Source organism: Mesorhizobium sp. M0968, assembly GCF_040319065.1.
Lineage (GTDB): Bacteria > Pseudomonadota > Alphaproteobacteria > Rhizobiales > Rhizobiaceae > Mesorhizobium.
Genome location: NZ_JAMYNL010000004.1, coordinates 336,724 through 393,347, shown reverse-complemented (window position 1 = coordinate 393,347; position 56,624 = coordinate 336,724). Strand labels below are relative to the sequence as shown.

The following is a 56,624-nucleotide window of genomic DNA, read 5'->3' as shown; positions in this document are numbered from 1 at the left end:
CTCGTGCCAGTAATCCGGGTTGCGCTCGAATACGACGCGCTGGCCGAGCGTCCATTCGGCGAGCTTGAAGGCGCCGGTTCCGACCGGATGTTTGCCGAAGTCTGCGCCGTATTTTTCGACTTCTTCCTTCGGCACCACATGCGAGAAGTTGATCGCCATGACATGCAGGAAGGTGGCGTCGGGCCGGGTCAGCTCGAACTTGATCGTGTAGGGATCGACGACGGTTATGCCCGCCAGGCTCTCCGCCTTGCCGGCAGCGACGTTGTCATAGCCTTTGATCGAGCCGAAGAAACCGGCACCCGGGCTCTGTGTCTTTGGATTGGTGACCCGGTCGAGCGAATATTTCACGTCGTCGGCGGTCATCTCGCGGCCATTGTGGAACTTCACTCCGTGGCGCAGCTTGAAGGTGAAGGTCTTGCCGTCGGGCGCAATCTCGTAGCTCTCGGCAAGGTCGGGCCGCAGGTTGGTGGTGCCCGGCTCGTAGTCCATCAGCCCGTCGAACAGGCTCTTGATCATCGACCAGTTCTGCCAGTCATAGCCGATGGCCGGATCGAGCGTGGCGACGTCGTCCTTGTAGGTGATGGTGATCGCGCCGCCCTGCTTGGCATTCGGATCGACGGCGTCTTCGGCACGTACGCTTGTCATGCCAAGCACCAGCGCAAGCGCCGATGCCGCCACGGTCGATATTAGATATTTTCTCATGTCATGTTCCCTTTCTCTGGTTTTCTTGGTTTTCATCTGAGCTTGATGCGTGGATCGATGAACGGTGCGACAGTGTCGGCCAGGAGATTGCCGAGCACGATGGCAAAGGCCGAAACCAGGGTGACCCCCATGATGATCGGAATGTCGATGCGCTGAATGGCCTGCCAGGCTAGCTGGCCGATGCCTGGCCAGCCGAACACGCTTTCGACAACCACGATGCCGCCCATGAAGATGCCGATATCGATGCCGATCATGGCGATGACCGGCAGGATGGCGTTGGGCAGCGCGTGCCGGAGGATAATGGCGCTGCGTGCAAGACCCTTGGCACGCGCGGTACGCACGTAGTCCTGGCGCAGCACGTCGATCATCGACGAGCGCATCATGCGGGCGTACCAGCCGGCGCCGAGAATTCCCATGGTCAGCGACGGCAGCACCAGATGACGCCAGGTGCCGTAACCGCCGATCGGGAACCAGCCGAGCCGCACCGCGAACACATAAAGCAGCATCAGGCCGACGACGAATTGCGGCGCCGAGACGCCAACGAAGGAGGCGACCATCAGCGACTGGTCGGTGGCGGTGCCACGCTTGACGGCGGCGATGAGGCCCATCGTCAGCCCGATCACGACTTCGCAGGCAATGGCGCCGACCATCAGCAGCAGGCTTGCCGGCAGCCGCGAGACGATAAGCTCCGTGACCTCCGAGCGCTGAATGTAGGAGCGCCCCAGATCGCCGCTGAGAAGGCTGGTCAGATAGTGCCAATACTGGACGACGAAGGGCTGGTCGAGGCCGAGCTGCCGGCGGATGTTTTCGACCGTCTCGGGTGTGGCGCTGCGGCCGGCGATCTGGCGGACGGGATCGGCGGGCAGCAGGTAGAGCAGCGCAAAGGTGATCAGAGAGACGCCGAGCAAGATGAGCACCGACTGGACAACGCGGCGGCCGAGATAGGCGATCATGCCCGCCCCCTTTGCGTCGGATCGAGGATGTCGCGCAGTGCGTCACCGATCAGGTTGAAGGCCAGCGCCAGTGCCAGGATCGCCGCACCGGGAAAGAAGACCAGCCAGGGCGCGGCCTGGAAATAGGTCTGGTTCTCGAAGATGATGTTGCCCCATGACGCGGTCGGCGGTTGCACGCCGATGCCGAGATAGCTGAGCGTCGCTTCGAGCAGCACCGTGGTCGAAATACCGAGCGTGCCCCAGACGATGATCGTCGGCAAAAGATGTGGCAGGATATGGCGGAACAGGATGCGTGGAGCGCTAGCGCCGATGGTGCGCTCGGCATCGATGAACTCGCGTTCGGAGAGCGAACTTGTCTCGGTGTAGATGACGCGGGCGGTCTGCACCCAGTTCACCAATGCGATCACCATGGCGACGATCCACAGGCTCGGCTGGAGCACCGCCGCCAGGCAGATGGCGAGCAGCAGCGCCGGGAAAGCCATCATCAAATCGGTGAAGCGCATAAGCGCGCTGCCGATCCAGCCGCGGAAATAGCCGGCGGTGATGCCGACCAGCGTGCCGATCAGAAGCGCCACGCCATTGGCGACGATGCCGATGATCAGCGACGTGCGCGCGCCGAATAGGAGACGGGTCAGCAGGTCGCGGCCAAGCAGGTCGGTGCCCAGCCAGAACTGGGCTCCCGGCGGCAGTGGCGCGCCTTCAAGCGTGAGCCCGTCGAACATCTGCTCGTTTGGATCGTAGCCTGTCAGCCACGGTGCAAGAATGGCGCCGGCCAAGACAACGGCAATAATCCCGAGGCCGAGCAAAGCGAGAGGCCGTTTTAGCAGACGTCGCCAGACGCCGGCGCGAGGCTTGGCTGGCATACGCCCGGCGGCCGAAAGCTCAGGCGCGATCGGATTGGTCATCGTCGCCTTCTTCTTGTGTCATCGCCACGATCCTGCGCGCGGCTTCCTCGACACTGATTTGCCAGCTCATCGCCAGCGAGCGGAGCTGCGCATAGGCACGGCCGTCCTCGGCGCCCTTCGACAAGACCTCTACCGCGCGTACGATGGTCTGGCGCTCCGCGACCCGCTGACGAAGCGAGGCAATCTCGCTGGCCAGAAGCTTGCGCGCCTCGAAACTCTGCCTTGCGATTAAAAGTGCGCTATAGACGCCGGCATTGCCGACCGGTTTCAGCAACTGCGCATCGGCCTTGTGCGACAATGCCCATTCGACGCGCCCCGGCGCCTCGGAGCCGATCAGTGCTATCAGCGGCATCGGCGCCTCGCCCGGCTTCCACGGAAATTGCTCGTCAAAGCCGAGATCGACGTCGAAGAAGACGAAGTCCGCCGCCAAGGCTTCGGCCGGCAGTTCCGGCCAGAAGCCAATCGCCTCAAGGCCGATGGCCGACAATTGCCTTGTGATCGCCTGCACGGTCGGATGTGGACGATGCAGGACAAAAGCCCTGGCGCCTCCAAGGTTCGGGATACGCGCCATCTTGCTCACGACACCACCCGCAGGCGTGGCCGCCCGAACGTCTCCGTCCGGTCATAGCGGGAAAGGTAGGGATCGGGTGCCACGCCCTTCGTCAGTGTGACCGTTTTGAACGATGTTCCATCGATACGTCCGATTAGCACCGGCAAGGTAGCATGCTGGGTTTGCTGGTCGATGGCGATGTCGCCCAGCGGCGTTCGAAATGATGTTTCGGAAAAGACCTTGGGAAGGTCCGTCCATTGTGCACCGGGGTTAAGGGTGAGGATCTCGGCGAGCATGCGCACCGAGGCATAAGCCGCCGCCTCGAAGGATGAGGCCGGCATGACGGAAGGCACTGGAACCGCACCGCGATCCGCCCCCGAGATGTCGTGAAAATAGGGCCCAACGGAAAGGTGGCCATCGCCTGCCCCGTTGAGCGCCGGCAATTCGCATTCCGTGAGATTGCAGGACAGGATCGGGCAACGCTCCGGCCTGAAATGCGGGTCGCGCCGGCCAAGCTCCGCATAGGCAGCGATGAAGGCATAAGAAGAAGGGCCGATGAGATTGTTCAGAATGAAATCAGGTCTCGTCGCCTGTATCTCCGCGATCAGCCGCGCAACATCGACCTCGCCGAGCGGCAGATAGCGTTCGCCCAGCACCTTGCCGCCAGCGTCCGCAATCAGGTCGCGCGCCACGCGGTTGGTCTCCCAGCCCCAGATGTAGTTGGAACCGAGCAGGAAGCCATCGGCGCCGAAACGAGGCACGACATAGGCGAGCAGCGGTACGAGATGCTGATTGGGGCAGGCGTGTGTGTAGACGACATGCTCGTTGGCTTCGAAGCCCTCGTACGGGCAGGCGTACCACAGCGTGCCGCCTGCCCTTTCCAGGATTGGAATGACCTCCTTGCGGCTCCACGAGGTGACGCAGCCAATGATGTGACGCGCGCCGCTGTTGGCGAGAATGTCCGCGCAGCCGCTTGCATAGCGATCGATGTTGCCCTGCGGGTCGCGCTCGATCGGGATGAATTCGAATGGGATAGCGAGATCGCCGTTGACGTCGGCGATGGCGTTCATCGCACCCGCACGGCAGGATTCGGACACCAGCCGGTAGTTGCCGGACCGCGAATAGAGAATGCCGATGTCGATATGCCGTTTCAAGCAATGCCTCAAAAATGACAATGCCCCGCAGCCACCGCCGCAGGGCGAGGCATACGAGGCATTCTTGCCGCCCGGCGGTCGGAGCCGGTATTTGTCCTCACCGTATTACGCCCGCGCTCCCAGTCAAGAGCCGCCACGCGAAACTTTGGCCAGCCGAAACGGTTCGGCGCGCAGCACGCAACTCATGCCGCTGGTCGTTTAGAGTCCGCCAGGAACCAAAATTGCTGATGTCCAGCTATGGGGCCCGGACAAACCCGGTTCGCTACCATTCAAAGCAACGACTTTAATATCGGTTTACCTGAATCTGCTAGCAGCAATGACGCCGGTTTTCGTCGGTCAAGCAAAGGGTTCCACCTTGCCGCAGCAATTCAGCACTCCGTTCGGTCACCGGGGCGATGCCAACTGGCCGAGGTTGCACGGCTTCATGGGCGTCGAGTTGGAACGCGCGCCCGATGTTCTCGTGCCTCGCGTCGCCTTGGCCCGGAAGCTCGGTGGATGGGACTTTGGTGGCGGGAGCCGGGCTTGAGCGTCATTCGCGCCTTGCAAGGCGCCGACCTCCCGGCAGTTGCGAACATGTTTCAGCGCGTGCTGTTGAAGGAGAGGACCGAAGCGCCGGCCTCTCTCGTGGAATACATGCAACGGTTTTATCTGGATGCGCCCGGTTGCGCAGACAACCTCCGGTCGCTTGTCCATGTCAACGACGCCGGTCGCGTCTCCGGATTTGTCGGCGTCCACGTCCTGCCGATGACGTTCAACGGCCGACAACTACGCGCGGCCATCTGTAGCTCGCTCATGGTCGAGGACCATGAGCACGACCCGCTGGCCGGCGCCCGCTTGCTGAAAGCTTACCTGGATGGTCCGCAGGACATCTCCTTCAGCGAGACGGCCAACGATATTTCCGTGAAATTGTGGACCCGGCTGCGCGGCGTGGTCCTGCCGCAATACAGCCTTGACTGGGTCCGTGTGATGCGCCCCGCGGCCTTCATGCTCAGCCTTTCCGCCAATCGCATGGCGCTTGCGCGAATGCTCAATCCGCTGGCGCGTGCAGTCGACCGATTTTACTGCAGAAGGATGACGTCCAGCGAACGACGTTGGTCGGGTGTGGCGGTGGACGGGGCAGGCCACGGAGCATTTCGTACATCCGAAATCGACAGCCATGCATTTGCCAGGCTCATCGAACCGTTTACCGCTCAATTCGCCCTGCGGCCTGACTGGACGGAAGATCAACTCGACCACATCCTGACAGATGCGGCACAAAAGCCGGATCTGGGGGAGCTTGTCTACGTTTGTGTGACGTCGCCAGTCGGCACCAATGTCGGCGCTTTCGCCTACTACGCACGGAAGTATGAAATTGGTCGCGTGCTGCAGATCTTCGCCCTTCCCGGCCAGGCGGGCCCGGTGATTGACTGCCTGATCGATCACGCCGCCGCGCGCGGCGTCAGCGGCCTGCGCGGACGTATTCAACCTGCACTTCTGGAGGCGATGCTTGGACGACGCATTGCTTTCCTGACCGTTGCCTCAACGGTGGTACATTCACGCGATCCAGAGCTTTTGGACGCGATGAAGAACTCGCAAGTCTTCCTGAACGGCCTTGCGGGCGAGCAGTGGAGCCGGCTTATCGGGAGCCGCTTCAGCTAGAGCGGGATGCGTTCAAGTTGAAGCGGGCATCCCGCTCTAACTATTTATTTTAGGCGCGTTTCCACTTGGCTGCAGAATGCTTGGGTCAAAACCCAATCACTCTGAACGACCGAGTTCGACCCTTTGCCGTCATCCAGTTGGGAGCGTCGCATGACGCTCCGTGACCCAATCACGACGCTCACTCCGGTCAGTGGTAACGTCCGGATTTGGCGCGCGATTCCGACCTCAGCGAACGAAGTTATGACACGCCATTCCAGTGTATGCTTGCTTCGCCAAATTGGGTGTGCGCTGCAATAGCAGCCCGAGACAGTCGCGCTTGCCGAAGGGGCTGTCGGCTTTGACGGGATTGGCGTAAGCTACAGTTAAGGGGGTGCACACATGCACCGCATCATCGCCATACTGATCTTGGTTCTCGCGGCCGTGTTCAGCTCCGCACGGGCGGAGGTGCTGATCGGCGTCTCGGCTGCGATGACGGGACGGCTCGCCTGGATCGGCGAGCAGGGACAGCGCGGCGCGGAGATGGCAGTGGCCGACGTCAACACGGCGGGCGGCGTGCTCGGCCAGAAGGTGAGGCTCATCTCGGTCGACGACTTCTGCGATCCCGAGCAAGCTGTGGCGGCCGCCAAGAAGCTGGTGGCTGACGGGGTCGTGCTCGTCGTCGGGCATTATTGCTCCGGGGCCTCGATCCCCGCATCAAAAGTGTACGAGGAGGCGGGCGTCGTTGAGATATCCCCAGGCTCGACCAATCCGCAGCTGACCGAACAGGGCCGTGCCAATGTCTTTCGCACCATTGGCCGCGACGACGCGCAAGGTTTCATCGCTGGCAACTACCTTGCCGATCGCTGGGGCAACAAGAAGATTGCGATCCTCCACGACAACTCGACCTATGGGAAGGGTCTCGCCGACGAGACCAGGAAGCAGCTGCACAAGCGGGGCGTGACTGAGGCCGTTTACGACGCATACATTCCCGGGAAGGACGACTATTCGGCCGAGGTCGCTACGTTGCGGACCGCCGGCGTCTCCGCCTTATATGTGGGTGGGTATCATGCCGAGGTTGCGCTGATTGCTCGCGCTGCACACGACAGTGGCTACACGGTTCAGCTCATATCCGGAGATGCTTTGGCGACCGAGGAATTTGCCCTGATCGCCGGCCCCGCGGCGGAGGGGACCCTCTTCACGTTCCCGGCGGACGCGAGGCGAAGCCCCGAAGCGGCCGCGGTCGTTGAGCAGTTCCGTGCGGAGAATTTCGAACCCGCGGGCTACACGCTGTTGAGCTACTGCGCGGTCCAGGTTTGGGCCCAGGCGGTCTCGAAGGCAGGTTCGCTGGAGCCGAAGGCCGTCATTGCGGCACTGCACGAACAGGAATTCGACACGGTGATCGGCCGGGTCGATTTCGACGACAAGGGCGACCTCACGAAGCAGAGCTGGGTTTGGTACGTCTGGCGCGGCGGAGAGTACGTGCCGGTTGAATAGGGTTCGCTGATCGCCGGCGTGCCGGCTGAGATGTCTAGTCTGATGCAGACCAGTGTGGCCGGACTGTTCCGACTCGCCGAGATGCTTGAACGCCTCGGCATACGTGGCCGGCTGTTGCTCGCCTTTTTCGGGATCAGCGCCCTTGCGGTGCTGGCAACGGCTGCGGCGCTTTATGCCTTCCTCCAGGTTGGCGACGTCGTGGACCGAATTACCACGGATCGAGTGCCGTCGGCGCTCGCCTCCCTCCAGCTGTCGCGCCAGGCCGAACGGGTCGCTGCTGCCGCGCCCTCGGTGCTGGCAGCGACAAGCAGGGCTCAGCACAGCGAGGTCTCGGCTGCCGTCGCGCTCGAGATGTCCCGCCTCGAGGCCCTGCGCACGGACCTCCGGGATGCCACGTTGGGCACAGTGCCTTTGGCCGAGATTGAGGAAGCCGCGATTGTTCTGAGGCGCAACCTGAAGGAGCTCGACTCTCTTGTTGTCGCCCGGCTCGACGTGGTCGCCCGCAAGGAGGAGCTCCTGAACCGCCTCGCCGCGACGACAACCGGAAGCCAGCGCCTTGTCGCCACCGGCATCCTAGTGATGGATTCCAGGCTGCCGCAATGGCGGGCGGTCGCGGCCGACACGTCGCTATCGCCCGATCGACGCGCAGCGGCGATGGCCGACCTGGTCCAGGCGATTGCGGCCTACATCCCCCAGCAGAAGGCGCAGCTGGAGATCTCGGCAGTCAACGACGCGCTGGTGAAGGTCGCGAACGCGCCGACGCCGGGCGACCTGGCGTTGATCCTTTTTCCGCTACGCCGTTCGCTCACTGCTCTTGAAAAGGTTTCCACGGAGATCGACGAAAAGCTGCGGACCCGCTTTCGGCAGCGTGTCGATGAGTTCAAGGGCTTGACCGACGGCGAGGACAGCATCCCCAAGGCGCGGGAGGACGAGTTTGCTGTCCTGGCACAGGGCGAAAGGCTTCTGGCCGAGAACAATCGACTGTCGCGCAATCTCACCGCTGGCGTCGATCGCCTGGTCGCCACGGCAGACCAGGAGATCGCTGCGTCCGGTCGCGAAGCCGCGCTCGTCCAGCGCTACGGCACCGCGGTTGTGCTCGGCTCCGCCTTCCTCAGCCTCCTGAGTTCGGTTCTGGTTGTCTGGCTCTATGTCGACCGCAGCCTCCTCGCCCGACTGGGGGCCGTGAGCCAGGGCATGCTCGCGATTGCGGGGGGCAACCTTCGTGCGCCGCTGCCAGCCGCGGGCAGCGACGAAATCGGGCGCATGGCCGAAGCGCTGAGACTTTTCCGGGATACTGCCGTCGAGGTCGAGGAAAAGAACCTGCGCGACGTTGCGGAAGCTCGTCAGCGGCTCATCGATGCCATCGAAAGCATCTCCGAAGGATTCGCTCTGTACGACGGGGAGGACCGGCTCGTCCTCAGCAACAGCCGCTACCGCGAATTGCTCTACGCCGGTCTGGAGACCGAACTGACGCCCGGCACGATATTCGAGCAAATCATTCGCCGATCCGCTGAGCGCGGCTACATCAGGGACGCCGAGGGGCGGGTCGAGGAGTGGGTCGCCGAGCGCCTCTCGCGGCACCGCAACCCTGGCGAACCTTGGGTGCAGCGGCGAGGCGACGGGCGATGGGTCATGATCAGCGAGCGGCGGATCAGCGCCGGCGGCACGGTCGCCGTCTATTCGGACATCACTGAGCTGAAGCAAAGGGAGGAGAACCTCGCCGAGAAATCCGTGGTTCTGGAGGCGCTTTCCAGCAAGCTGGCGAAGTATCTGGCGCCCCAAGTGTATCGCTCGATATTCACCGGCCGCCAGGAGGTCAGGATCGCCAGCCAGCGGAAGAAACTGACAATATGCTTCTCCGATATCGCGGGCTTTACCGAGACCACTGACAAAATGGAATCCGAGGATCTCACCCAACTCCTCAATCACTATTTGACGGAAATGTCGAAAATTGCTTCGGATCACGGCGCGACGATCGACAAATATGTCGGCGACGCGATCCTGATGTTTTTCGGCGATCCCGAGACTCGCGGCGTCAAGGAGGACGCGCTGGCTTGCGCGCAGATGGCACTTGCAATGCAAAAGCGGATTAGCGAGCTTGCCGAAGTCTGGCGGGACATGGGGATCGAAACACCGCTGCGCTGTCGCATCGGCATCCATACCGACTACTGCACCGTCGGTAACTTCGGCAGCGAGGACCGGATGGACTACACGATAATCGGCGGCGCCGTGAATCTCGCCTCGCGCCTGGAGCAGGAGGCGCCGCCGGGGACAATCCTCATTTCCTACGAGACGTTTGCGCAAGTGAAGGACGCAATCGACTGTGAAGAACTGGGGCAAGTCCAGGTCAAGGGGATCGCTTATCCCGTCGCCACCTACCGCGTCATCGATCTGAAGGCCAATTTGGCGGCCGCTCGTCGTGCTGTTCGGACCGAGCTGCCGCACTTCAGGTTGGAACTTGAACCGGAGCTGATGTCCCCTGACGAGCGTGGCGATGCCGCCAATGCACTTCGAGACGCGCTGGATCGGCTTCGTCACAAGCCTGGGTAGTAGGGCTTGGTCCACAACGACCCCTCCCAATGGACACAAGGAGTGGGATGTGGGACGCCGCTCATTGGCGCTGTCGATGCGAAGGCCGCAGAACGGTCGCGGTCAGTCTTCGAACTCGGGCGGAACGTCGGCATCGGAGCCGAGACTTAACATTCACGGCATCACTGGCATGGGTCCGGATATGGCGCAACGTGCTCGTTCTCGCAGATGAGACGAACGGCAACTTCCCGCCCATCTCGGCCATGACGGCGGCCTGGGACGTGGCCGGTCTCGAAGCAGGTCAGGTACCGAGTTCTTCGACTTCCTCGACGAGTTGCGGACGCATGTGCAGATAACGCGTCGCCTTGCGTTTGGCGATGATATCGGCCCAGACGTGTTCCACTTGTGAGGCGGCCAACCCCGCCGCCTGCCCCACCACCTCAGCCGCCACGCCGTTGTTGAGACCGTAAAGGCAAAGATCCATACGGTCATAGGGAAGCGAGAAGTAGAACTCCTCCTGGGTCTGCGCCAGCGAGTAGGTATCGGTGGTCGGAGGCCGGTTGCGGATTTCTTCCGGAATACCGAGATGGGCCGCAAGCGCATAGACCTGTGTTTTATAGAGGTGGGCAATCGGCTTGACGTCCGCGGCGCCGTCACCGTTCTTCACGAAGAAACCCTGATCGTATTCCAGCCGGTTCGGGGTTCCAAGAACGGCGAAGTTCAGGCGATCCGCATGATAGTATTCAATCTGCTTGCGGGTGCGCTGCTTCATATTGGTAGCGGCGACGACGCCGAGATAGACAGGCAGCGGCATTCTCCGTTTCGTCTGCTTGCCCTCCGGGTCTTGCACCACCAGGGACGAGATATTGTAGCCCCCGCCCTCAAGGGCGTTCGCGATCACGATCTTCGAAGCCCAGCCTTCGCCGTATTCCGGGACCAATTCGCGGATGAAGGCGTCGCGACGCCTGTAGCAGCCCATTGCGCGCAGGATCGGCCCGATATCCTCCGTCACAGCCTCGACACCGAAAGTTTCGGCGACGAGGCGGCCGAGCCGCAGACTTTCAGGATCGGAATCGCTTTCCGGCATGAACAGGCAAAGCACATTCTTGGGGCCAACGGCTCGTACCGCCAACGCGACCGACACGCTCGAATCGATCCCGCCCGAAAGACCGAGCACAAGGCCCCGCTTGCGAAGCCCGCGCAACTGCTGGCGCAAGGCCGTTACGATACGGTCCGTTTCGGTGATCAGGTCGATTGCCAGAGCCTGCGCCAGAAAGGTCCGCGCATCCTCGGTCGGGCGAACATTCATTGCGCGGCCTCCATGGTTTCTGCCGCAAGCCGACGGCTGACCTTGCCGGTATCGGTCTTCGGCAGCTCGCGGCGGAACTCGACGACCTTGGGGACCATGAAGTCCTCAAGGTGGCGTGCACAGTGACGTATGATATCCTTTTCGGTAAGCGCCGGGTCGGACCGTACTATAACTGCGCCGATCGCATGCCCGAGCACGGGATCCGGCACACCGACAACCACCGCTTCCGCGATGCCCGGATGAGCGTGAAGCACGGCTTCCACTTCCTTGGGCGCCACCTTCTCTCCCCGCGACTTTATGATGTCGTCCTTGCGGCCGACGAAATAAAGAAAGCCTTCCTCATCGGCCCTGAAAAGATCGCCGGTGTAGAGAACCTTCTCCCAAGGGTTCGGACCCCGGCGCAGGGCTCGTGCCGTCGCAGCTTCGTTTCGCCAATAACCCTGCATGACGTGCGGCCCGCGAATGACCAGCTCACCCGCTACGCCCGGCGGCACCCGTTGCCCCTCGTCGTCGACGACAAAGGCTTCGGTGTTCGGAATGGCTATTCCGACCGAGCCCGGCCGGCGGTCGAGCTCCTCGGGCGGCAGATAGGTGCAGCGCTTGCATTCCGTCAGGCCATACATCGAATAGAGCCTGACACCGGGGAAAAGGAACCGAAGGCGTTCTATGTGAGGCGGCGGCAAGGCAGCCGCCGTGTTGGAAATATAGCGAAGGCTGGGCAGGAAGCCCGGCGCCAGGTCCCTCAACTGCAGGATCATCGCTGCCATCGTGGGCACGAGCGGAAGCCCGGTGACGCCTTCCTGGCGGATGCGTTCAAAGACCGCCTGGGGAAAAGCGAAGGACTTCTCGAGCACGAGCGTGGCGCCGAGCCTGACGGCCATCAGCAATTGATAGAGGCCGTAGTCGAAAGCGAGGGGCAGAACATTCAAGATGATGTCGTCGGGCGAGTTGCGCAGGTAGTTGGTGATGGAGTCGGCCGCCGCGTCGCAATTGCGGTGCGTCATCATCACACCCTTGGGCCGGCCGGTCGAGCCCGAGGTGTAGATCAACATCGCAAGATCGACGTCAACGCCGCGATGGTCAATCTCCCTGACTTGGACCGTCAAGCACTCCGCCAGGGATGTGGCCCCTGCCGGGCATTGGCTATCGGCAGCAACGGTGGAAGCCACGAAGATGCCGGTCTTGCCGGAGGACGTCTCGCCGGAGGATCCGGACGCCTCGGCGACCACGGGCATCAGTCTTGCTTGCGTGAGGATCGCGGCGGCATCGCAATCGGCGATGATGTAGGCTAGCTTTTCGGCCTTGGTGGATGCGTTGATCGGACTGAAAGTCGCGCCTGCTTTAAGAACTGCGAAAATCGAAACCGCAGCCTCCCAGCAATTGTCCATGAAGATCAGCACCCGGTCGTCGCGCCTGACGCCATTCAAAAAAAGGGCGGCGGCCAAGCGGCTCGAGAGATCGTCCAGCTCTTTGTAGCACAGCCTTTTGTGCTCGGTGATCAATGCCGTTTTGGCTGGATGGGCAGCGGCCTTCGCCGTCAGAAAATGTTCGATCCGCACGGACGCTCCTCACCGATGGCGCCTATGCTGCCAGCGCTTCTGCTTTTGCCTTGACGAAGGCTGAGATACTGTCAATCGAATCCAGATTGGCCGGTACGATGTCGGCATCGACCATCGCTATGCCAAAATCATCCTCTATGAATGCCACTAGCTCCAACACGGCCGTCGAGTCGATGATGCCGTTCTCGATCAGTGATGCGGTGTCTGCAAGCTCGTAGGACGTGTCGCCGAACAGGAAGTTGTCGACGATAAAGGTTTTGACCTTGTCCTTGATTGCTACCATGATTTTTCATTCCCTCGATTTCTCAGGCCGCTCGTGCTTCACCGACCTTTTCGCCGGTGAAAATCTTCTGCCACAGTTGCGCCGACAAAATGCCGACGAAAGCCGCATTGTCGCGGAATCCGGACGCTGGCTGCAAGCGGCATTTCTCGTGCAGGTTCGCCACCGCCTTGGCGTTGAATAGTCCTCCGGAGGCGATACTCGCCTCGCTCAGCGAGTCGCGTACGTAGTCCAATTCTCCGGCTCCCACGAAGGAGCGGGCTTCCGGCGCCCGGTAAGGCTGTTTGGTGCGCTCGCGGATGGCCGTCGGAAGCAGGTGCTTGGCAGCTTTGCGCAATATGTGTTTTTCCACCAGTCCCTTCAGCTTCATCTCCGGCGGAAGTCTTGCCGCAAACTCCACCAAGCGATGGTCAAGGAAGGGGAACCGCCCTTCGATACCGTGCGCCATGGCCATGCGATCGCCCTGGCTGGAGAGGATGTAGCCCGGCAGGAGGAAGCGGGTTTCTAGATATTGCGCCTGATGCAGCGGATGCCACCGGGAAAACGCCTCAGGCAACCGGCTGGCCAGGTCCTCGGCTGCGTCATACCCCTTCAATGTCGCGCGCAGGTCACCGGAAAAGAACATCTTCGCCGCTGATGTGGTCTTGAAACGCGGCCGATGCGAGAACAGCGGATCGTCCAGGGCAGCGCTGCCGGTTCCGAAGAACGCAGCCAGGTACTCCACGGACTGCTGTTGCAGGCCCGGCAGATAGGGATAAAGCTTGCGGAACAGTTGTGGCCTTATGCGCGATGCCGGCTGTCGCGCGCAGAAACGGCGAACCCGCGCTTCCTTGAAGACATCATAGCCGGCAAAGACCTCGTCGGCGCCTTCGCCTGTCAGCACTACTTTCAAACCGGCCTGGCGAACGAGGCCGGACAGTTGATAGAGGGGGGCTGGGGCCGTGCGGATGATCGGCCGCTCGGTAAAGCGGATGACTTCGGGAAACGCACCGGCGATATCGCCGGCACGACACGCAATGGTTCGATGGCGTGTGCCAAGTGCTGACGCCATTTCGGTCTGGAAGGCGCTTTCGTCATGCTCGCCGCTGTCGAACGTCACGGAAAATGTCTGCAGCTTAAGAGGAGTCATGCCGGCCGCGAGTGCCGAAACGAGGGATGAATCGAGCCCGCCCGAAAGGTAAGAACCGACCGGCACGTCGGCGCGCATGCGAAGCCTCACCGCGTCGGTCAACAGGGCCTGCAGTTCCTCGGCCGCGTCGTCCTCATTGGTGATCTTCGATGGCCTATCCGGATACGGGTAGTCTAGGTGCCAATATGGTTTGACCGTGACTTGCCCCTGTGTCGCGATCATCACGCTTGCCGGCTCCAGCTCGTGGATGTTGCGGAAAGCCGTGCGTGGAGCGATCGGCGCCCACAGCGTAAAGATCTGGTCGAGTGCAATTGGATCGATTTCGGCCGAGACGCCGGGTACCGTCAGCAGGGCCTTTATCTCCGACGCAAAGTAGAGCACCCCGTCCTTGCTGGTGTAGAACAGCGGCCGAACACCCATGCGGTCTCTTGCAAGCACCATCCGCCGCCGCCGGTTATCCCAAATCGCGAAGGCGAAATCACCGTTCAGGAGCGACAGACAGTCTTCGCCCATCTCGTCATACAGCTGCAGGAGAACCTCTGTGTCGCTCGACGTGCGGAAGCGTCGGCCCTTGGCCAGCAGCCCTTCGCGCAATTCCACGTAGTTGAAGATCTCGCCGTTGAACGCAACCGTCAAATCGCCGGTTTCGTCGGACATCGGCTGCTGGCCATCACCAATCCCAATCACCGACAGCCGCGCATGCCCAAGTCCAGCCTCGGGCGCTACGAATTTCCCTTGTTCATCCGGCCCGCGATGGGCGATCGCAGACGTCATGCGCGCAAGCAAAGCTTCCGCATCCCGGACTGAACCGAAATAGCCCCCGAATCCGCACATCCACCCAGCTCATACTGAACAGCAAGCCACGAAACATAGCGGTCATAAGCGCCTCAAAGGTTAATCGGATACGTTTCAGCGAGCATGTGGTTAACAGGATGTTAGGACAAAATGATGCTTTTTGCGGACCGACTTGCGCCCCACTTCAGATGTCAGCTTGAAGGCATCACGGCGAGCGGTGCAAATCACTGCTTCGAGTACGGCCGGTACCAGTCGACAAACTTCTTCAGCCCGTCCTCTATCGAAACGCTAGGCCTGAAGCCGAAATCCCGCTCCAGCGCGGTCATGTCGGCGTAGGTCTTCTCGACGTCGCTCGCCTGCATCGGCTCGTTGTGGCGGATTGCCTTGACCTTGAGCAGCCTTTCCAGAATGTCGATGAAGTCGCCCAGACGCACCGGCCGGTTGTTGCCGACATTGTAGAGCCCGTTCGGCGGAACGTCAGCCGCCGGCGGCTTGTCGAGCACGGCGACAACCGCCTTCACAACATCGTCTATGTAGGTGAAATCGCGCCACATTTCGCCATTGTTGAAGACCCGGATCGGCTTGCCCTTGAGCATCGCCTGGGTGAACATCCAATAGGCCATGTCGGGACGGCCCCAGGGACCGTAGACCGTGAAAAACCGCAGGCCGGTCTGCGGTATGCCGAACAGATGGGCGTAGGTGTGGCTCATCAACTCATCGGTTTTCTTGGTGGCGGCGTAAAGCGAAACGGGCTTGTCGACCTGATCGGCTTCGCTGAACGGCACGCTGCGGTTGCCGCCATACACCGAGCTCGACGAGGCATAGACCAGATGCTCGAATGCCGGTTCGGCGCGACAGAATTCGAGCACTTCGAGGTGGCCCATGACATTGGAGCGGATATAGAGCCGCGGATTGTCGAGTGAGTGGCGCACGCCCGCCTGCGCGGCAAGGTGCACGATCCTAACGATGCCTTGCCCGGCCAAAGCGGCTGCAAGCGCGCCCTGTTCGGCAATATCGATCTGGTGGAACGAAAAATCCTTATGGGGCAGAAGGCCGGCAAGCCGCCCCTTTTTGAGCGCCAGGTCGTAATAGTCGTTCATGTTGTCGACGCCGACGACCGCTTCTCCCCGGTCGAGCAGATGGTGGCAAACGTGGCTGCCAATGAACCCCGCGGCTCCGGTGACAAGTATAGGCAACAAGCTTCTCCACGCGCATAGCCGGGCCGGTATCTGGAGCGGCAGATCCGGCCCATTTTGTCGTGCTATAGTCGAAAGCCGAGGTGGAGACCACCATTAAGCTGATGCGTCAGCTTGCCTCGCGCATGGCTTCGGCCGCCTGCAGGTCAACCGACACCAGTTGGCTGACGCCTTGCTCGGCCATGGTCACCCCAAACAGCCGGTCCATGCGCGCCATGGTGATCGGGTTGTGTGTGATGATGACGAAGCGCGTTTCGGTGGTTGCGGCCATTTCGTCCATCAGATTGCAGAAACGCTCGACATTGTGGTCATCGAGCGGCGCGTCGACTTCGTCGAGCACGCAGATCGGCGCCGGGTTGGTCAGGAACACGGCGAAGATCAGCGACATCGCCGTCAACGCCTGCTCGCCGCCGGACAGCAGCGTCATCGTCTGCGGCTTCTTGCCGGGCGGACGCGCCAGGATCTCGAGCCCCGCTTCGAGCGGATCGTCGGACTCGATCAGTTGCAGCTCGGCGGTGCCGCCGCCGAACAGATGCGAAAACAGCCGTTGAAAATGGCCGTTGACCACCTCGAAGGCGGCGAGCAGCCGCTCGCGGCCTTCGCGGTTCAGGCTATGGATCGCCTGTCGCAGCTTCCGGATCGCCTCGATGATGTCGTCGCGCTCGGAGACGATGGTCTCCAGCCGGTCCGACAGTTCCTTCTGCTCCTCCTCGGCGCGCAGATTGACGGCACCGAGCCGTTCGCGTTCGACCTTCAGCCGGTCGAGCTGACGCTCGATCTCGGCCATTTCGGGCATCGGGCTGTCGGGTTCGAGGCCGGTGTGGCGGATAACCAGATGCGGCGGCGTGTTCAGCGTTTCCTGGATGCGCGCCTCGACTTCCAGCCGACGCTCGTCGGCGGCGGTCAGCCGCTCTTCGGCGCGAACGCGGGATTCGCGCGCCTCGGCCAGCGACTGGATGGCAGCAGTCGCAGCCTTGTCCAGCTCGGACTGGCGGTTCTCCGCTTCCTGCAAGCGGTCGCCCGCCGCCTTGCGCAGGCTTTCGGCCTCGGCGAGTTGCGACAGCAGGGCGCGCCGCTTGGCGTCGATCTCGTCGGGGGCGTCGGCCAGTTGCTCGCGCTCGGCCTCGGCCTCCGCCTTGCGTTCGCCGAGCGCCGCGATCTGTGTCGAGGCGTTTTCGGCTCGCTCCACCCAGTTGCACCGTTCCGCGCCGATGGCATCGAGCCGACGCGCACGTGCCTCGGCTTCCCGCCTCAGGCCCTCGTGAACGGCACGCGCATCGGCAAGGGCGGCGCGGTCGCGGGCGACGTTGGCCGCCGACTGCTCGAGCTGCAATTGCAGATCGCCGAGATCGGGCGCGTCCTGCAGCAGCATTTCCGCCTCGACGAATGCCGCCGCCGTTTCCTCATGGCTGTCGACAATGCGTGCGCGCGCCTCGTCAAGTGCTGCACGCCGGCTCGACAGCTCGCCGCCGGCTCTTTCGGCCTCGGCCAGCGTATTGCGGGCAGCATCGAGCCCGTGCTGGGCATCGCGTCCGGCCTGTCGGGCGTTGCGTTCGGCCTCGCTCGCCTGGGCACGCGCCTGTTCGGCCCGGGCAAGGGCTTGTTCAGCTTCGCGCAGGGCGCGCGTGGCATGGACTACTTCGGCATCGAGCTCGGCCAGCCGGTTTTTCTGCGCCAGCCGCTGCGCGGCGGCGGTCGGGGCATCGGCGCTGGCGGTGAAGCCGTCCCAACGCCAGAGCGCGCCTTCGCGGCTGACCAGCCGTTGACCGGGAGCAAGCAGCGTCTGCAGCCGTCTTCCGTCGGCGGCTTCGACAATGCCGATCTGGGCCAGCCTGCGGGCCAGCTGTGCCGGCGCACGCACAACGCTGGCGAGGCTCCTTATGCCTTCGGGCAATGCGGCGTCGGCAGGCTGGATTTCGCTCTGGCCCCAATGCACCGGCGCACTGCGGTCGAGCGGCACGTCGAGATCTTCGCCAAGCGCGGCACCCAGCGCCGTCTCGTAGCCACGCTCGACGCTGATCTGCTCCAGCACCGAGGGAAATAGATCGCCGCTGGCGGCGTTGAGGATCTTGGCCAGCGTGCGGGCCTCGGTTTCGATCCGCGCCAGCTCGGCCTTTGTGTCCTGAACCGGTGGGCGGGCAGCACTTTCGTCTGCACGCGCCTCGGCGACCGCCTGTTCGGCGGCAATGGCGGCTGCCTCGGCCTTTTCGAGCAGCGCCAGCGCCTGATCGACCAGTAGCCGCTTCTCGGCGGGATCGGGCAGGCCGGCGACCCTGGAGACGATCTCCGACAGTTCGCGGTCGACATCGGCAAGCTGGCGGGCAAAGCGGTCGCGGCGCTCAGCGGTGTCGCGCAGCGTCCGTTCGATCTGGTTGCGCGAGGCGGCAGCCTCCGCCCGTTCGGCGGTCAGCGCGGCGAGCCTGACCTCGCTCGAGGCAAGCGTCGATGCCGCCTGCTCGAAAGCCGCGCGGGTGCTGGCCTCGCGCTCGGCGGCGCCGGCGTTTTCGGCATTGAGCGCGGCTTCTTCGGCGGCGAGGCGTTCGAGGATATCCGCATTATCGCGGACCATGCGCTCCTCACGGGCAAGGTCGCCATCGAGCTGTTGCAGTCGGCGGTCGAGCTCTGCCTGGCGGGCGCGGATGCGGCCCGCCTCTTCCTCGATCTGCGCCTTGGCGATCGACAGACGCTGGAAGGCGGCGGCGGCAGCGGCTTCCGCATCGCGCAAGTCCGGCAGCCGGTGGGCGTTGATACCTTGTTCCCTGGCGGCAGCCATCTGGGCGGCGGCACGGTCGCCGACCAGCGCGGTGGCAATCGCCAGCGCCGAACGCGCTTCCCCTTCCTGCGTCTTGGCCAGCGTCCAGCGCAGATGCAGCAGCGTCGCTTCGGCCTTGCGGATGTCGGCCGACAGGTTCTTGAAGCGCGAGGCCTGGCGAGCCTGGCGTTTCAGGCTTTCAATCTGGCTTTCCAGCTCGCCGACGACGTCGTCCAGCCTTTCGAGGTTCTGTTCCGCCGCCTTCAGCCGCAGCTCGGCTTCGTGGCGGCGCGTATGCAGGCCGGAAATTCCGGCCGCCTCTTCCAGCAGCGCGCGGCGCGCTTGCGGCTTTGCCTGGATCAGCTCGCCGATGCGGCCCTGGCCGACCATCGAGGGCGAGCGGGCGCCGGTCGACTGGTCGGCGAACAGCAGCTGCACGTCCTTGGCGCGAGCCTCCTTGCCGTTGATGCGGTAGAGCGAGCCGGCCTCGCGCTCGATGCGGCGCGAGACCTGCAACTCATCGGCGTCGTTGAAGGCGGACGGCGCGGTGCGGTCGCTATTGTCGAGGAACAGCGTGACTTCGGCGGTGTTGCGGGCCGGACGCGTTCCCGAGCCGGAAAAGATGACGTCGTCCATGCCGGACGCACGCATGTTCTTGTAGGAGCTTTCGCCCATAACCCAGCGCAGCGCCTCGACCAGGTTCGACTTGCCGCAGCCGTTCGGCCCGACGATGCCGGTCAGGCCGCGTTCGATGACGAACTCGCCGGGTTCGACGAAGGATTTGAAGCCGAGCAGGCGAAGGCGCGAGAACTTCATTCGCGCCGGCCCATAGCCAAGTTTCGCAACGCTGTTCCGCGGTTTTGCAAGGAGACCCCGCGGCAAGACAAAGAAGTGCGTACGCCGAAGCGACGCCGCTTCGGCGCTGCCGAAACGTCAGAGCAGAGGGTCGATGATGGCCGACATTTCCGCAATCGACATCGCCCCTTTGTAGGTCTTTCCGTTGATGAAAAAGGTCGGTGTGGAATCGACCTTGAATTCGTCGGCGCCGCGCTTCTGGACGGATCTCACATCGTCCAGAAGTTTCTGGTCCGTCAAGCAGGCCTCGAAGGACTCCTGTGTAAAACCGGCAAGCTTGGCGATTTGCAGCAGCGCGTCCTTGGTATTGTTCACACCAACCCAGTTCGCCTGCTGCCTGAACAGCACATCGACCATCGGGAAATAGTTGTCCTTGGAGCATCGCGCCAGCATGAAACCGGCCTCCGCGCTGGGATCGAACGGAAACTCGCGCAGTATATAACGGGCCTTGCCGGTGTCGATATATTTCGTCTTCAGCTCCGGAAAAGTGGTCTCGGCGAAATGCGCGCAATGCGGGCAGGTCATCGATGCATATTCGACTATGGTGACCTTTGCATCGTCCTTGCCGAGTTGCATGTCGGGCAATGCGCCGGGCTTCAGCAGTGCTGCCATATCGACCGTGCCCTGAGCCTCCGGCGCCGCCGCGGCGGCCGGAGCGGCCGGAGCGGCCGGCTTCGCAGGTTCCGGAGCCGCAGGCTTCACATCCTGCGCCTCGGCTTTCTCGCCCGAGTCGCTGCAGGCGGCAAGCAGCGCCACCGCTGGTATTGCGACCAGCGAAGTCAAAAGGTTTCTGCGGGACAAGGAACGGATCATACGAATCACCTGGCAATAGTTGGATTTTGCAATGCAAAGTCTACAAAAAGCGAGAGTTGGCGCGAATTAAGGCATTACCGCCCCTATTCCAATCGCCAAATCCGGGCATACCATCACGATAGCGCGAGATCACGGTTTCTTTTGACCGAGAATGGTGGCGCCAAGCCGCTCTAGCGAGGCGCGCAGCCCGCCGTCCTCGATCAAACCAACGGTGCCCGACAGCTTCGCTTTCTCGGCCGCAGTCAATGGCCGCAAACTGGGTTTCGGCTTGTCCTTGCCCGCCATTACCGGCTTCTGCACGATCCTGATCCGGCCGATCGCATTGAAACCGAGGAAGGCATTGACCCGGTTGATGATCTCGCCGGTCTCGTGCTGCAGATGCAGCGCCGCCACGCCCTCGCAGGCAACCACCAGCACCGCCGGTTCGAAAGGATCGTCCTCGTGCATGCGGCGCGGCCACTGGATCTTTTCCGGGCGCGAGCGGCCGGCAAGCCGCGGCCCAGCAATTTCTTCCCATGACTGGACCAGTCCGATCGACATACCGGCCCGTTTGCGCAGCACTGGGTCGAGGATCTCGGTTGCGAGATCGCTCACCGGAACGGGATTGCCGAAGGGCCTTTTCCCTGCCATTTGCGTTCTCCAGCTTCAGCACTAATGGATTAGGGCCGACCCTCGATCAATGGCACTGCACGACCAGACCCGCAAGGCCGTATCCGGAGACAATGTCGAGATCGCCTCCCGGCTGCTTGCCTGGTACGACGCGCATCACCGCGACTTGCCCTGGCGCGTTTCACCGCGCGCGCTGGCGGGCGGGGCGCGGCCCGATCCCTATCTGGTCTGGCTTTCCGAGGTGATGCTGCAGCAAACCACGGTCGAGGCGGTAAAATCCTATTTTCGGGCGTTCGTGCAGAAATGGCCAACGGTCCAGGCGCTGGCGGCGGCACCGACCGAAGACGTCATGAAGGCCTGGGCCGGGCTCGGCTATTATTCCCGCGCCCGTAACCTCAAAGCCTGTGCCGATCTCGTCGCGCGGCAAGGCGGCCGCTTTCCGGACAGCGAGTCCGCCTTGAAGGAACTGCCCGGCATCGGCGCCTATACGGCGGCGGCGATCGCAGCGATCGCCTTCGACCGACCAGCCGCGGTCGTCGACGGCAATGTCGAACGGGTCGTCTCACGGCTGTTTTCGATCGCCACGCCGCTGGGCGAGGCCAAGGGCGAGATACGCGGCCAGGTCGAACGCATGGTTCCCCCGACAAGGCCCGGCGACTTCGCGCAGGCGATGATGGACCTGGGCGCGACGATCTGCACGCCGCGACGGCCCCGCTGCATGCTCTGCCCCGTTCGCGAGAATTGCAGCGCCACGATCTCGGGCGACCCCGAACGCTTTCCGGTCCGCCTGCCCAAGGCCGAAAGACCCTTACGCCGCGGTGCCGCCTTCGTTGCCGTCAGGTGCGACGGCGCCATCCTTCTGCGCAAGCGCGCGGACAAAGGCCTGCTCGGCGGCATGACTGAGGTGCCGACGACCGGCTGGACGGCGCGCATAGACGGCGCTACCACGGAAGCGGCGGCCCCGCTCCCCGGCAACTGGCAGCAGGCCGGACGCATCGGCCATATCTTTACCCATTTTGCGCTTGAACTCGACGTGTTCAAGGCGGAGACCGACGTTGCCGCCCCGGTCGGGCATTTCTGGTCGCTGGCCCATGAAATTTCCGGGGAAGCGCTGCCGAGCGTCATGAAAAAGGTAATCGAAGCGGCGATACCGGGCGCGACGAAAAAGCAGCGGCCGCGTTGAAAGAGAGAAGAATGACTGAAATCCGCCACATCGTTTTCGACATCGGCAAAGTGCTGATCCACTATGATCCGGACCTGCCCTTCAGTCGCTTGATCCCCGATCCCGACGAACGGAAATGGTTCTTCGACAATGTCTGCACGCATGATTGGAACATCGAGCAGGATCGCGGCCGCAGTTGGGAAGAGGCCGAAGCGCTGGCGATCGCGCAATATCCCGAGCACGCCGAAAATATCCGCAATTTCCGCCGGCACTGGCACGAGATGGTGCCTCACGCCTATGAGGACAGCGTCGCCATCATGATCGGCCTGATCGACAGCGGCCATGACGTGACGATGCTCACCAATTTCGCTGCAGATACGCTCGCCGAGGCCCGCGAGCGCTTCGATTTCCTCAATCGGCCGCGCGGCGTCACCGTTTCCGGCGACATCCGCCAGATCAAGCCGGATCGCGCCATCTATGACCACCACGTCGCCGCGTTCAGCCTCGAGCCGTCAGCGACGCTGTTCATCGACGACAGCCAGAAGAACGTCGACGGCGCCAAGGCGGCGGGCTGGCAGTCGGTGCTGTTCACCGATGCAAAGACGCTCAGGGCGGACCTTGAGAGTCTTGGGATCAAAGTGTGATTTGAATCGGTTCCAGGAGTTGGTTGAGCCTTCGCATTAACCGATCTGCCGCAACTCGGAAGCCGTCAGGCGCCCGCCCGCTCCATGCCTAGCCGAGCAATGCGGCGAAGCTCGTCGATCGGGGTCAGGCCGCCGCTGCGCTCATAATGCCAGAAGGTCCATCCGTTGCAGGCGTCCAGCCCCTGCACCTCGGCGCCGATCTTGTGGATCGACCCGGCACTGTCGCCGATGGCCAGCGTGCCGTCGGCGCGCACTTTTGCCGCCCAGCGCTTCTTGGCGTCGTAGAGCGTGGCGCCTGGCGCCACCAGGCCATTGTCGAGAAGGGTGACGAAGGCGACGCGCGGCTCGGCGCGCTTGCCGGTCAGTACCGTCAAATTGGCGCCTTCCAGCGGCCGGACCGCATCGATACGTTCCATGGCGGCATCGATATAGGTTTGTTCGCGCTCGATGCCGACGAAGTGGCGGCCAAGCCGCTTGGCCACAGCCCCGGTGGTGCCTGAACCGAAGAACGGGTCGAGCACGATGTCGCCCGGCCTGGTCGATGCCGTCATGACGCGGGCAAGCAACGCTTCCGGCTTCTGCGTCGGATGCAATTTGTCACCATTGTCGTTCTTCAGGCGCTCGCCGCCGGTGCAGATCGGAAACAGCCAGTCCGAGCGCATCTGGACGTCGTCGTTCGACGCCTTCAGCGCCTCGTAGTTGAATGTGTAACCCTTGCCCTTCTGGTCGCGCGATGCCCAGATCATCGTCTCATGCGCGTTCTGGAAACGGCGGCCACGGAAATTCGGCATTGGATTGGTCTTGCGCCAGACGACGTCGTTGAGGATCCAGAAGCCCAGGTCCTGCATCTTGGCGCCGACCCTGAAAATATTGTGGTAGGAGCCGATAACCCAGATCGTGCCGTTGGGCTTCAACACACGGCGCGCCGCCAGCAGCCAGGCGCGGGTGAAGGCGTCGTAGGCCTCAAAACTGTCGAACTGGTCCCAATGGTCGTCGACGGCATCGACCTTGGATTGATCGGGCCGGTGCAGATCGCCATCGAGCTGCAAATTATAGGGCGGATCGGCGAAGATCACGTCGATCGACTTTTCCGGCAGCCGTTCGAGCGCGGCGACGCAGTCGCCCTTCAGGATCGTATCCAGCCACTCGGATTGCTGGGGAACATCGGAAAGCTCGTCGAGAAGACGCACGGCAGACATTGTGACACCCAAGGCACGCGTTACTGTTTACTGTCCGTTATGGTTACCGATCAGCGTAAATATTCAGTGAAGCAGCCCGCCGAATTTGCGAAGCCCGGCCTGTTGGTGTATGCCGCGCCGCCTGAGCCGTTTGGACCAAAAAGCCCTCGGCATTCCCTTCATCCCGCTTTCCGGATCACCATGCCCCAGCCAGACCTTGTCATCTTCGATTGCGACGGCGTGCTCGTCGATTCCGAAATCATCGCCGCGCGGATCGATGCCGAGCTGTTGACCTCGGCCGGCTACGAGATATCGGCCGAGGAGATTTCCGAGGTCTATGCCGGGTTGACTTTCAAGGACATCATGATGCGGGTCGAGGAAAAGTCCCGGATCCCGTTCCAGGCCTCGCTGATCGACAAGGAGGAACAGCTGGTCGATCGTAGGCTGCGCAGCGACGTGCGTGCCATCGACGGGGCGCACGAGGCTGTCGCCGCGGTAGCAGTGCCGCGCTGCGTCTGTTCGAATTCGCGCTCGGAGCGGATCGAATTCATGCTGGAGAAGGTGCAGCTTTTGCCGTTCTTTGCCGGCCGTATCTTTTCCTCGCTGGAAACTCCGACCGGGAAAACCAAGCCGGCGCCGGACGTGTTTCGGTTCGCCGCGGAAAAGCTCAAGGCCGATCCTGCGAACACCTTTGTCATCGAGGATTCGGTGCATGGCGTCACCGGCGCCAAGACGGCGGGAATGCGCGTCATCGGCTTCACCGGCGCGGCGCACAGCTATCCCGGCCACGCCGATGCGCTGACCGAGGCCGGCGCGGAAACGGTCATCCGCCGCTGGGCGGAGCTGAAAAGCGTGATCGCCGCGCTGTCGGAATGGTCGGCGGACGCCTGAGAGGCCGCCTCCAACCGCCGTGGCACGAATGCAGCGGCTTAGTTGGTCGCGGCGGCTTTCTTCTTCCTCGGCTTGTCTGTCGCTACTTTCGGAGCGCCCTCGTCATACCCGGCATATGCCTGGTAGTCCTTCGCCGTCGGCTCCGGAACGACGACGTTGGAATCGGTGAAGACGAACTGCGTGGCACTCGAAGGATCGGTAACCTGGACCTGATAGGAGTGAAGCTGCGAATAGAGAACTTCGGTGCCGTGCATCACCGCGATGCGGATCGGCATGGTGATGGTCCCGGGGGTGAACATCGGGCCAGGCACGACCTTGCCGGCGACGGCTATCTTCATCGACAAGGAGCCGTTGGCGCGGCTGCAGTCGCGGGTCACATCGGTGATCGAAGCCTGATAGATGATCTTGGCGGAATCGTCCGGCTGATCGACGCCTGCCGCGTCCGCTGCCGGCTGGGCGGCTTCCTCGGCGGCAACATCGGTTTTTTTCTTCGGCTTCGGACCGCTCTTGGCGTAGGTATTGAAGAAGGCGGTGCCGTCACGCAACGTCACTTTCGGGCAATAGGCCTGCAGCTGGCTGGAAAGCACCTTGGGATCGGGTGGCGGTGGCGGTGTCGCATCCTTTTTGCCGAAGCCGAGAATTCCATTGTCGCTCGATTGGCAACCTGCGGCGGCAAGCATAAAGCCGGTGAGCGCCACACCCGCGACAAAACGACCGTTGAATGAATGAAACGCCATGGACTGCACTTCCCTCTCGCAAAGCCGGTGACGTATATCAACCGCGCGGCAAAAATGCGACTGATCCAGCGCAGAAATCCACCACCTCGCGGCGGGCGAAAATTCCCGGCAGCAATGGAAACTTGACGATGCAATATGTGAGTACCCGCGGGGAAGCGCCCGCGCTTGGATTTTCCGACGCGGTGCTGGCCGGACTGGCGCGCGACGGCGGGCTCTACCTGCCGAGCGCCTGGCCGCATTTTTCCGCAGCCGAGATCCGCGCCATGCGCGGCCTTGCCTATCCCGATCTTGCCATCCGCGTGCTGTCGCCGTTCCTCGGCGGCGAGATCGCGGCGCCGGTGTTCGAACGGCTGGTGCGCGAAGCCTATGCAACCTTCCGCCATGAGGCCGTCTGCCCGCTGGTGCAGACCGGGCCGAACAGCTTCGTGCTCGAGCTCTTCCACGGCCCGACGCTCGCTTTCAAGGACGTGGCGATGCAGCTTCTTGCACGGCTGATGGACCATGTGCTGGCCGAGCGTGACCAGCGCGCCACCATTGTCGGCGCCACCTCCGGCGACACCGGAGGGGCCGCCATCGATGCCTTTGCCGGGCGCAACCGCACCGACATCTTCGTGCTTTTCCCGCACGGCCGCGTCTCGCCGGTACAGCAGCGGCAGATGACGACCTCGACCGCCGCAAACGTCCATGCGTTGGCGATCGAAGGCAATTTCGACGACTGCCAGAGCCTGGTAAAGGACATGTTCAACGACCACGGTTTTCGTGACCGGGTATCGCTGTCCGGCGTCAACTCGATCAACTGGGCCCGCATCATGGCCCAGATCGTCTATTATTTCTCCTCCGCGCTGTCGCTCGGCGCGCCCGACAGGCCGGTTTCCTTCACCGTGCCGACCGGCAATTTCGGCGACATCTTCGCCGGCTATGCCGCCAAGAAGATGGGGCTGCCGATCGAACGGCTGATCATCGCCACCAACGACAACGATATTCTGGCGCGCACGCTGGCAACCGGCGAATACCGCATGAAGGGGGTCTTTTCGACCACGTCCCCCTCGATGGACATCCAGGTGTCTTCGAACTTCGAACGCTTGCTGTTCGAAGCGTCCGGCCGCGATGCCTCGGCCGTGCGGCGCTACATGAACGGGCTCAAGCAGTCCGGCGCCTTCACCATCGAGGCCGGCGAAATCGCCAAGATCCGCTCCGAATTCGACGCCGGCCGCGCCACCATGGACGAGGTCGCCGCCACCATCCGCACCACACTTGCGGCGAGCCGCTATCTGCTCGACCCGCATACCGCCGCGGCCGTGCATGTGGCCGCCGGCAAGGCTGCGGGTGAGGTGCCGATGGTGGTGCTGGGCACTGCGCACCCGGCAAAGTTTCCCGCCGCCGTCGAAGCCGCCAGCGGCGTGTCGCCTGCCCTGCCTGCATGGCTAGGCGGGTTGATGAGTGCCGAGGAAAAATACACGGTACTTCCATCCGACCTGAAAATGGTGGAAGATTATGTCGGCCGCCACACGCGGGCGGCGCGTTAGGGAGTAATTGCCATATGGGTGTTGAGGTAAGCCGTCTGTCGAACGGCCTGACAGTCGCCACCGAAACCCTTCCAAGCCTCGAATCTGTTGCCCTTGGCGCCTGGGTCAAGTCGGGCGCACGCAACGAGCGTGACGAAGAGCACGGAATGGCGCACTTGCTCGAGCACATGGCTTTCAAGGGCACCAGTCGGCGAAGCGCCTTCGAGATTGCCTCGGAGATCGAGGACGTCGGCGGCGAGATCAATGCCGCCACCAGCGTCGAGACGACCTCCTATTATGCAAGGGTTCTGAGCGACGACGTGCCGCTGGCCGTCGATATCCTTTCCGACATCCTGCAGGAATCCGAATTCGATCCGCAGGAGTTGGAACGAGAGCAGCATGTGATTCTGCAGGAGATCGGCGCCGCGCACGATACGCCCGACGACGTCGTTTTCGATCACTTTACCGAGACCGCCTTCCGCCACCAGACTATCGGCCGCTCGATTCTTGGCACGCCGGAAACCGTCAAATCCTTCACTTCGAAGCAGCTGCACGACTTCATCGAACGACAGTACGGCGCCGAGAACATGGTGATGGTGGCGGCCGGCGATATCAAGCACGACGATTTCGTGCGGGAGGTCGAAAAGCGTCTCGGCAGCTTCCGCGGCAAGGCCGACGGCACCATCCCGCAATATGCGCAGTATGTCGGCGGCGATTTTCGCGAGGACCGCGACCTGATGGACGCGCAGATCGTGCTGGGTTTCGAGGGCCGCGCCTATCACGTCCGCGATTTCTATGCCTCCCAGGTCCTGTCGATGATCCTGGGCGGCGGCATGTCGTCGCGGCTTTTCCAGGAAGTCCGCGAGAAACGCGGCCTGTGCTATTCGGTCTACGCCTTCCATTGGGGTTTTTCCGACACGGGCGTCTTCGGGGTCCATGCGGCGACCGGACAAAGCGATATTGCCGAGCTGGTGCCTGTGATCATCGACGAGCTGCAAAAGGCCGGTGAAAACATCCTGCAGGAGGAGCTCGACCGGGCGCGTGCGCAGTACCGCGCCGGGCTGATCATGTCGGCCGAGAGCCCGGCCAGCCGCGCCTCGCAGATCGCCAGGCAGTTGCTTCTGTTCGGCAGGCCGATAGCCAAGGAAGAGTTGATGGAGCGGCTGTCGGCGCTGACGGTCGAGCGGCTGACGGACCTGTCGTCGCGGCTTTTTTCGACCAAGCCGACGCTTACAGCCGTCGGGCCGGTGGGTACGCTCGCGCCCTATGAGGCGATCCTCGATTCGCTTTCGGGCACGCAGACCACTGCCCGCAAGCTCGCCGTCTAAGCCTACTCGAGCGTCGTGTTCGCGCTCCCTTTCTTTCGCCGCGACCTGCCGGCACTGAAGGGCGAGCTTGTCACGCTGCGCGTACCGCTGACCAACGACTATCGCGAGTGGTCGGTGCTGCGCAGTGAAAGCCGCGCCTTCCTTGAGCCGTGGGAGCCGCGATGGACCCCTGACGAACTCGACCGCACGGCGTGGCGGCATCGTATCGGGCGCTACCGCGAGGACTACGCGCAGGGGACGGCGATCGCCTTCTTCATCTTCGAGAAAAGCAGCGGCAAGCTGGCCGGCGGTATCACCCTCGGCAATATCCGCCACGGGGTCGCCCAAAGCGGCCATATCGGCTACTGGATCGGCGAGCGCTTCAGCGGACGCGGCCTGATGACCGATGCCGTAAGAGTGGTGACGCGTTTCGCCTTCGAAACGCTGCGATTGCACCGGATCGAAGCTGCCTGTATTCCCGACAACGCCCGGTCGATCCGCGTGCTTGAAAAAGCCGGATTCCGGCGCGAAGGACTGCTACGATCCTATCTCAGGATCAACGGCATCTGGCAGGACCATTACCTATACGCCCGAATCGCGGACGATCCGCCGGGCGTTGGAACAAAGGGCTGATTTTGACGAATTTTCTGCGCAACGGGTCGCTGCTTGCCTTTATGCTGGCGGCAATCGTCACGCTCTGCGCGGCGTCCTCGGCCTTTGCGGTAGAACCGATCAAGATCGCCCGCGACGACGTTGCGCTCGATCTTTCGGGGGCCGTCTTGATCTACCGGAACCAGGGCGAGAATTTTCAGGTGTCGACCGCGCCAGGCCCGGACGGCATCGTGCGGCGCATCGAGGTCGAGGCAAATGATGCGCGCTCGAGCGGTGACTGGGCGGTGTTCGCGCTGGCCAATACCACCGACCAGCAGCTCGACAGGCTGATTGTCGCACCGCATTTCCGGCTGGTGAATTCCGGCCTGTTCTGGCCGGATCTCGGCTCGACCCGTATCGCCGCGATCACGCCCAGCGAAGGCTTTGCGCTCGACCGCCAGACCAGCCCCGACGCCGACGTCTTCCGGGTCACGTTGAACCCCGGAACGGTGATTACCTTCATCGCCGAGCTCGCCTCGCCCAAGCTGCCGCAGGTCTATCTGTGGGACCCTGAATCCTACAAGGACTCGGTCAATTCCTACACGCTGTTTCGTGGCATCGTCATCGGCATTGCCGGCCTGCTGGCGCTGTTCCTGACCATTCTTTTCGTCGTCAAGGGGACCTCGATGTTCCCGGCAACGGCGGCCCTAGCCTGGGCGGTGCTTGCCTATATCTGCGTCGATTTCGGCTTTCTCAACAAGATCATAGAGATCTCACCGGGCAATGAGCAGATGTGGCGCGCCGGAACGGAGGTGGCGCTCGCGGCGACCTTCGTGGTGTTCCTGTTTGCCTATCTCAACCTCAACCGGTGGCACGGCCATTTCAGCTACGGCGCGCTGGTCTGGATTCTCGGGCTGGTGCTGATCGCCGGTGTCGCCATCATCGATCCGGCGGTTGCCGCCGGCATTGCCAGGCTGTCCTTCGCCGCCACCGCGCTGACCGGGCTCGGCCTGATCATCTTCCTCGGTATCCGCGGTTACGACCGCGCCATCATGCTGGTGCCCAGTTGGGTGATGGTTCTGCTGTGGCTATGCGGATCGTGGATGGCAATCACCGGCATGCTGGACAACGATATCGCCCAGCCGGCGCTGGGCGGCGGGCTGATCCTCATCATCCTGCTGATCGGCTTCACGGTGATGCAGCACGCTTTTGCCGGCGGCGCCCTGCATCAGGGCCTGTTCTCCGATCTCGAGCGGCAGGCGCTGGCGGTTGCCGGATCGGGCGATACCGTGTGGGACTGGGACGTGCTGCGCGACCGCGTCGTCACTCGTCCCGACGTCAGCATTCAGCTCGGCCTTGCCCCCAACAGTCTCGGCGGGCCCGCCCGCAACTGGCTGCCGGTGCTGCATGCCGACGACCGCGACACGTTTCGCACGACACTCGACGTGGTGCTCGAGCACCGGCGCGGCCGGGTGTCGCAAAACTTCCGCCTGCGCGGCGCCGACGGGCACTATCACTGGTTTTCGCTGCGCGCCCGGCCGGTGATCGGCTCGGACGGCGAGGTCATCCGCTGCGTCGGCACCATGGTCGACGTGACGGAGCAGAAGAAGTCCGAGGAACGGCTGCTGCATGACGCCGTGCACGACAATCTGACCGGCCTGCCCAACCGCGAGCTGTTCATGAACCGGCTGGAGGCGATCATTTCGATCGCCCGCACCGAAGAGAAGGTGCGCCCGACCGTCTTCGTCATCGACATCGACCGCTTCAAGCAGGTCAATGACGGGCTCGGCATCTCGGCCGGCGATACCATCCTTTTGACCATCGCGCGGCGGCTGCACCGGCTGCTCAAGCCGAAGGATTCGCTGTCGCGCTTTGCCGGCGACCAGTTCGCGCTGATGCTTTTGTCGGAGCAGGATCCGGCTCGCATCGCGGGCATTGCCGATGCCATCAAGCACGCCATCAACAACCCGATCACCTTCGCCAAGCGCGAGATCGTGCTGACCGCCTCGATCGGGCTGATCACCTGGACCGCCACGCAGACCTCAGCCGAGGACATGGTCAAGGATGCCGAGCTTGCCATGCATCAGGCCAAGCGCTTCGGCGGCGACCGGATCGAGCCATTCCGTCCCGCCTTCCGCACCGTCGGCACCGACCGGCTGCAGTTCGAGTCCGATCTGCGCCGCGCCATCGAACGACGCGAATTCACGCTTGCCTACCAGCCGATCGTGCGGCTGGAGGACGGCAGCGTCGCAGGCTTCGAAGCGCTGCTGCGCTGGGACCATCCGCGTCGCGGCATGATCCCGCCGGCTGATTTCATTCCGGTCGCCGAAAACTGCGGCCTGATCGTGCAGCTTGGGCTGTTCGCCATGCAACAGGCTGCCGAAGACCTGGCGGGATGGCAAAAGCAGATCGGCGATGCGCCGCTGTCGGTCTCGGTCAATCTGTCCAGCCGTCAGCTCATCCGCCGCGACCTGGTCAGCGACGTCCGCTCGGTGATCGCGCGAGCCAACCTGAAACCGCGCTGCTTCCGGCTCGAACTCACCGAATCGCTGGTGATGGACAATCCCGAGCAGACCGCCCATGTGCTGACCAAGCTGAAGCAGCTTGGCATCGGCCTGTCGCTGGATGATTTCGGCACCGGCTATTCATCGCTGGCCTATCTGACGCGCTTTCCGTTCGACACCATCAAAATCGACAAGAGCTTCGTCGACGACGCGACGCCGAAACGTGCGGTGCTGCTCAAATCCATGGTCAATATGGCGCATGAACTCGGCCTGTCGGTTGTCGCCGAAGGCATTTCCGACGAGAGCGATGCGCTGGAGTTGCGGCAGATGGGCTGCGAATACGTGCAGAGCTTCATGTTCGGCGCGCCGATGCCGGGCGATCAGGTGCTGAAGACGCTGAAGGAACAGTATCCGTTGACCCAAGCGTGACAAGTTTCAGGACGTAATGAGGTTCAGGCGTGACCGGCAGCCAGGCTGAGATGCGCGAGATCAATGCCGATTGAGGCGAGGATCCGGTCATATTTGCGATCGATGTCGGCGTCGAACAGAAGCTCGGCACTTGCCGGGCAAGTCAGCCAGCCATTCTCGACGATCTCGTTTTCAAGCTGGCCCGCACCCCAGCCGGCATAGCCGAGCGCCATCAGAGCCCGCCGGGGTCCGCGGCCGGAGGAGATGGCGCGCAATATGTCGACGGTCGCGGTCAGACAGACATCGTCGGACACGGCGAGCGAGGATTCCACCCGGTAGTCGCCCGAATGCAGAACGAAGCCGCGGCTACGATCCACCGGTCCGCCATTGCGCACGACGAAGTCGCGCGCCGGTGGCGGCAGGCGAATTGCCTCCAGCTCGTTCATGATGCCGAGTTGCACGAGCAGGTCCGGAAACAGCATCTGCTGCGTCTGGTTGATGATCAGCCCCATCGCGCCTTCGTCGCTGTGCGCGCAAATGTAGATGACAGAGCGCGTGAAGCGGTCATCCTTCATGCCGGGCATGGCAATCAGGAACTGATCGTCGAGAAAGCCGGGTCCTGCGGCCGTCCTTTTATGGCGCAACAAATCCATGGCCACAGCGTAACGCGTTTCCGGGGCGTCGAAAAGATGGGCGGCGCCCGATTTGATCAGGCTCGTAAATCGAAGGTCACGCAAATATGATGCCGGCGGCGTCATGAAATCATTGTGCGGCCATCAACAGACGATCAAATCATTGCCATGCAAATCTTGAAAATCCTGCTGCTTGGCGTGGCCATTGGATCGGCGACCGGCCTCCCCGCCTCAGCCTCCTCATCGGCCTGGTACAATAGCGAAGGCGGCAGGGTGCGGCTGGTGACGAGCGGCAAGGCCGATGAGGCCGGGCGTCTCCAGGGCGTCCTCGACATTGCGCTGAAGCCCGGCTGGAAGACCTATTGGCGCGATCCGGGCGATGCGGGCGTGCCGCCACAGATCGACGTCTCGGCCAGCACCAACATTGCCGACGCGACGCTTTCGTTTCCGCCGCCGCAGCGCCATGACGACGGCTATGGCAAATGGGCCGGCTACGACCACCCGGTTTCGTTGCCGGTGACGTTTACGCTTGCCACGCCCGGCCAGCCGGCCGTCATCGATGCGGACATTTTCCTCGGCATCTGCGAAACCATCTGCATCCCGGTGCAGACAAGGCTGACCGTCGATCCCGGCGCCGATCCGGACAACGCCGAGGACGCGGCACTGGTCAAGGCAGGCCTTGCCACCCTGCCCGCCACGGCAACGCCCGATTTCGGCATAAACGTACTGCCGGGCGACCACGAAACGCTGATTGTCGAAGCGAGCTTTCCGGGCAGCCCCGAGGGCGCCGACTTCTTCGTTGCCGGCGAACGCGACTACATGTTCGGTGCCCCGGCACGCACCGAAAAGGATGGCAAGCTCATCTTTACTGTGCCGATCCTCGACAGGCCGTCGACAACGCCAACCGATGGCGGCCTGCACTACACGCTGACAAGTGCCGCAGGCGCGGTCGAAGGCCTGTTGCCATTCCCGTGATGCCAACGTCTGGACGGTTGCCGGGCGCGCCTTAATTCGCTATCGCAAGGACACTCCCTTCCATTTCCAAGCGAGGACCATCATGACGATCTCCGTTGGCGACAAACTGCCCGATGCGACCTTCAAGACAATGACCGCCGACGGTGCAAAGCCGATAACGACGGGCGAGATATTCTCAGGAAAGAAGGTCGTGCTGTTTGGCGTTCCAGGCGCCTTCACGCCGACCTGCAGCAACAATCATCTGCCCGGCTACCTGGACAATTACGACGCCATCCTGGCGCGCGGCGTCGACACTATCGCCGTTGTCTCGGTCAACGATGTTCACGTTATGGGGGCCTGGGCCCGCTTCAGCGGCGGTGAAGGCAAAATCCTTTATCTTGCCGATGGCAATGGCGATTTCGCCAAATCCGTCGGCCTCGACGCCGACCTCTCCAGCGGCGGCATGGGGCTACGCTCGAAGCGTTTTTCGATGATCGTCGATGACGGCAAGATCACCGCACTCAATGTCGAGACAAAGCCCGGCGTCGACGAATCCGGTGCGGCTCACATTCTCGGACAGCTTTCCGTCCTGGCGACAGCCTAGATCTAGGCCAGGCACGGCAAAGGGCGCCTTCGAGCGCTCAACGTCCAAAGGACGCTGACTTTTGCATCGGCGCATGATCCTTCCGAAAGCCGACCCGGTTTTCGGGACCATGCGTCGGCCCTTCGGGACTGCTTGCTTCTGGGGACCTCGATTATGTCTGACATCGTCTGGCGCAGCGTCGCGATCGGCGTCGGCGCAACCGCGCTTATGGATCTCTGGGCGATTTTCCTGAACAAGGCATTTGCTCAGCCGCGGCCGAACTGGGGGCTGGTCGGCCGCTGGGTCTGGCATCTCAGGGAAGGCAAGGTCTTCCATCACGACATTGGCGAGGCCTCGCCCTACCCGCATGAATCAGTACTTGGCTGGGCCTTTCATTATGCTGTCGGCATCGTCTACGGCGTCATACTGGTCGTGCTGGCCGGAACGGCCTGGCTCACCACGCCGACCTTCCTGCCGGCTTTTATGCTCGGCATCGTCACCGTCGGCGCCGGGTGGTTTCTGCTGGCGCCCGGCATGGGCGCCGGCTGGGCCGCTTCGAAGCGGCCCAATCCGATGCAGGTCCGCGCCCTCAATCTAGTTTCGCATACGGTGTTTGCCATCGGACTGTTCGGCACCGCTCTTCTGATCCGATAGGTAATTGACCGTCGCGGCGCTGCGTCGGCCTGTCGATCGGCTGCCATCCATGGATAACGCGACGCGCGCTGATATCATATGCGAAGTAGTTCCCACCGCCCGCTGGCTGATCCGCCTCGCGGCTGATTTCCCGACCGCTCAAAGAGAGCAGCAGGAGCGTTCCGACACCTCCGTGACCTATGAAAGCAACGTCGACAGCGGCGTCGGTGCGTAGCACAGTGTCTACCTCGCTTAGAATACGACGCTGGGCTTCGATAGCTCGCTCCCATCCACGAATGCTGCTGTTTGGATTGGCGAAGAATTGGTCGGCGACCGCTTCGAACTCCGATGGCGGCAGGAAACCGGTTGCCGATCGGTCATTCTCATGCATCCGTTCCCTCACCTCGACTGCAAGGCGGAGATGCCTTCCGAGTATCTCGGCGGTTTGTATCGCCTTGCGTTCACCCGACGACACGATCCGCCGGATCGACCCAACCCACGGCTGATCGAGCATTGCAGATGTTCTCGCTCGCCCGATGTCGGACAGTCCCCACTCCGGCACTGGAACGTTGGCATCGACCTGAACCTGGGGATGCGTGATGTAGTATGCAATCGGCATGATAAGAACTCTTCCTGCCAGAGAGCGGACCCGCAGCCGGAATTCAATAGCTTTGCGTCGAGCGCCGAACCTTCTTGGCCGCCGATTGCCTGGAGCGGGTGCCTTCCTCCGGCGGCACGGACGCGAGCACGGGTTTCGCCGACTTCGTCTTGAATGGCGCCATGCCGAGCCGCGCCAATTCGTCGGCGCGCTCGTTCTCGGGATGGCCGGCGTGGCCCTTGACCCAATGCCAGGTGACCTGGTGGCGGTTGCGCGCAGCGTCGAGCTGCTGCCACAGCTCGGCATTCTTCACCGGCTGCCTGGCGGCCGTCTTCCAGCCGTTGCGCTTCCAGCCGTCGATCCAGCCGAAAATGCCGTCCTTGACGTAGTTGCTGTCGGTATAAAGATCGACGACGCAAGGCTCCTTGAGCGCATTGAGCGCCGAGATGGCCGCCAACAATTCCATGCGGTTGTTGGTGGTCAGAGCCTCGCCACCATGGAGCTCCTTGATTGCGCCGTTGAAGCGCAGGATTGCGCCCCAGCCGCCAGGCCCGGGATTGCCCGAACAGGCACCATCGGTGAAGATTTCAACGCGCTTGGTCATGTCAGTCCATATTCGGAAGGAGAGTTGATCGCCCGGTGGAAGCGCATCCGGCGGATATACTCGGTCGGGTCGCGTTTCATCACCAGGCCGCCGTCCGGGACCGTCAGCCAGTCGTAGAGCCGGGTCAGCATGAAGCGCAGCGCCGAACCGCGCGCCAGCATCGGCAGCGCAGCTTTCTCGTCACTGCTCAACGGCCGCACGCTTTGGTAGCCGGCAAGCAGCGCCGTGCCCTTGGTCAGATTGAAGGAAAAATCCTTCTCGAAGCACCAGGCGTTCAGGCACGTGGCAACGTCATAGGCATAGAGGTCGTTGCAGGCGAAATAGAAGTCGATCAGCCCGGACAGTTTCTCGCCGAGGAAAAACACATTGTCCGGGAAAAGATCAGCATGGATGATGCCTTGCGGCAGACCGTTCGGCCAGTTCCGCTCGAAATCGGCGAAATCGGCATCGACCTCGGCCGCCAGTCCCGGCTCGACCTCGTCGGCGCGGGCGCGGGCGGCATTCCACAGCTTGCGCCAGCCATCGATGGCAAGGGCGTTGGGGCGGGTCATCGGAAAATCCGCGCCGGCGAGATGCAGTGCCGCCAGCGCCTTGCCGACCTCGCCGCAATGCGCAGCCGTCGGCCGCCGCAGCGACAGGCCTTCGAGAAAGGTGATGATGACCGCCGGCCGGCCGGCAAGTGTTCCGATCACGCCGCCATCATGTGCGGTGACCGGGAGCGGGCACGAAATGCCCTTTCTGGCGAGGTGGGCCATGAGGCCGAGAAAGAACGGCAGGTCAGCCTTGTCGACACGCTTCTCGTAAAGAGTCAGGATGTAGGAGCCGCTGCTGGTGTGCAGCAGAAAATTCGAGTTTTCGGTGCCTTCGGCGATGCCCTTGTAGGACAAGAGGTCGCCGACCGGATAGTTCCTGAGGAATGCGCCGAGCTCGCCCTCGTTGACGTCGGTGTAGACCGCCATCGTTGCTACGCGGCCCCGTTGACGAAGGCCATGTCGGCTGCCGTCAGTTCGACATCGCGCAACACCCGCATCACCGGAAAGTCCTCCGTCTCCGTCGCCGTCACGGCCAGCTCGATGGTCACGTCGAAGCGCTGCCTGAACGCATCGACGATCTCGTCGACGATGATCTCCGGCGCCGAGGCGCCCGCCGACAGGCCGAGCGTCGAAATGCCGGCAATCTCATTCCACGGAATTTCGGAGGCGCGCTGCACGAGAAGCGACATCGAGGCGCCCGCGCGCTCGGCCACTTCGACCAGGCGCCGCGAGTTGGACGAGTTAGGTGCGCCGACAACCAGGAAGAGATCGGCGCCGGCCGCTGTTTCCTTGACCGCTTCCTGGCGATTGGTGGTGGCATAACAGATCGATTCCGCCGCCGGCGCGTGCAGCTCGGGAAAACGCTGCTGCAGGGCGCGGATGATACCGGCGGTATCCTCGACCGACAGCGTCGTCTGGGTGACGAAGCCGAGCGCTTGTGGGTCTGCGGGCACGAAGCTTGCGGCGTCGGCCTCGGTCTCGATCAGAGTTACCGCGCCGTCCGGCAACTGGCCCATTGTGCCGATCACCTCCGGATGCCCGGCATGGCCGATCAAGAGCACGTGGCGGCCAAGCCGCTGATGGCGCATCGCCTGCTTGTGGACTTTCGAGACCAGCGGGCAAGTCGCGTCGAGATAGAACAGGTTGCGGGACTGGGCGTCGGCCGGCACAGATTTCGGCACGCCATGCGCCGAAAAGACGACCGGGCTCTGGCGATGCTCGGGCGGGATCTCGGAGAGCTCCTCGATGAACACCGCGCCGAGGCTTTGCAGCCCTTCGACGACGTAGCGGTTGTGCACGATCTCGTGGCGGACATAGACCGGCGCGCCGTATTTCTTCAGCGCCAGCACGACGATCTGGATGGCACGGTCAACGCCCGCACAGAAACCGCGGGGCTGGCAGAGCCGGATGGTCAGCGGCGGCTTTGTGTGAAGCATGATTGCATCTTACGCTGATTGTGGGCCGGTTGATCGGACTATGACTTCTGAGCTCAAGGCGCGAAATGAGGTGCGCGGCCCTGCCCTGTCAAGGGTAGTGGCGGCGATCATTGGTCTTTCGCCGGGCGGCGGAGCCAGGAGATCAGGACGCCGGCAAGGGCGGCGGCAAGGCCGTACCAGGTTATCGCATATTGCAGATGGCTGTTCGGCAGGTCGATGACGGTGACACCGCCAACCGGCAGCCCGCCGGGGTTGGGCGTGGCGTTCGCATCGATGAAGATCGGCACCAGCGCCGCACCTGTCGGCAGGCCGGCGCTCGAGGCCATCGCGTCACGGTCCTTCCAGTAGAAGATGTTCTTCAGCGGGTCATTGTCGGGAAGCATCATCGAGGGCTTGGCCGGCAGCGGGTTGCGGGCGAGCCCCGTCACCGTCACTTTGCCCGTTACCTGCCCCTTCGGCCGCTTGGCTGGATCCTTGAAATCGTAAGGCACGAAGCCGCGGTTGATCAGCACGAAACGGCCATCGTCGAGCTGTAGCGGCGTGAAGACGTCGAAACCGGACTGGCCTTCCCAGGTGGCGAGGAAATGCCGCTCGTCTTGATGCAGGAAAGTGCCGGTCACCATCACCGGCGTGTAGTCCACGTCGCCGGCGACAGCAAACCGCTTTTCGACCTCGGCCAATGGCACAGGCGCCGAATGCGTACGCTGGTCGATCGTCTGGAGAAGGCCCTCTTTCCAGTGCAGGCGCTGAACCTGCCAGGTGCCGAGCGCCAGCAGGATCAAAAACACGACGATACCCAGGCCGAGCGCCAATGCGCGCTTGGGCCGCGACCGGCCGGCCACCGAACCTGATGCCTCGCTCATTCGCCGCGGTCCAGCCGGCCCTCGGCCGCCTTGTTGCGGTATTGCAGCGTCAGCAGCACGCCCTTGATCAGCCGGAGCGCCGCCAGGCAAAGCACCAGCGTCAGCGGAATCCACAGCAGCAGATGCAGCCAAAGCGGCGGATTGAGCGTCACCTCCATCCACAACGCCAGGCCGACGACGATGAAGCCGATGATCAGGATAACGAACACCGCCGGCCCGTCACCAGCATCGGCGAAAGAATAATCGAGGCCGCAATTGGTGCAGCGATTGCCGACCGTGAGGAACCCGGAGAACAGCTTGCCCTCGCCACAGCGGGGGCAGCGGCCATGCAAGCCGGCCGAGATCGGATCGATTGGTGGCCAGATCGCCTTGTCGTCGCTCATGGGATCATCCTAGGAGCATTTGCCGCAAAAGATAAGGCGGCCACGTCGCCGCAGCCGCCTTGTCGATTTCCTCAGTTCGATCTCAGTGCGGTTCGATCATCGCGCCGTTCGATGCCCAGACGTAGATCGAGGCAAACAGGAACAGCCACACCACGTCGACGAAGTGCCAGTACCAGGCGGCGGCCTCGAAGCCGAAATGCTGCTTGGGCGTGAAGTCGCCCTTTATGGCGCGGATCAGGCAGACCAACAGGAAGATCGTGCCGATGATGACGTGGAAACCATGGAAGCCGGTCGCCATGAAGAAGGTGGCGCCGTAGATCGAATCCCTGAAGCCGAACGGTGCGTGCATGTACTCGTAGGCCTGCACCATGGTGAACAGCATGCCGAGGCCGACGGTCAGCACCAACCCATTGATCAGGCCCTTGCGGTCGCCGTGGATGAGCGAGTGGTGCGCCCAGGTCACCGTGGTACCCGACAGAAGCAGGATGACGGTGTTGTAGAGCGGCAGATGGAAGGGGTCGAGAACTTCGAGGCCCTTGGGCGGCCAGACGCCGCCAGTGAAGGCGGTACGGGCGTATTGATGGACCTCGCCCGGAAACAGGCTGGCGTCGAAGAAGGCCCAGAACCAGGCGACGAAGAACATCACCTCGGAGGCGATGAACATGATCATGCCGTAGCGCAGATGCAGCGACACGACACGGGTGTGGTGTCCCTCATGCGCCTCCTTGATCGTATCCGACCACCAGGCGAACATCGTGTAGATGACGATCAGCAGGCCGATGAAGAACAGCCATGGATTGGCGACATTGAAACCGAAGATCGGGAAATCGCCGCCCTTGAGGTATTGCATGTAACAGACGCCGCCGAACGCGGTCACCAGCGCCCCGACGGAGCCCAGGAACGGCCACGGGCTCGGGTCGACGAGGTGGTAGTCATGTTGTGGTTTTGCGTGTGCGTCTGCCATATCAACCCCCGAGGCTTGCTTCGGTATCTGAAATCTTGTTGCGGCGGCCGTCGGCCGGCACCGATGATGCGACCGGCTTGGTCTTGTCGACCGGGAACATCGTGTAGGACAGGGTAATCGTCGTCAGATCCTTCAATTCCGGCGCGTTGACGATGTCGGGATCGACATAGAAGACGACCGGCATGTCCAGTGTCTCGCCCGGCTTCAGCGTCGTGTCGGTGAAGCAGAAACACTCGACCTTGTTGAAGTAAGGTCCGGCCAGTTCCGGCTGCACGTTGAAGGTGGCGCGTCCAGTGATGGGACGGCTGAATTTGTTGGTCGCGCTGAAATGCGCCTCGGCGGTTTCGCCGATCTTGATGGTGATCGAGCGAGCGACCGGCTGGAATTGCCAGGGAACGCCGGCGGTGTTGGCGTCGAAGCGGATGGTGATGTCGCGATCGAGCACCCGATCGGCATATTGCTGGGTCGCCCGTTTGACGGTGCCGCCGTAGCCTGTCGCCTGGCAGAACATCGCGTAGAGCGGCACCGCGGCGTAGGCCATGCCGATCATGCCGCCGAAGAACGCGATGCAGACGCCGGCGACGACGCGGTTCGTATTCTTCTTCTTAGGATCGGTGACTGTTTGCCTGGTCATGTTAAGCTCACATCGAGCCGGGGAAACTGTGACCAAATTTCACGATGGTCGCGACGTAGAATATGACGACCAGCGCCGCCAGCGCGAAACCGATTGCGGCCGAGCGATTGCGGCGGGCCTTCTGCTGACGTTCGGTCAACGTGACCAGTTCAAGCTTCTTTTCGGCCATGCTCATGCTCCACCAATGGTCAGCGCGCGCGCGACGACACAATCGCCAAGGTAGGCGGCGAAGATGGCGAAGAGATAGAGCAGCGAATAGCCGAACAAGGCCTTGGCCGGCTTCATCGCCCGGTCGTCATCGGCCATTTGCAGCACCCTCCACGCATACCAGACGAAGCCGGCGCCGAGCAGCAATGCAACGATGCCATAGACCGGCGTGGTGAACCCGAGAACCCAGGGCAGCACGCCAACCGGCGCGAGGACCAGCGCATAGGCAAAGATCTGGCGTCTGGTCGAGGCCTGGCCGGCGACATTCGGCATCATCGGAATGCCTGCCTTGGCGTAGTCCTCCGACTTGAACAGCGCGAGCGCCCAGAAATGTGGCGGCGTCCACAGGAAGATGACCAGGAACAGCACCAAGCTTTCGAGGCTGACCGATCCGGTTACCGCCGCCCAGCCTATGACCGGCGGAATGGCACCGGCAGCCCCGCCGATGACGATGTTCTGCGGCGTCCAGCGCTTCAGCCACATCGTATAGATGACGGCATAGAAAAAGATGGTGAAGGCCAGAAGCGATGCTGCCAACCAGTTGACCAGCACGCCGAGCGTCATCACCGACAGAACCGACAGCACCAGCCCGAAACTCAATGCCTCGCCTGGCCGGATACGGCCGGCCGGCACGGGACGGCCGGCGGTGCGCGTCATCACCGCATCGATGTCTGCGTCATACCACATGTTGAGCGCACCGGAGGCGCCGGCGCCGATGGCAATAGCTAGGATCGCGATCACTGCCAGCAGCGGATTGATGGTCACCGGAGCGGCGACCATGCCGACAAACGCAGTGAACACCACCAGCGACATGACGCGCGGCTTCAGCAGGGCGAAGAAATCGCCCGCTGTCGCTTCCGACATGCGGAAGCCCGGCTCGTCAATCAGTCTGTCTTCGGCAAGGGCCATGCGTACTTAAAGTCCATCATTCCGTTGGCCAAAACCGCCGGTCGGCCGGCGGTTCCGTATTAAAGGAGGCAACCGCCTACTTGATCTTCGGCAACTGTTCCCACTGGTGGAACGGCGGCGGCGAAGGCAGCTGCCATTCCAGCGTGGTCGCACCCTCGCCCCAAGGATTGGCGCCGGCGACCCGCTTCTTCTGGAACGCCTCGAAGACGCCGAACAGGAAGATGACGACGCCGATAGCCGAGATGTACGAGCCGTAGGACGACACCATATTCCAGCCGGCGAAGGCATCCGGATAGTCGATATAGCGACGCGGCATACCGGAAAGGCCGAGGAAGTGCTGCGGGAAAAAGACCAGGTTGACGCCGACGAAAGTGACCCAGAAGTGGGTGTTGGCGATCACGGGCGAATACATGTAGCCGGTCATTTTCGGGAACCAGTAGTACCAGCCGGCGAAGATGGCGAAGACCGCGCCCAGCGACAGCACGTAGTGGAAGTGCGCGACCACGAAATAGGTATCGTGCAGCGGGCGGTCGAGGCCGGCATTGGCCAACTGCACACCGGTGACGCCGCCAACAGTGAACAGGAAGATGAAGCCGATCGCCCACAGCATCGGGGTCTTGAGCGAAATCGACCCGCCCCACATAGTGGCGATCCACGAGAAGATCTTCACACCCGTCGGCACCGCGATGACCATGGTGGCGAAGACGAAATAGCGCTGGGTATCGAGCGACAGGCCCGTCGTGTACATGTGGTGGGCCCAGACGATGAAGCCCACCGCGCCGATGGCAACCATCGCATAGGCCATGCCGAGATAGCCAAACACCGGCTTCCTCGAAAAGGTCGAGATGATATGGCTGATGATACCGAAACCCGGCAGGATCAGAATGTAGACCTCCGGATGGCCGAAGAACCAGAACAGGTGCTGGAACAGGATCGGATCACCGCCACCGTCCGGGGCGAAGAAGGTGGTGCCGAAATTGCGGTCGGTCAAGAGCATGGTGATGCCGCCGGCCAACACCGGAAGCGACAGCAGCAGCAGGAAGGCGGTAATCAGCACAGACCAGGCGAAAAGCGGCATCTTGTGCATGGTCATGCCGGGCGCGCGCATGTTGAAGATGGTGGTGATGAAGTTGATAGCGCCAAGAATCGAGGAGGCGCCGGCGATGTGGATTGACAGGATCGCCAGGTCCATGGCCGGTCCGGGCTGGCCCGATGTCGACAGCGGCGGATAAAGCGTCCAGCCGCCGCCGACGCCGTAGGCGCCGGGCGCACTCGGGACGAAGGCCGAGAAAATCAGCAGGATGAAAGCCGGCGGCAGCAGCCAGAACGAGACGTTGTTCATGCGCGGGAAGGCCATATCCGGCGCGCCGATCATGATCGGCACCATCCAGTTGGCAAAGCCGCCGATCAGCGCCGGCATCACCATGAAGAAGATCATGATCAGCGCATGCGCGGTGGTGAAAGCATTGTACATGCTCTTGCCCCCGTCGATGGCGGCGTCGCCATTCATGCCGTAGACCATCTGCGCCAGGCCAGTGAATATCTGGATGCCCGGCTCCTGCAATTCCATGCGCATGACGACCGACAAGGCGCCACCGATGCAGCCCGCCATGATCGCGAAGATCAGATAAAGCGTGCCGATGTCCTTGTGGTTGGTCGAATACACCCACCGGACCCAGCCATGATACGGCTTGTGGTCGTGGTCGTCGTGAGCTGCAGCGTGCGCCATGGTCGGCTCCGTTCCCTGAATCTTTTCTGGTCGCGGCATCAATTGCCGGCGGCCGCTACCTTGTTCGTGCCATCGACCTCGGCCATCAGCGCCTTGTTGGCGCCGGGAAGGTCGGTCTTGGCTGCCGCCAGCCAGGTCTTATATTGTGCATCGGAGACGACGCGAATGGCGATCGGCATGAAGGCGTGGTCCTTGCCGCAGAGTTCCGAGCACTGGCCGTAATAGAGGCCTTCCTTGTCCGCCTTGAACCAGACCTCGTTGATGCGGCCCGGCACCGCGTCGGTCTTGATGCCGAAGGACGGCATGGCAAAGGCGTGAATGACGTCGGTCGCCGTCACCAGCACCCGGGTCATGGTGTTGACCGGCACCACCATCTCATTGTCGACGGCGAGCAGGCGCGGATACGCGGCGCGATCTTCCTTGCCGGCAGCAGCCCTGTCGGCATCCTGAAGGATCGCGGAATTAAAGGAAAGCGTGTTGTCGACCTGGTATTCGTAGTCCCAGTTCCACTGATTGCCGGTCGCCTTGACGGTCAGCTTGGCTTCTTCCGGCGGCGTGTATTGCGCGGTCAGCAGTTGGAACGAGGGAATGGCGAGACAGAGCAGGATGACGACGGGACCGACAGTCCAGATGACCTCGATCAGCGTGTTGTGGCTGGTGCGCGACGGCGTCGGGTTGACGCTCGCCCGGAACCGCAAAATGCAGTAGGCAATCAGGAAAAGCACCAAGGCGGTGATCACAATGATGAACGCGAACGAGTAGTTCCCGAACCACTCGATCTGCCGCATAATGTCGGTCGCCGGAGGCTGAAAACTGGTTTCCCAAGGTTGGGGCTGGGCTGCATGAGCGGATGCAGCGGCAAACAACGTGGCGGCGGCACTAGCTACGATTTTGGCGGTTGCCAGGAATTTTTTCATCGCCCTCGTCATCTCCCAGTTCCTCGCGATCGGACCGCAAGAATGTCGAACAATGCCGGGACGGGAATCCCGGACAATTCAAGGCTGGTTCAAACCATACTCTATTTGCCTCCGCAAGAAAGGAGCGCCGGAACCCGTGCGGCATTTTTGCGCGCAAGTGCGGCGCTGGCTTCGTGCGGTGACGGCTCGCCGCGAATCACCAGAGCGGCATCCGGGTAGAATGAGCCGCGCGGCGTGCGGAGCTGTCGCAATTAGGGCGAAATTGGCACTGAAAAGCGCATTGTCGCCTGTGTCGGGGCAGATCGCCGGGGTCTCGTCCTTTACTTGGGTTTAGTGCGGCTTAAAGTGCCGTGATTCGCAATGGAGCCGTCATGAACCCTTGGCTTTCGAGAACCTTGGCGAAGGTCATCTTTGTTGCCGCCGCAATAGGCTTGTCCGGCGCCGGCCTGGCCAATGCCGCGCAGCCAAGCGGCACGGTGAAGTCAACGCATGGGGCGTGGTCGATTATCTGCGATACGCCCGCCGGTGCTACATCCGAACAATGCGTGATGATGCAGAACGTCGTCGCCGAGGACCGTCCGGAAATGGGTCTTTCCGTCGTCGTGCTGCGCACAGCCGACAACAAGGCCGAAATCCTGCGTGTGCTGGCGCCGCTCGGCGTGCTGTTGCCGAACGGCCTCGGCCTCAATGTCGACGGCAAGGATATCGGCCGCGCCTATTTCGTGCGCTGTTTCCAGGACGGCTGCTATGCCGAGGTCATCCTGGAAAAGCCGCTGCTCGACACGCTGAAGACCGGTACGTCCGCCACCTTCATCGTTTTCCAGACGCCGGAAGAGGGCATCGGCATTCCCGTCGACCTCAAGGGTTTCGCCGACGGCTTTGCCGCCCTGCCTTGAGACTGGGTCTTGTAACACGATCCAGTGATGTTGACCGGCCGAGGTCACGGCAAATCTCATTTCAGATTGTCTGTGCGGGCCTTCGCGCCTACATCGTGGGAAACAATCCTCCTGCGAATGGACCTGCCATGAACAGCCTGATCGGCCAATTTGACATTTCCGACGATCGCATCAAGCAAATCGTTGCCGAGACTATTAACGGCGCCGACGACGGCGAACTGTTTCTCGAATATAGCGAAAGCGAATCGCTGATGTTCGACAATGGCAAGCTGAAGACCGCGAATTTCAACACCGACCAGGGTTTCGGCCTGCGTGCCGTCGCCGGCGAAGCCAGCGGCTACGCCCATTCCAGCGATCTCTCCGAAGCCTCGCTGCTGCGCGCCGCCGATGCCGTTTCGACGGTGAAGAGCGGCTATTCCGGTACGCTTGCCGCAGCGCCTGCCCGCACCAACCGCCATCTCTACGGCGACGGAAACCCTATCCCCTCGCCTTCCTTCGAGGCCAAGGCCAAGCTGCTTCAGGAAATCGATGCATGGCTGCGGGCCGAGGATCCGCGCGTCAGGCAGGTGACGGCATCGCTCGCCGCCTCCTGGCAGCATGTCGAGATCGTGCGCGCCGACGGCCAGATGGTGCGCGACATCCGTCCGCTGGTCAGGATCAACGTGTCGGTGGTGGTCGGCGACGGCGACCGCCAGGAGAGCGGCTCCTACGGCATGGGAGGCCGCAAGGATTTTGGTGAATTCCTGATCGAGGACAGCTGGCGGCACGCGGCCAAGGAGGCATTGCGGCAAGCGCTGGTCAATCTCGAAGCGGTTCCAGCACCTGCCGGCACTTTCGACATCGTGCTGTCGAGCGGCTGGCCGGGCGTCATGTTGCACGAGGCCGTCGGCCACGGGCTGGAGGGCGATTTCAACCGCAAGAAGACGTCGGCCTTTGCCGGCCTGCTTGGCCAGCAGGTGGCGGCGAAAGGCGTCACCGTCGTTGACGACGGCACCCTGCCCGAGCGGCGTGGCTCGCTTACCGTCGACGATGAGGGCACGCCATCGGCCCATAACGTGCTGATCGACGATGGCAAGCTGGTCGGCTACATGCAGGACCGCCAGAACGCCCGGCTGATGGGCATGAAAGCCACCGGCAACGGGCGACGCCAAGGTTACGCGCACGAGCCTATGCCGCGCATGACCAACACCTACATGACAGCGGGCGACATGGAGCCGGACGAGATCATCGCCTCGGTCAAGAACGGCATCTATGCCGTGTCGTTCGGTGGCGGCCAGGTTGACATCACTTCGGGCAAGTTCGTGTTCGGCTGCACCGAAGCCTACATGATCGAGAACGGCAAGGTGACGCAACCGATCAAGGGCGCCATGCTGATCGGCAACGGGCCGGATGCCATGCATCGTGTGGCGATGATCGGCAACGACATGAAGCTCGACACCGGCATCGGCATGTGTGGCAAGGCCGGACAGGGCGTGCCGGTCGGCGTCGGCCAGCCGCATCTCAGGATGAACCAGATGACAGTCGGCGGCACCAGGGTTTGATGGAGTTGACGCCGAATTATCGCCGCTCCGGAACAACCAATCCCCGCCGCCCACTGCCTTGTCATCGCTTTAAGTAGGAGTAGCTTGCGCCTTGAATTTGCGGAGAGCTTCGACTATCTTACATTCGTCTTACACCTAAGGATGTGCCGAGATGGCTGCCGCAAAGAAGCTCGTAACTACGGTCTCGACCAAGGGACAGGTCATCCTGCCCAGCGCGATCCGGAAACGGAGGGAATGGCATGCCGGCACACGCCTTCTGGTCGAGGATACCCCGGAGGGCGTGCTACTGAAGCCTGCGCCAGTCTTCGCCGAGACACGGCCAGAGGACGTGTTTGGATCGCTGCGCTATAGTGGCAGGCCGAAGACGTTGGAGGAAATGGACGCGGGCGTGCTCGCCGAAGCGCGGCGGCGCCATGCTCGCAATTGATACCAACCTGATCGTCCGCTACCTGACGGGCGATCACCCGTCGCAGTCTTCCCGCGCCCGGGCGCTGATCGATAGCCAGCCGGTCTTTGTCGCCGTCACGGTGATGCTGGAAGTCGAATGGGTGTTGCGCAGCGCCTACGGTTTTGCGCCGCTTGAAATCGCCCGTACGCTACGGGTGTTTAGCGGGCTTCCCACGGTAGAGGTGGAAGACGGGGCGGTCGTGTCGTCCGCGCTCGACCTCTCGGAACAGGGGTTGGATTTCGCTGATGCGCTGCATCTGGGCAAGTCCGCTCACTGCGCTGGCTTCGCGACTTTTGACCGCAAGTTCGTCAGGGCCGCGAAGGCGGCCGGATACGAACGCGTGCAAGAAGCATAGCAGCTCACAGCGGCCCAGCGCGGCACAAAAGCGCGCCACAGGGTCAGCCTGGTTTCAGGCATAGATGCCGGAGCGGACTGCCTCCAGATAGGCAAGCACCTTGTCCGTCTTGCCTTCGCGAACCAGATCGTAGGCGGTCTTTCCGGCCCAACCGGGGATCGGCTGATGCTTGAACCAGATCGCCGCACGATGTTCATCACCGGCCATCTCGCCGGCCATCGCCAGGATACGGACGATGGGACTCAATGCGGCGTCGACCTTGCGCGCACCGGACTCGGCGGCAAGCGTGTTGCGCGCGAGACCGGTCAGCCCCGCCAGTTCTGTCGTATTGACCCCTAGCAGTTCAGCGACCCGCCTTGGCGAGAGAAACGGCGCCCGCTCCTCGCCGAAGCACGATGGCGAAATTTCGAAGGCTGCGGTGCTCATGGCAATTCCTAGCACGGTCTGAACGACGTGCGCTAAAAATGTGCTTTTTTGGTGCGCGTTTCAGGCCCTGGCTGCTAGCGCCTTCGTCTCGGCTTCTCCAACAGCGCCACGGCCTCGACATGCGGCGACCACAGGAACTGGTCGATCGGCGTCACGCTCTTCAGGGTATAGCCGCCGTCCATGAGGATGCGTAGGTCCCGCGCCAGTGTTACCGGATTGCAAGACACCGCGGCGACGAGCGGCACGTCGGAGCGCGCGATCTGCTTCGACTGGTCCTCGGCGCCGGCGCGAGGCGGGTCGAAGACAACGCCGTCGAAGGCATTCAACTCCTTGAATGTGAGCGGCCTCCGGAACAGGTCGCGACGTTCGCCGGTCACCCGCTTCAGGCCGCTGGCGAAACGGAATGCCCGGTCGAGCGCCGCGAGTGCTGCCGCATCGCCTTCCACCGCATGAACCTCCGATCTTGCGGCCAGGCGCAGCGCGAAGCTGCCGCAGCCGGCGAAGAGATCGGCGACCTTTTTGGCGCGCGCGAAATGCTGGCCGACAATGTTGGCCATCGCCTGTTCGGCAGCCTCGGTCGCCTGCAGGAAAGCGCCAGGCGGCACTGCGACGGCGACGCCACCAAACAGGACGACCGGTTTGTTTGGTTCGATAATGACCTCGCCGTCGACCGACAGCCTGGCTAGTCCCTCGGCGATGACGAAGTTGGAAGCGACGCGGCGCTGGTTCTCGCCGAGCTTGCCGGAATCGTGAACCGCGACATCGAGGCCGGAACCGGTCACCGTCACCGCCATGTGGAACGATTTGGTCGTGGTGCAGATCAGCCCAGCGAGGGCTTTCAAGCGATCGAGCGCAGCGACGATCTGCGGCGCCGAGATCGGGCATTCCTCGATCGAGATGATCTCGGATGACAGCGCGCGAACGAAGCCGAACTGCATTCCCGCCTCGCTCCGCCGGGCGGTGAAGACGACGCGGCGGCGCGTGTGCGGTGCGCACGGCACCAGCGCCCCGACATCGCAAGCGATGCCCTTGCTCTTCAGCGCATGCACGACCTTTTCGCGCTTCCACCGGTGATAGGCTTCAGTCTCGAGATGCTGGACGGCGCAGCCGCCGCATGCGCCGAAATGCCGGCACGGCGGATCGACCCGCAACGGCGAAGCCTCAACGACCGACATCAAGGTGGCGCGATCTTTCTCCCGCGCGGCGGTGACCACCTCTCCCGGCAGCGCGAACGGAATGAAAACCTCGCCGGTTTCCGTCTCGGCGATGCCGTCGCCCTGCGAGCCCAACCTTGCGATCGTGAAACGGGTGCTCATCGCTTCTGGGTCTCGACGTCCTTGATGCCGCCGAGCAGGAACTCGCGGTTGCCGTCGCCGCCCTCTATCGGTGACAGATGAAGCCCCAGCGAGCGCCAGCCGGGAATGGCATCGAGCCAGTCCTGCATCAGGCCGGCAATGCGCGCCGCATCATAGGGGTCCTTAAGCAGGCCGCCCTTGCCGATCGCCTCGCGGCCGGCCTCGAATTGCGGCTTGACCAGAAACACAGCTTTTGCGCCGTTCCTGGCCAAGGCAAGCGCCGGCGGCAGCGCCAGTTTCAGCGATATGAAGCTAACATCCGAGACGATGAAATCCGGCACACGGCCGCCGAGATCGGCGGCCGATAGTTCGCGCGCATTCAGGCCTTCAATTACCGTCACGCGCGGATCGCCGGCGATGTCGGAGTGCATCTGGCCGTGCCCGACATCGATCGCCGTGACATGCGCCGCGCCGCGTTCGAGCAGCACCTGCGTGAAGCCGCCGGTCGAGGCGCCGACATCGAGCGCTTCGCTGCCGGTGGGGTCGAGGGCGAAATGGTCGAGACCAGCCTTCAGCTTCAGTGCGGCGCGCGACACGTAACCCTGCGCCGGATCGTCAACGACAATGTTGCACTCAGGCAGAACGGCCTGGCCCGGCTTGAGGGCGACGATGCCATCGACCGTCACGGTGCCGCGCTCGACCGCGTCGCGGGCACGCGAGCGGCTGGCAAACAGACCGCGCTGGACGAGCAATTCGTCGAGCCGCTGGCGTATGCTGGCTGGCGGAAGGGAAGTCATCGGCCTTCATGGCGAATGCCAACGATGATGGCAAGGATATTGGCGATGAGACAATGCATAGTTGGAAACGGGTGAACGCATCAAGCCACTCCGCTGTTTGTCGAACCTCGCACGAGATCCGACGCAATGCTAAGAAAGAGATGCCGTTTAGCCGTCGAAACGTGGAGGAGGAAACATGCTGACGGGAACCTGCCACTGCGGCGCAGCCCACTGGACCCTGGAGGGCGATCCCGGTTCGATCACTGCCTGCAATTGCACACTTTGCCGTCGCTACGGCACGCTCTGGGCTTACGACTATGTCGACGAACGCATCCGCCTTGCCGGGCCCGTAAGCGCCTATCGGCGCGTCGGAAAGGCTCATCCTTCGCTTGAGATTCTCTTCTGCCCAACCTGCGCTTGCGTCCTGGCCTGGCGCGGTTTGCATCCCGAGGCGGCTGGGCGCTACCGCATCGCCGTCAATGTGAGGCTTGCGCCGCCCGAGGCCGTCGCCGATCTCCCGATCGACCATTTCGAGGGTCTCGATACATTCGAGGATTTGCCGAGAGATGGCCGCTGTGTACGGGACATGTGGTTCTAGTCTCTAGAGTCTCTTCGGGATCATGCTTTAGAATATGGTCCGCGAAACCCGCCGTTCGACGGCCGGCACCAGACCGTCGCTGCTGTCGCCGAACACCTGCGGGCGCGGCCGGTCAACGGAAATTGACGCCTTCGGTGAGGTATCTGGCATGACGACAAATTGCGGCGCCTGCCTGTAGGAGAAGCCGCCGCGGATCTCGCCGATCTTGCCGGCGACGATGCCCATCACCGCCTCTTCGAGTTTGCGGTCGTAGCGCGTTTCGGCCCCGGCCGACGCGGCGAAGATGGCCGCAAGCGCAATGCCGCCCAAAAGCGATCTCATTGGTCTTCTTTCACCTGCCTGGTTGCCTTCTAGCAGGGCAGCGTTGAAGAACGGCCAAAGGACACGGTAAGCAAATCGCCAAACGACAGCGTAAACAGCATGTTACGACTGTGCGCCGGCAATTTGATTCAAGCAGTTGAGATTTTGATTCAGACTGGCATCTTGCAGCCAAGTTGAATCGCTTCGGCGTCGCCGGAATGCGTCTAACAGCTAAGCGCGCTGGGCCTGCGCGGTATGCCCCAACGCCACGAACACTGTGCGCACGATGCCGGCGCTGTCCAGCCCGGCATCGGCATACATCTTTTCCGGCTTGGCATGGTCGACAAATGTGTCGGGCAGCACCAGCGGGCGCACCTTCAGGCCGCTCTCCAGCAGCCCTTCATGGGCCAGGAACTGCAGCACATGGCTGGCGAAGCCGCCGACCGCGCCCTCTTCCACCGTCACCAGTATCTCGTGTGAACGGGCCAGCCGCCGGATCAGGTCCTCGTCGAGCGGCTTGGCAAAACGGGCATCGGCGACCGTGGTCGAAAGCCCGGCCGCGCCAAGCTCCTCGGCCGCGGCCAGGCAATCCTGCAGCCTGGTGCCGAAGGAAAGCAGCGCAACCTTGGTGCCCTCCCTGACGATCCGGCCCTTGCCGATCTCCAATACCGAGCCGCGTTGCGGCATCTCGACACCAACGCCGTTGCCGCGCGGGTAGCGAAAGGCGATCGGGCCGTCATCGTAGCTTGCAGCGGTGCGTACCATGTGGCGCAGCTCGGCCTCATCGGCCGCGGCCATGACGACGAAACCGGGCAGCGTCGCCAGGAAGGTCGTGTCGAAGGCGCCGCAATGGGTGGCACCATCGGCGCCGACGAAGCCGGCGCGATCGATCGGAAAGCGCACCGGCAATTTCTGGATCGCCACGTCGTGGACGACCTGGTCGTAGGCGCGCTGCAGAAAGGTCGAGTAGATCGCAGCGAAAGGCTTGAAGCCTTCCGTGGCAAGGCCGGCGGCGAAGGTCACTGCATGCTGCTCGGCAATGCCGACATCGAAGGTCCTCGCCGGAAACGCCTCGCCGAACAGGTCAAGCCCGGTGCCGTTCGGCATGGCGGCGGTGATGGCGACGATGCGGTCGTCCTCTCGGGCCTCCTGGATCAGGCTTTCGGCAAACACCTTGGTGTAGCTCGGCGCATTGGCGGGCGCCTTGGCCTGGGCGCCGGTGATGACGTCGAATTTGTTGACGCCATGATATTTGTCGGCCGCTGCCTCGGCCGGGGCGTAGCCCTTGCCCTTCTGGGTCACGACGTGGATCAGCACCGGGCCGTCGGCATTGTCGCGGACGTTCTTCAGCACCGGGATCAGGTGCTCGAGGTTGTGACCGTCGATCGGGCCGATGTGGTAGAATCCCATTTCCTCGAACAACGTGCCGCCGGTGACGTAACCGCGCGCATGCTCGACCGCTCGCTTGATGGCGCGATCGGCGCGCTCGCCGAGATACGACGTCAGCTTCTTGCCGAAATCGCGCAAGCCCAGATAGGTCTTGCCCGACGCCAGACGGGCCAGATAGGCGCTCATTGCGCCGGTCGGCGGAGCGATCGACATATCGTTGTCGTTCAAGATGACGATCAGCCGGGCATCGAGTGCGCCGGCATTGTTCATCGCCTCATAGGCCATGCCGGCCGACATGGCGCCGTCGCCGATGACGGCAATGACATTGTTGCGGCCATCGGACAGATCGCGCGCCATCGCCATGCCGAGGCCGGCTGAAATCGAGGTCGAGGAGTGGGCTGCGCCGAACGGATCGTATTCGCTCTCAACGCGACGCGTGAAACCGGACAGGCCGCCCTCCTGGCGCAGCGTGCGGATGCGATCGCGGCGGCCGGTCAGGATCTTGTGCGGATAGGCCTGGTGGCCGACGTCCCAGATCAGCCGGTCGTCCGGCGTGTTGAAGACATAGTGCAGCGCGACGGTCAACTCGACCACGCCAAGGCCGGCGCCGAGATGGCCGCCGGTGTGGGAAACGACGTCGATCAGTTCGGCGCGAAGCTCTGACGCCAGTTGCGGCAGGTCGCCTTCGGCAAGCGTGCGCAAATCGGCTGGGACGCGGACCTTGTCGAGAAGCGGCGTATCGGGCTTTGCGTTCACTGTTTGCGAGCCTGGTCAGATTTTCTGTTCATCGTGAAATATGCCGCTGGCCGGCGAATGTAAATGTGGCGGTAACGCGCATCAGCTTTCGGGCAGCGGGATGAACTCTTGCTCGTCTCCAGGAACGATATCGAAGCGGCCTGTCTTCCATTCTTCTTTCGCCTGCTCGATGCGTTCCTTTGAGGACGATACGAAATTCCACCAGATATAGCGTTTCGAACCGAGCGAGGCGCCGCCAAACAGCATGAAATGGGCGCCGCGTTCCGATGAGACAACGATTTCGTCGCCGGGCCGGAAGACCAGCAGCCGCTCGGCCGGGAAGCGGTCACCGGATATCGAAACCTCGCCTTCCAGCGTATAGATGGCGCGCTCCTCGGCATCGGCCGGGATTTTCACGCCGGCACCCGGCGCCAGCCTGAGATCGGCATAAAGCGTGTCCGAAGCGGTGGCGACCGGGGAGCGCAGTCCGGAAAACGCACCGATGATCACACGGCCGCTGACCCCCTCGGCCTCGACTTCGGGCAGGCGCAGGGCTGCGGTGTTCTCGAAGACCGGCGCGACCTCCTCCTTGCCGTCCGGCAGCGCCAGCCATGTCTGCAGCCCGGAAACCGACATCGGCGCGCCGCGCAGTTCTTCCGGCGTGCGCTCCGAATGGACGATGCCACGGCCGGCGGTCATCAAATTCACATCGCCGGGCTGAATTACCATCTCGGTGCCGAGCGAATCGCGGTGCCTGATCTTGCCGTCGAACAGGTAAGTCACCGTAGACAGGCCGATATGTGGGTGCGGACGCACGTCGAGCGCCTGGCCCGCTCGCAGAACGGCTGGACCCATGCGGTCGAAGAAGATGAAAGGTCCGACCAGCCGGCGCCTGGCCGTCGGCAAGGCGCGGCGAACCTGAAATCCGCCAATATCCTTGGCATTCGGAATGACCATCAGCTCGATCTGATCGCTGGCGAAGGCATCGCCTATCTGCGGATCGTTTCCGGGAAAGAAGCTCACGCGGTCCCCTCAGGCGAAGCGAAGTGCGGATTTGGCCTTCGCCTTGGCCGCCACCTCTTCGCGATTGCGCGGATGCTGCGTCGTCTCGAGGCTGTCGAGCAATTCGCGCGCCGAGGCGGCAATGGCCTCGACGGCATGGTCGAACGCATGCTGGTTCTGTTTCGACGGCCGCGTCGTTCCGCTCAGCTTGCGGACAAACTGAAGTGCGGCATCGCGGACCTCGTCATTGGTTGCCGGCGGATCGAAATTGAACAGGGTCTTGATGTTTCTGCACATCCTTCGCAATCTCCTCTCGTCCTGGAGCCGTTTCAAACGGGATGAGTTTTACCCTCAATCGTGATGATGTCCAAAGCCGGTAAGCAAAATTGTCGTTCGACGCCGCGCCTCAATCCGCGTCCAACGGCTCTGTCCCCACCGGCTTGCCGTCACGCGACAGCCTGATCTTCTCGACCTTGTCCTCGGCCGCCTTCAGCAGCCGATCGCAATGCGCCTTCAGCGCCTCGCCGCGCTCGTAGATGCGGATCGACTGGTCGAGCGGAACGTCGCCGCGCTCCAGATCGTCGACGATCCTCTCCAGCGCCTCGAGCGCCTGCTCGAAGCTCATCGCCTTGACGTCCTCGTTGGTCTCACCAGCCATCATCTATCCCTTCATCAGCCGCCCGACATGGGCGGCGACTGAAAATGCCAATCCCTGCAGATCGTAGCCGCCCTCGAGCACGCTGACGAGCCGGTTGCGGCTATGGCGCCCGGCTCGTTCGAGCAACTGGCCGGTCGCCCAGTCGAAATCATCCTCAGTCAGGTTGATCTCGGCCAGCGGATCGCGGTGGTGGGCATCGAAACCGGCGGAGATGATGATGAGATCGGGCGCAAAATTGTCGAGCGCCGGCAGGATGCGTGACAGAAAGGCGTCGCGAAAACTATCGCTGCCGCTCTGCGGCGCCAGCGGCGCGTTGACGATGTTGCCGGCGCCGGTTTCGCTCACAGCCCCGGTTCCCGGGTAAAGCGGCATCTGGTGTGTCGAGCAATAGAGCACCGATGGATCGTCCCAGAAAATGTCCTGCGTGCCGTTGCCGTGATGTACATCCCAGTCGACGACGGCGACACGGTCGGCGCCATGGTTCTTCTGCGCGTAGCGTGCCGCGATCGCGGCGGTGTTGAACAGGCAAAAACCCATGGAGGTGGTCTTTTCGGCATGATGGCCGGGCGGCCGTGCGGCGACGAAGACGTTTTCGGCACGGCCGGTGAAGACGTCGTCGACCGCGGCGTTGGCTGCGCCGATCGCGGTCACGGCCGCCTGCCAGCTCTTCGGGCTGGCGGTGGTGTCGGCATCGATACGGGCGATGCCGGTGTCCGGTATCGCTGCACGGACCCGTTCGACGAATTCGGGCGGATGTGCGTAGAGGATGGTTGCCTCGTTGCCTTCCGGCGCCTGGACGCGATCGAGCGCCGCGAACGCCTCGTCGTCAAGCACACGCTCTATGGCGCGCAAACGGTCCGGCCGCTCCGGATGACCGGGCGGTGTTATGTGCTCGAGGAAAATCGGGTGGGTATAAAGTCGCGTGACCATGCCCCGATATAGGCGCGCCTCGCCGCTTTGGCCATGTTTTCGCGCGCTGGTGAGGCGATGTTCAACAGGGTTTAGGCAACCGGCGTCGGCTGAGCCCACCGCGAGCCGCCTGGGATCGGCGAAAAGAATGACCTCAGGCCGGTGATCGGTCAATCTGGGGCTGCTTCGCTGACGATCGATCAGGCTTAGGCAGCTTGCCGGTGCGATTGAGCAGCCCTTCCAGAAGAACCTTGAACGCCTTCACTGCCTTCTTCGACGTCGCTTCGGGATGGTTCGAATTTGCGATCCACTGCGCCGCATGCAACGAGGCGCCGCTGACCAGCCTTGCCGCGGCTTCGGGATCGACGGCGAGAATTGTCCCCTCGTCGCTCAGTCTTTGCAGGCTCTCTGTCATCGAGCGGATGCATGTGCTCTGGCTTGGCCATTGCGATGGATCGCCGAGCACCGCCGGCCCGTCACGAAGCACGATACGCTGGATCTCCGGCTCCAGCGCCATCTCGATATAAGCGGTGCATTCGTCGACAAAGCCCTGCCAGAGATTGTCCGGCTTGGCCGAAACGACCTTCAG

55 protein-coding genes and 1 pseudogene (2 of these 56 only partly in view) are annotated in these 56,624 nt (G+C 62.7%); 18 read left to right on the top strand and 38 right to left on the bottom strand.

Translation table 11 applies throughout. From position 1 onward, the window contains the following. The 5 genes in view from NKH67_RS09830 to NKH67_RS09810 are tightly spaced (at most 32 nt apart) and all read right to left on the bottom strand, a layout consistent with a single transcriptional unit that may run on beyond the window. Positions 1-702, bottom strand: the 5' end (the start) of a protein-coding gene (locus tag NKH67_RS09830; RefSeq protein WP_352470629.1) for an ABC transporter substrate-binding protein. It extends 942 nt beyond the left edge of the window; the window shows 702 of its 1,644 coding nt (coding positions 1-702); its start codon is at positions 700-702; the stop codon falls past the left edge of the window. Between the two features lie 32 nt (positions 703-734). Beyond that, a complete protein-coding gene (locus NKH67_RS09825) occupies positions 735-1,655 on the bottom strand; it encodes an ABC transporter permease (RefSeq protein WP_352470630.1) in 921 nt (306 codons plus the stop codon). Beyond that, positions 1,652-2,518, bottom strand: a complete 867-nt coding sequence (locus NKH67_RS09820; RefSeq protein ID WP_352470704.1) for an ABC transporter permease — start codon at positions 2,516-2,518, stop codon at positions 1,652-1,654. Before NKH67_RS09820 ends, NKH67_RS09825 begins: the two co-directional genes overlap by 4 nt. Positions 2,519-2,537: 19 nt before the next feature. Beyond that, complete coding sequence (locus NKH67_RS09815; protein WP_352455770.1) at positions 2,538-3,140, bottom strand: ANTAR domain-containing response regulator; 603 nt, start codon at positions 3,138-3,140, stop codon at positions 2,538-2,540. Beyond that, on the bottom strand, positions 3,137-4,264 hold the full coding sequence (locus NKH67_RS09810) for a transporter substrate-binding protein (RefSeq protein WP_352470631.1): 1,128 nt from the start codon (positions 4,262-4,264) through the stop codon (positions 3,137-3,139). The genes NKH67_RS09815 and NKH67_RS09810 overlap by 4 nt, the downstream gene beginning before the upstream one ends. Positions 4,265-4,786: 522 nt before the next feature. Here NKH67_RS09810 and NKH67_RS09805 point away from each other — a divergent pair. The 3 genes from NKH67_RS09805 to NKH67_RS09795 all read left to right on the top strand — a co-directional run bounded on the left by NKH67_RS09805 (position 4,787) and on the right by NKH67_RS09795 (position 9,925). Further along, complete coding sequence (locus NKH67_RS09805) at positions 4,787-5,902, top strand: hypothetical protein (RefSeq protein ID WP_352470632.1); 1,116 nt, start codon at positions 4,787-4,789, stop codon at positions 5,900-5,902. 378 nt (positions 5,903-6,280) lie between these two features. Further along, positions 6,281-7,375, top strand: a complete 1,095-nt coding sequence (locus tag NKH67_RS09800; protein ID WP_352470633.1) for a branched-chain amino acid ABC transporter substrate-binding protein — start codon at positions 6,281-6,283, stop codon at positions 7,373-7,375. Between the two features lie 81 nt (positions 7,376-7,456). Continuing rightward, positions 7,457-9,925, top strand: a complete 2,469-nt coding sequence (locus NKH67_RS09795; RefSeq protein ID WP_352470705.1) for an adenylate/guanylate cyclase domain-containing protein — start codon at positions 7,457-7,459, stop codon at positions 9,923-9,925. 280 nt (positions 9,926-10,205) lie between these two features. On the opposite strand, the gene nadE is transcribed toward NKH67_RS09795, so the two are convergent. The 8 genes from nadE to NKH67_RS09755 all read right to left on the bottom strand — a co-directional run bounded on the left by nadE (position 10,206) and on the right by NKH67_RS09755 (position 21,222). Beyond that, a complete protein-coding gene (gene nadE / locus NKH67_RS09790; protein WP_352470634.1) occupies positions 10,206-11,213 on the bottom strand; it encodes an NAD(+) synthase in 1,008 nt (335 codons plus the stop codon). Beyond that, positions 11,210-12,772, bottom strand: coding sequence for a class I adenylate-forming enzyme family protein (locus NKH67_RS09785; RefSeq protein ID WP_352470635.1), 1,563 nt, complete (start codon positions 12,770-12,772; stop codon positions 11,210-11,212). The genes nadE and NKH67_RS09785 overlap by 4 nt, the downstream gene beginning before the upstream one ends. Before the next feature lie 22 nt (positions 12,773-12,794). Continuing rightward, complete coding sequence (locus tag NKH67_RS09780) at positions 12,795-13,058, bottom strand: acyl carrier protein (protein WP_353030720.1); 264 nt, start codon at positions 13,056-13,058, stop codon at positions 12,795-12,797. Positions 13,059-13,077: 19 nt separating this feature from the next. Then, positions 13,078-15,015, bottom strand: a complete 1,938-nt coding sequence (asnB, locus tag NKH67_RS09775) for an asparagine synthase (glutamine-hydrolyzing) (protein WP_352470636.1) — start codon at positions 15,013-15,015, stop codon at positions 13,078-13,080. Positions 15,016-15,200: 185 nt separating this feature from the next. Then, complete coding sequence (locus NKH67_RS09770; protein ID WP_353030683.1) at positions 15,201-16,172, bottom strand: NAD-dependent epimerase/dehydratase family protein; 972 nt, start codon at positions 16,170-16,172, stop codon at positions 15,201-15,203. Between the two features lie 109 nt (positions 16,173-16,281). Then, entirely contained in the window at positions 16,282-19,740 is a 3,459-nt protein-coding gene (gene smc / locus NKH67_RS09765; protein WP_352470638.1) for a chromosome segregation protein SMC, read from the bottom strand. 117 nt (positions 19,741-19,857) lie between these two features. Further along, a complete protein-coding gene (locus NKH67_RS09760; RefSeq protein WP_352470639.1) occupies positions 19,858-20,592 on the bottom strand; it encodes a DsbA family protein in 735 nt (244 codons plus the stop codon). Positions 20,593-20,721: 129 nt separating this feature from the next. Next, the gene (locus tag NKH67_RS09755; protein WP_352470640.1) at positions 20,722-21,222 is read right to left on the bottom strand and encodes a DUF721 domain-containing protein; all 501 of its coding nucleotides are present in this window, start codon (positions 21,220-21,222) and stop codon (positions 20,722-20,724) included. Between the two features lie 49 nt (positions 21,223-21,271). On the opposite strand from NKH67_RS09755, the gene mutY reads away from it, so the two are divergent. After that, a complete protein-coding gene (gene mutY, locus NKH67_RS09750) occupies positions 21,272-22,384 on the top strand; it encodes an A/G-specific adenine glycosylase (RefSeq protein ID WP_352470641.1) in 1,113 nt (370 codons plus the stop codon). 11 nt (positions 22,385-22,395) lie between these two features. After that, complete coding sequence (locus NKH67_RS09745) at positions 22,396-23,007, top strand: HAD family hydrolase (protein ID WP_352470642.1); 612 nt, start codon at positions 22,396-22,398, stop codon at positions 23,005-23,007. A 65-nt stretch (positions 23,008-23,072) separates the two neighbouring features. On the opposite strand, the gene NKH67_RS09740 is transcribed toward NKH67_RS09745, so the two are convergent. Then, positions 23,073-24,206: a site-specific DNA-methyltransferase gene (locus NKH67_RS09740; RefSeq protein ID WP_352470643.1), complete on the bottom strand. Its 1,134-nt coding sequence runs from the start codon at positions 24,204-24,206 to the stop codon at positions 23,073-23,075. Between the two features lie 180 nt (positions 24,207-24,386). On the opposite strand from NKH67_RS09740, the gene NKH67_RS09735 reads away from it, so the two are divergent. After that, positions 24,387-25,076 (top strand): HAD family hydrolase, encoded by a 690-nt coding sequence (locus NKH67_RS09735; RefSeq protein WP_254818468.1) that lies wholly within the window; start codon positions 24,387-24,389, stop codon positions 25,074-25,076. A 38-nt stretch (positions 25,077-25,114) separates the two neighbouring features. Here the strand turns inward: NKH67_RS09735 and NKH67_RS09730 are convergent, their stop codons facing one another. Then, entirely contained in the window at positions 25,115-25,813 is a 699-nt protein-coding gene (locus NKH67_RS09730; protein ID WP_352540096.1) for a hypothetical protein, read from the bottom strand. A gap of 128 nt (positions 25,814-25,941) precedes the next feature. On the opposite strand from NKH67_RS09730, the gene thrC reads away from it, so the two are divergent. Genes thrC through NKH67_RS09710 form a run of 4 tightly spaced genes read left to right on the top strand, consistent with a single transcriptional unit; the run spans position 25,942 to position 32,149 of the window. After that, positions 25,942-27,339, top strand: coding sequence for a threonine synthase (gene thrC, locus NKH67_RS09725; protein ID WP_352969324.1), 1,398 nt, complete (start codon positions 25,942-25,944; stop codon positions 27,337-27,339). Between the two features lie 14 nt (positions 27,340-27,353). Then, positions 27,354-28,646: a M16 family metallopeptidase gene (locus NKH67_RS09720; protein ID WP_352470646.1), complete on the top strand. Its 1,293-nt coding sequence runs from the start codon at positions 27,354-27,356 to the stop codon at positions 28,644-28,646. 15 nt (positions 28,647-28,661) lie between these two features. Further along, complete coding sequence (locus tag NKH67_RS09715) at positions 28,662-29,258, top strand: GNAT family N-acetyltransferase (protein WP_352470647.1); 597 nt, start codon at positions 28,662-28,664, stop codon at positions 29,256-29,258. Positions 29,259-29,260: 2 nt separating this feature from the next. Continuing rightward, positions 29,261-32,149: an EAL domain-containing protein gene (locus NKH67_RS09710; RefSeq protein ID WP_352969326.1), complete on the top strand. Its 2,889-nt coding sequence runs from the start codon at positions 29,261-29,263 to the stop codon at positions 32,147-32,149. Positions 32,150-32,172: 23 nt separating this feature from the next. Here NKH67_RS09710 and NKH67_RS09705 read toward each other — a convergent pair whose 3' ends face one another. Continuing rightward, a complete protein-coding gene (locus tag NKH67_RS09705; protein WP_031211061.1) occupies positions 32,173-32,781 on the bottom strand; it encodes a YqgE/AlgH family protein in 609 nt (202 codons plus the stop codon). 147 nt (positions 32,782-32,928) lie between these two features. Here NKH67_RS09705 and NKH67_RS09700 point away from each other — a divergent pair, with 147 nt between their 5' ends. The 3 genes from NKH67_RS09700 to NKH67_RS09690 all read left to right on the top strand — a co-directional run bounded on the left by NKH67_RS09700 (position 32,929) and on the right by NKH67_RS09690 (position 34,951). Then, positions 32,929-33,735: a protein-disulfide reductase DsbD domain-containing protein gene (locus NKH67_RS09700; RefSeq protein ID WP_352969328.1), complete on the top strand. Its 807-nt coding sequence runs from the start codon at positions 32,929-32,931 to the stop codon at positions 33,733-33,735. Positions 33,736-33,817: 82 nt separating this feature from the next. Further along, on the top strand, positions 33,818-34,318 hold the full coding sequence (locus NKH67_RS09695) for a peroxiredoxin (RefSeq protein WP_352969330.1): 501 nt from the start codon (positions 33,818-33,820) through the stop codon (positions 34,316-34,318). 153 nt (positions 34,319-34,471) lie between these two features. Next, a complete protein-coding gene (locus tag NKH67_RS09690; RefSeq protein WP_352969332.1) occupies positions 34,472-34,951 on the top strand; it encodes a DUF2938 domain-containing protein in 480 nt (159 codons plus the stop codon). Positions 34,952-34,982: 31 nt separating this feature from the next. Here the strand turns inward: NKH67_RS09690 and NKH67_RS09685 are convergent. The 12 genes and pseudogenes from NKH67_RS09685 to coxB form a co-directional block, all read right to left on the bottom strand. Next, a pseudogene (locus NKH67_RS09685) lies at positions 34,983-35,549 on the bottom strand (histidine phosphatase family protein); the annotation flags it as partial. A 43-nt stretch (positions 35,550-35,592) separates the two neighbouring features. Further along, the gene (gene rnhA, locus NKH67_RS09680) at positions 35,593-36,132 is read right to left on the bottom strand and encodes a ribonuclease HI (RefSeq protein ID WP_352768720.1); all 540 of its coding nucleotides are present in this window, start codon (positions 36,130-36,132) and stop codon (positions 35,593-35,595) included. Then, the gene (locus NKH67_RS09675) at positions 36,129-37,091 is read right to left on the bottom strand and encodes a homoserine kinase (protein WP_352456890.1); all 963 of its coding nucleotides are present in this window, start codon (positions 37,089-37,091) and stop codon (positions 36,129-36,131) included. Before NKH67_RS09675 ends, rnhA begins: the two co-directional genes overlap by 4 nt. A 5-nt stretch (positions 37,092-37,096) precedes the next feature. Beyond that, positions 37,097-38,101 carry a 4-hydroxy-3-methylbut-2-enyl diphosphate reductase gene (gene ispH / locus NKH67_RS09670; RefSeq protein WP_254818458.1) on the bottom strand — a complete coding sequence of 335 codons (1,005 nt, stop codon included), beginning with the start codon at positions 38,099-38,101 and terminating at the stop codon, positions 37,097-37,099. Positions 38,102-38,208: 107 nt separating this feature from the next. After that, positions 38,209-38,964 (bottom strand): SURF1 family protein, encoded by a 756-nt coding sequence (locus tag NKH67_RS09665; protein ID WP_352969334.1) that lies wholly within the window; start codon positions 38,962-38,964, stop codon positions 38,209-38,211. Beyond that, complete coding sequence (locus tag NKH67_RS09660) at positions 38,961-39,347, bottom strand: DUF983 domain-containing protein (protein WP_352470653.1); 387 nt, start codon at positions 39,345-39,347, stop codon at positions 38,961-38,963. The genes NKH67_RS09665 and NKH67_RS09660 overlap by 4 nt, the downstream gene beginning before the upstream one ends. Before the next feature lie 82 nt (positions 39,348-39,429). Continuing rightward, on the bottom strand, positions 39,430-40,311 hold the full coding sequence (locus tag NKH67_RS09655) for a cytochrome c oxidase subunit 3 (RefSeq protein WP_352449883.1): 882 nt from the start codon (positions 40,309-40,311) through the stop codon (positions 39,430-39,432). 1 nt (position 40,312) lies between these two features. Beyond that, the gene (locus NKH67_RS09650) at positions 40,313-40,945 is read right to left on the bottom strand and encodes a cytochrome c oxidase assembly protein (RefSeq protein WP_352593359.1); all 633 of its coding nucleotides are present in this window, start codon (positions 40,943-40,945) and stop codon (positions 40,313-40,315) included. A gap of 7 nt (positions 40,946-40,952) precedes the next feature. Further along, on the bottom strand, positions 40,953-41,120 hold the full coding sequence (locus NKH67_RS09645) for a cytochrome c oxidase system small membrane protein (RefSeq protein WP_023674135.1): 168 nt from the start codon (positions 41,118-41,120) through the stop codon (positions 40,953-40,955). After that, positions 41,117-42,061, bottom strand: a complete 945-nt coding sequence (locus NKH67_RS09640; protein WP_352470654.1) for a heme o synthase — start codon at positions 42,059-42,061, stop codon at positions 41,117-41,119. The genes NKH67_RS09645 and NKH67_RS09640 overlap by 4 nt, the downstream gene beginning before the upstream one ends. A gap of 76 nt (positions 42,062-42,137) precedes the next feature. Next, a complete protein-coding gene (ctaD, locus tag NKH67_RS09635) occupies positions 42,138-43,790 on the bottom strand; it encodes a cytochrome c oxidase subunit I (protein WP_352470655.1) in 1,653 nt (550 codons plus the stop codon). Positions 43,791-43,828: 38 nt separating this feature from the next. After that, on the bottom strand, positions 43,829-44,707 hold the full coding sequence (gene coxB, locus NKH67_RS09630; protein ID WP_352969336.1) for a cytochrome c oxidase subunit II: 879 nt from the start codon (positions 44,705-44,707) through the stop codon (positions 43,829-43,831). 371 nt (positions 44,708-45,078) lie between these two features. On the opposite strand from coxB, the gene NKH67_RS09625 reads away from it, so the two are divergent. The 4 genes from NKH67_RS09625 to NKH67_RS09610 all read left to right on the top strand — a co-directional run bounded on the left by NKH67_RS09625 (position 45,079) and on the right by NKH67_RS09610 (position 47,947). Further along, complete coding sequence (locus NKH67_RS09625; RefSeq protein ID WP_352449887.1) at positions 45,079-45,603, top strand: invasion associated locus B family protein; 525 nt, start codon at positions 45,079-45,081, stop codon at positions 45,601-45,603. A gap of 128 nt (positions 45,604-45,731) precedes the next feature. Further along, a complete protein-coding gene (tldD, locus tag NKH67_RS09620; RefSeq protein ID WP_352470657.1) occupies positions 45,732-47,144 on the top strand; it encodes a metalloprotease TldD in 1,413 nt (470 codons plus the stop codon). 151 nt (positions 47,145-47,295) lie between these two features. Then, on the top strand, positions 47,296-47,571 hold the full coding sequence (locus tag NKH67_RS09615; RefSeq protein WP_352449889.1) for an AbrB/MazE/SpoVT family DNA-binding domain-containing protein: 276 nt from the start codon (positions 47,296-47,298) through the stop codon (positions 47,569-47,571). Next, a complete protein-coding gene (locus tag NKH67_RS09610; protein WP_023674128.1) occupies positions 47,558-47,947 on the top strand; it encodes a type II toxin-antitoxin system VapC family toxin in 390 nt (129 codons plus the stop codon). The genes NKH67_RS09615 and NKH67_RS09610 overlap by 14 nt, the downstream gene beginning before the upstream one ends. A gap of 54 nt (positions 47,948-48,001) precedes the next feature. Here NKH67_RS09610 and NKH67_RS09605 read toward each other — a convergent pair whose 3' ends face one another. From NKH67_RS09605 to NKH67_RS09595, 3 genes are all read right to left on the bottom strand, one after another. Further along, positions 48,002-48,373 (bottom strand): antitoxin Xre/MbcA/ParS toxin-binding domain-containing protein, encoded by a 372-nt coding sequence (locus NKH67_RS09605; protein WP_352470658.1) that lies wholly within the window; start codon positions 48,371-48,373, stop codon positions 48,002-48,004. Positions 48,374-48,447: 74 nt separating this feature from the next. After that, the gene (locus tag NKH67_RS09600) at positions 48,448-49,689 is read right to left on the bottom strand and encodes a class I SAM-dependent RNA methyltransferase (RefSeq protein ID WP_352969339.1); all 1,242 of its coding nucleotides are present in this window, start codon (positions 49,687-49,689) and stop codon (positions 48,448-48,450) included. After that, a complete protein-coding gene (locus tag NKH67_RS09595; RefSeq protein WP_352449892.1) occupies positions 49,686-50,465 on the bottom strand; it encodes a TlyA family RNA methyltransferase in 780 nt (259 codons plus the stop codon). Before NKH67_RS09595 ends, NKH67_RS09600 begins: the two co-directional genes overlap by 4 nt. Before the next feature lie 175 nt (positions 50,466-50,640). Here NKH67_RS09595 and NKH67_RS09590 point away from each other — a divergent pair, with 175 nt between their 5' ends. Next, positions 50,641-51,042, top strand: coding sequence for a GFA family protein (locus tag NKH67_RS09590; protein WP_023674122.1), 402 nt, complete (start codon positions 50,641-50,643; stop codon positions 51,040-51,042). A 27-nt stretch (positions 51,043-51,069) separates the two neighbouring features. On the opposite strand, the gene NKH67_RS09585 is transcribed toward NKH67_RS09590, so the two are convergent. The 7 genes from NKH67_RS09585 to NKH67_RS09555 form a co-directional block, all read right to left on the bottom strand. After that, positions 51,070-51,363, bottom strand: a complete 294-nt coding sequence (locus tag NKH67_RS09585) for a hypothetical protein (RefSeq protein ID WP_352768701.1) — start codon at positions 51,361-51,363, stop codon at positions 51,070-51,072. Positions 51,364-51,573: 210 nt separating this feature from the next. Beyond that, positions 51,574-53,487, bottom strand: coding sequence for a 1-deoxy-D-xylulose-5-phosphate synthase (gene dxs / locus NKH67_RS09580; protein WP_023674120.1), 1,914 nt, complete (start codon positions 53,485-53,487; stop codon positions 51,574-51,576). A gap of 81 nt (positions 53,488-53,568) precedes the next feature. Beyond that, positions 53,569-54,489, bottom strand: coding sequence for a pirin family protein (locus NKH67_RS09575; RefSeq protein ID WP_352821156.1), 921 nt, complete (start codon positions 54,487-54,489; stop codon positions 53,569-53,571). A gap of 9 nt (positions 54,490-54,498) precedes the next feature. Next, positions 54,499-54,765 carry a DUF2277 domain-containing protein gene (locus NKH67_RS09570; RefSeq protein ID WP_023716908.1) on the bottom strand — a complete coding sequence of 89 codons (267 nt, stop codon included), beginning with the start codon at positions 54,763-54,765 and terminating at the stop codon, positions 54,499-54,501. Positions 54,766-54,874: 109 nt separating this feature from the next. Next, positions 54,875-55,126 carry an exodeoxyribonuclease VII small subunit gene (locus tag NKH67_RS09565; RefSeq protein ID WP_031211056.1) on the bottom strand — a complete coding sequence of 84 codons (252 nt, stop codon included), beginning with the start codon at positions 55,124-55,126 and terminating at the stop codon, positions 54,875-54,877. A 3-nt stretch (positions 55,127-55,129) separates the two neighbouring features. Continuing rightward, positions 55,130-56,056 (bottom strand): histone deacetylase family protein, encoded by a 927-nt coding sequence (locus NKH67_RS09560; RefSeq protein ID WP_352969342.1) that lies wholly within the window; start codon positions 56,054-56,056, stop codon positions 55,130-55,132. 133 nt (positions 56,057-56,189) lie between these two features. Then, positions 56,190-56,624, bottom strand: the 3' portion of a protein-coding gene (locus NKH67_RS09555) for a TetR/AcrR family transcriptional regulator (RefSeq protein ID WP_352969344.1). It continues 219 nt past the right edge of the window; the window shows 435 of its 654 coding nt (coding positions 220-654); its start codon lies beyond the right edge, outside the window; it ends in the stop codon at positions 56,190-56,192.

Bases quoted from the DNA above. Each gene is read 5' to 3' on its own strand.
- NKH67_RS09825 (WP_352470630.1), bottom strand. From the start codon at position 1,655: ATGATCGCCTATCTCGGCCGCCGCGTTGTCCAGTCGGTGCTCATCTTG.
- NKH67_RS09820 (WP_352470704.1), bottom strand. From the start codon at position 2,518: ATGCCAGCCAAGCCTCGCGCCGGCGTCTGGCGACGTCTGCTAAAACGG.
- NKH67_RS09800 (WP_352470633.1), top strand. From the start codon at position 6,281: ATGCACCGCATCATCGCCATACTGATCTTGGTTCTCGCGGCCGTGTTC.
- NKH67_RS09795 (WP_352470705.1), top strand. From the start codon at position 7,457: ATGCTTGAACGCCTCGGCATACGTGGCCGGCTGTTGCTCGCCTTTTTC.
- nadE (WP_352470634.1), bottom strand. From the start codon at position 11,213: ATGAATGTTCGCCCGACCGAGGATGCGCGGACCTTTCTGGCGCAGGCT.
- asnB (WP_352470636.1), bottom strand. From the start codon at position 15,015: ATGTGCGGATTCGGGGGCTATTTCGGTTCAGTCCGGGATGCGGAAGCT.
- smc (WP_352470638.1), bottom strand. From the start codon at position 19,740: ATGAAGTTCTCGCGCCTTCGCCTGCTCGGCTTCAAATCCTTCGTCGAA.
- NKH67_RS09760 (WP_352470639.1), bottom strand. From the start codon at position 20,592: ATGATCCGTTCCTTGTCCCGCAGAAACCTTTTGACTTCGCTGGTCGCA.
- NKH67_RS09755 (WP_352470640.1), bottom strand. From the start codon at position 21,222: ATGGCAGGGAAAAGGCCCTTCGGCAATCCCGTTCCGGTGAGCGATCTC.
- mutY (WP_352470641.1), top strand. From the start codon at position 21,272: ATGGCACTGCACGACCAGACCCGCAAGGCCGTATCCGGAGACAATGTC.
- NKH67_RS09745 (WP_352470642.1), top strand. From the start codon at position 22,396: ATGACTGAAATCCGCCACATCGTTTTCGACATCGGCAAAGTGCTGATC.
- NKH67_RS09740 (WP_352470643.1), bottom strand. From the start codon at position 24,206: ATGTCTGCCGTGCGTCTTCTCGACGAGCTTTCCGATGTTCCCCAGCAA.
- NKH67_RS09735 (WP_254818468.1), top strand. From the start codon at position 24,387: ATGCCCCAGCCAGACCTTGTCATCTTCGATTGCGACGGCGTGCTCGTC.
- NKH67_RS09730 (WP_352540096.1), bottom strand. From the start codon at position 25,813: ATGGCGTTTCATTCATTCAACGGTCGTTTTGTCGCGGGTGTGGCGCTC.
- thrC (WP_352969324.1), top strand. From the start codon at position 25,942: ATGCAATATGTGAGTACCCGCGGGGAAGCGCCCGCGCTTGGATTTTCC.
- NKH67_RS09720 (WP_352470646.1), top strand. From the start codon at position 27,354: ATGGGTGTTGAGGTAAGCCGTCTGTCGAACGGCCTGACAGTCGCCACC.
- NKH67_RS09705 (WP_031211061.1), bottom strand. From the start codon at position 32,781: ATGGATTTGTTGCGCCATAAAAGGACGGCCGCAGGACCCGGCTTTCTC.
- NKH67_RS09700 (WP_352969328.1), top strand. From the start codon at position 32,929: ATGCAAATCTTGAAAATCCTGCTGCTTGGCGTGGCCATTGGATCGGCG.
- NKH67_RS09695 (WP_352969330.1), top strand. From the start codon at position 33,818: ATGACGATCTCCGTTGGCGACAAACTGCCCGATGCGACCTTCAAGACA.
- NKH67_RS09690 (WP_352969332.1), top strand. From the start codon at position 34,472: ATGTCTGACATCGTCTGGCGCAGCGTCGCGATCGGCGTCGGCGCAACC.
- rnhA (WP_352768720.1), bottom strand. From the start codon at position 36,132: ATGACCAAGCGCGTTGAAATCTTCACCGATGGTGCCTGTTCGGGCAAT.
- NKH67_RS09675 (WP_352456890.1), bottom strand. From the start codon at position 37,091: ATGGCGGTCTACACCGACGTCAACGAGGGCGAGCTCGGCGCATTCCTC.
- ispH (WP_254818458.1), bottom strand. From the start codon at position 38,101: ATGCTTCACACAAAGCCGCCGCTGACCATCCGGCTCTGCCAGCCCCGC.
- NKH67_RS09665 (WP_352969334.1), bottom strand. From the start codon at position 38,964: ATGAGCGAGGCATCAGGTTCGGTGGCCGGCCGGTCGCGGCCCAAGCGC.
- NKH67_RS09660 (WP_352470653.1), bottom strand. From the start codon at position 39,347: ATGAGCGACGACAAGGCGATCTGGCCACCAATCGATCCGATCTCGGCC.
- NKH67_RS09655 (WP_352449883.1), bottom strand. From the start codon at position 40,311: ATGGCAGACGCACACGCAAAACCACAACATGACTACCACCTCGTCGAC.
- NKH67_RS09650 (WP_352593359.1), bottom strand. From the start codon at position 40,945: ATGACCAGGCAAACAGTCACCGATCCTAAGAAGAAGAATACGAACCGC.
- NKH67_RS09645 (WP_023674135.1), bottom strand. From the start codon at position 41,120: ATGAGCATGGCCGAAAAGAAGCTTGAACTGGTCACGTTGACCGAACGT.
- NKH67_RS09640 (WP_352470654.1), bottom strand. From the start codon at position 42,061: ATGGCCCTTGCCGAAGACAGACTGATTGACGAGCCGGGCTTCCGCATG.
- ctaD (WP_352470655.1), bottom strand. From the start codon at position 43,790: ATGGCGCACGCTGCAGCTCACGACGACCACGACCACAAGCCGTATCAT.
- coxB (WP_352969336.1), bottom strand. From the start codon at position 44,707: ATGAAAAAATTCCTGGCAACCGCCAAAATCGTAGCTAGTGCCGCCGCC.
- NKH67_RS09625 (WP_352449887.1), top strand. From the start codon at position 45,079: ATGAACCCTTGGCTTTCGAGAACCTTGGCGAAGGTCATCTTTGTTGCC.
- tldD (WP_352470657.1), top strand. From the start codon at position 45,732: ATGAACAGCCTGATCGGCCAATTTGACATTTCCGACGATCGCATCAAG.
- NKH67_RS09615 (WP_352449889.1), top strand. From the start codon at position 47,296: ATGGCTGCCGCAAAGAAGCTCGTAACTACGGTCTCGACCAAGGGACAG.
- NKH67_RS09610 (WP_023674128.1), top strand. From the start codon at position 47,558: ATGCTCGCAATTGATACCAACCTGATCGTCCGCTACCTGACGGGCGAT.
- NKH67_RS09605 (WP_352470658.1), bottom strand. From the start codon at position 48,373: ATGAGCACCGCAGCCTTCGAAATTTCGCCATCGTGCTTCGGCGAGGAG.
- NKH67_RS09600 (WP_352969339.1), bottom strand. From the start codon at position 49,689: ATGAGCACCCGTTTCACGATCGCAAGGTTGGGCTCGCAGGGCGACGGC.
- NKH67_RS09595 (WP_352449892.1), bottom strand. From the start codon at position 50,465: ATGACTTCCCTTCCGCCAGCCAGCATACGCCAGCGGCTCGACGAATTG.
- NKH67_RS09590 (WP_023674122.1), top strand. From the start codon at position 50,641: ATGCTGACGGGAACCTGCCACTGCGGCGCAGCCCACTGGACCCTGGAG.
- NKH67_RS09585 (WP_352768701.1), bottom strand. From the start codon at position 51,363: ATGAGATCGCTTTTGGGCGGCATTGCGCTTGCGGCCATCTTCGCCGCG.
- NKH67_RS09570 (WP_023716908.1), bottom strand. From the start codon at position 54,765: ATGTGCAGAAACATCAAGACCCTGTTCAATTTCGATCCGCCGGCAACC.
- NKH67_RS09565 (WP_031211056.1), bottom strand. From the start codon at position 55,126: ATGGCTGGTGAGACCAACGAGGACGTCAAGGCGATGAGCTTCGAGCAG.
- NKH67_RS09560 (WP_352969342.1), bottom strand. From the start codon at position 56,056: ATGGTCACGCGACTTTATACCCACCCGATTTTCCTCGAGCACATAACA.